Raw genomic sequence first — 55,416 nt, forward strand, 5'->3', positions numbered from 1 at the left:
GACCGCAAGCCCCCGCCTCCTGTGGACCGGCGGGGCGAGGATGGCGGGATGACGGTGGACGTGACGGTGGTCGGCGGCGGCATCTCGGGGCTCGCGTGCGCGCGGGCGGTGCGGGATGCCGGTGGCTCGGTGCGCGTGATCGACCGCGGACGCCGGCCGGGTGGACGCCTGGCGAGCCGCACGATCGAGGGGCGTCCGGTCGATCTCGGCGCCTCGTACTTCGTCGTCGGCGATGACCCCGGCTTCCAGCGGGTCACGGCGGACTGGGAGGCCCGAGGCATCGCACGGCCGTGGACCGACACGTTCTCCGCCATCGACGCGGACGGCGCCGAGACCCGCAAGACCGGGCCGATGCGGTGGGCGGCGCCGGGCGGCCTGCGCTCGCTCGCCCTCGACCTCGGCCGCGGGCTCGACATCGAGTCGGAGCGTGCGGTGGAGAGCGTCGCGCCGTTCCGGGTGGACGGGGCGGATGCCGGTGAGGTCGTGCTCGCGATGCCGGAACCGCAGGCACGGCGTCTGGTCGATGGCATCCCGGTGCGTCCGCAGGAGTGGGAGCCGGTGATCGCCGTGGCGCTGCGATGGGAAGAGCGTCGGTGGCCGGCCGACCTGCACGGCGCGTTCGTCAACGGCGACCCCGACGTCGCGTTCGTGGCCGATGACGGCGACCGTCGCGGCGACGGCGCGCCGGTGCTCGTCGTGCACACCACGGGCGAACGCGCAGCGCGGCACCTCGACGATCCGGATGCCGCGATCGCCCCCGTCACCGCGGCCACGCGAGGCCTCCTGCGGATCGATGTCGAGCCGGTCGCGACGTACGCGCACCGGTGGACCTTCGCCCGGCCCGTCCGGACGACGGGGGAGCCGTTCTTCCGTTCCCCCGGGCTGTCGATGTGCGGCGACGCGTGGGGGGAGTCCGCGGCGGTGCGCACCGCGTGGGCGTCGGGCGACGCGCTCGGGCGTGCGCTCGCGGCATCCTGAATCGGGCGTACCGGGTCCGCGCCGCACCCTGACCGGAAGGGGCGTGTGGGCAAGACGGTTTCCGGGCACCGCGGTGGCATGGTCCCGGGGCATGTCGGCGTGCCCCCGTATGGTGGGGGCATGGACGCAGGGGGCGCGGGCATCGAGGCAGTGCAGGTCAAGAGGGCGTTCGGCGCTGTGACGGCCGTGGCGGACGTGACGTTCACGGCCGAACCAGGACGCGTCACCGGCCTGGTCGGACCGAACGGTTCGGGCAAGACGACGCTGCTCCTCATGCTCGCTTCGCTCCTCCGGCCCGACGACGGGCAGGTGCGGATCGCAGGCGTCGACCCCGTGGCCGATCCGGCGGGGGCGCGGCGACTCCTCGGATGGATGCCGGACTCGCTCGGCGCGTGGCCGAGCCTGACGGCGCGCGAGGTGCTCATCGCGACCGCGCAGTTGTACGACCTGTCCCGTGTCGACGCTCGCGAGCGCGCCGACCGGCTCCTGGATCTCGTCGACCTGACCGCTCTCGCGGGATCGGCCGCGCGCGTCCTGTCCCGCGGGCAGAAGCAGCGCCTCGCGCTCGCGCGGGCGCTCGTCCACGAGCCGCGCGTGCTGCTGCTCGACGAGCCGGCGTCGGGCTTGGACCCGCAGGCGCGCATCGCGCTTCGGGTGTTGCTGCGGCGACTGGCGGACGAGGGCCGCACGATCCTCATCTCGAGCCACGTGCTGTCCGAGCTCGAAGAGGTCGTCGACGACGCCGTGTTCCTGCTCGACGGGCGCACCGTCGGGCGCGATCGCGTCGCCGCGGCGACCACGCGCGTACGGCCGTGGCGCGTGCGCGTCGCCGCCGACGCGTCGCACGGCGCCGGCTCCGATCGGGAGTCCGTCGCCGCGGCGCTGGGGCGCGCGAGCGGCGACGTCGGGGTCGATCGCCGCGACCTGCTCGTGCCCTTCGCGGACGAGTCCGCGGCCGTCGCCGGTCTGCGCGCGCTGGTGGGAGCCGGCATCCCGATCGTCGAGTTCGCGCCCGCCGTGGGCGACCTCGAACATGCCTTCCTCGACCTTCGAGGGGACGCCGCGGCCGAGGGGAGCCCCGAATGAACCCGCGCCGTCTCGCCACGGTCGTCGGCATCGATCTGCGTCAACGCGTCAGGTCGATGGCCTGGTACATGCTCCTCGGCATCTTCGCCGTGATCCTCCTGGCGCTCCTGCTGATGTCGTTCTCGGCCTTCTCGTTGAACAGCGGCGGCAACGGCTGGTTCTACTCGATCGTCATCATGTTCGTTCTGCTGCTGGTGCTGTTGGTGTCGCCCACGCTGAGCGGCAGCGCCGTCAATGGTGATCGGGATGCCGCGACCCTCGCGCCCGTGCAGGTGACGCTGGTGACGACGGCCGAGATCGTGCTCGGCAAGTTCCTGGCCGCGTGGATCTCGGGGCTCGCGTTCCTCGTCGTCGCTCTGCCGTTCGTCGTCGTCGCGACGCTCGCGGGCGAGCTGAATCCGGCGGTGATCGCGTCGTCTCTGGGCATCCTGGTGCTCGAGGTGGGCGTGGTCGCCGCGATCGGCGTCGGGGTCAGCGCGATCGTCGCTCGGCCGGTCTTCTCGGTGGCCACGACGTATCTGGTGGTGGCGGCGCTGACGGTCGGGACGCTCATCGCGTTCGGCCTGGGCGGCGCGGCGCTGCGGTCGGAGCAGACGGTCACCACGCGCGATGTGAACTGGGAGGCCGTGCCCGCCGGCTGCGATCCGTACCTGCCCGATGACGGCATTCAGTGCCCCACCGTGGAGGAGATCGGCTGCACGACGTCGTCGTACACGAGCGAGGTCCCGCGCTTCGATCGCGTGTGGGGTTTCCTCACCGCCAACCCGTTCGTGATTCTCGCCGACGCGACGCCGCCGACCTACGACGCCTACGGCAACCCGTCCGACCTGTTCTCGCAGATCGCGTCGGGAGTGCGCCTGGCGCAGATCCCGCCGGAACCGGAGCTCGAGTACGACTATTGCGCGAGTACGCCGCAGGGCGACGACTCCGTCGAGGACCGCACCGAGGGCACCGTGCCGAGCTGGTTCGTGGGGCTGTTCGTGCAACTGCTTCTCGGTGCCGGGCTCCTCGCGTGGGGGATCGCCCGCACGCGCACGCCCGCGCGGCGGCTGCCTCCGGGCACGCGGATCGCCTGAGGCCCGCGGCCGGGGACGCGCCCTCAGCGCAGTCGCGCGTCCAGGGCGACAGCGTCGTGCGGTGCTCGTCCGCGCGCGTCATTGTCGAAGTACACGTACACGTCGCGCGGCATCCCGTCTCCTCCCGCACCGGACTGCCACCGGCGGACGCGATCGGCCCAGACGTCGAGCTCTTCGTCGGTGTAGCCGCTGGCGTACAGTTCGGTCGACCCGTGCAGGCGGACGTACACGTGATGGGCGGTGACGGCGTCGAACGCGGGCCAGCGTCCCGCGGTGTCGGCGAGCACGAGCGCGACGTCGTGGGCGCGCAGGATGTCGGCCACCCGCGGATCGGCGAAGGAAGGCGAGCGCGGTTCGAGCGCGTGGCGCAACGGCCGGTCGTCCTCGATGTCGAGCCACGCTCGTCCATCCAGGCGGACGTCGTGGTCGCGGGCGAGCGTCAGTGCCGCACCCGTGGTGCGGGGGAGCGTGGCGAGGAAGTCATCGAGGATGCCGGGGTCGAACTCGATCCGCTCCGGTAACTGCCACAGGAGGGGACCGAGCGTCGGGCCCAGCGCCAGCACCCCCGAGGCGAAGAAGTTCGCGAGCCCGACATGCGCGTTCCGGAGCCGCAGCATGTGCGTGACATACCGCGAGCCCTTCACCGCGAAGACGAAGTCTTCCGGCACCTCGGCACGCCACCTCTGGTAGCTCTCGGGCCGCTGCAGCGAGTAGAACGATCCGTTCAGTTCCACGCTCGGCAGGCGCTCGGCGATGTACTCGAGCTCCCGCCGCTGCACGAGGCCGCGGGGATAGAAGTCTCCCCGCCACCTCGGGTAGCGCCAGCCGGAGGTGCCGACGAAGGCTGTGCCGGTCAGGCGTGACCTTCCGCTGCGGGAGCGTCGTCGTCCAGCGCGTCGCCGGTGTGGTCGTCGAGATCGACGTTCTCTTCGGCTTCGGCGGCATCCTCGCGGACGTCGTCGGTGACGGCGTCGGTGGGTGCGCCGCTGTCGGCGCGTGCGTCGTCGGCGTGGCGGGTGGGGAGATCAGGAGTGCTCATGCCGCCACGCTGCCCCATCGCTGCGCGACGGGCGACCCGCTTGACAGGCGCAGAGCCGCTAGTCGGTGGCATCCGGGAGCGACAGGTCGGCCGCAGGCCACCCCGGAAGCGGGTCGTCGAAACCCGTCCAGGCTTCGGGTCCGGCCGCGAGCTCGTCGTCGGTCAGCGCGGCCATATCGAGAACGTGGCGAAGACGCGGTTCCGAGAGGTCGAGGCCGGTGAACGCGATCTCCTGCCCGAGCCCCATGCGACCGTCGTCCGTGCCGATCGGCTCGATCCACATCGCCGACCCGACGTGTTCCCAGCGTGCCAGGATGCCGGGGCGCGAGGCCAGGCGGCAGAATCCGGCGGAACGGATGAGGCGTCCCGCGGCTCCGTCGTCGAGGCGGTCGAGCGCCGTCTGCAGACGGGCCGGGTGGAAGGGGCGCACCTGGTCGTAGCGGAGAGTGCTCACGCGGTTGTCGCGCATGTACGGGTCGTGTTCGTCGTTGAGGGCGCGGACCCAGCCCGCGCGCTCGAGGATCTCCGTCTCATCGTCTCGCGTAGTTCCGACGTGCAGGTCGGCGCGCGGGTCGCGCGTGAGCCGGAGAGTGGCGCCGGGGTTGAGGTGCGAGGCGAGCGCCATCTGCACGGCGAGGGCAGCCGTGGGCACCTGCTCCCAGTTGACCCACACGATGCGGGTGGCCAGCTCCAGCGCGAGCGCGGCCTGGCGCGCCTGCGCGCCGACGTCGCCGCGCGTGTCGCCGGGAGGGGCGGATGCCACCAGGGGAGCGTCGTCGAGGAGATCGCCGATCATGTGGCGCGCGTCGACGACGCACACCGCCTCGACATCGACCCCGCCGCGCGCACTGATCGCGTGGATCAGATCGACGTCGGTGCCGAGGTCGACCACGACGTGTTCGTCGCTGCCGCGGGGGCGCGGGTGGGGGAGCGCGTGTGCGGCGCGGAGGTCGCGGTAGCGGAGCAGGTGCAGCGGTCGCGCGAGAGTGGCGGCGGTCCGCTCGGCGTAGGCCTGGCGTTCCGGTGCGCACACACCCATCGTCGCGATCGTCTTCTCCACGGCATCCGCCTCTCGTTTGTCGGGAATCGAGGCACAGCCTATCGTGTTGTTGAGAACGGTTATCAACAGGAGGATGCCATGAAAGTCCGCAACTCGCTCAAGTCGCTGAAGAACCAGCCCGGTGCGCAGGTGGTGCGCCGGCGCGGGCGCGTGTTCGTCATCAACAAGCTGAACCCCCGCTGGAAGGGCCGCCAGGGATAACGGAAACGACAACCGTTCCCGATTACCTGAACACATTGCAATTCGTTTATGCAGATGGTGCTCTGGAGGTGTGGACAGGATCGCGGGACTCGACGAAGCCGCTGAGCTGTTCAAGGTCCTCGGCAACGAGTCGCGTCTCGCGCTCGTCTGGCTGCTGAGCCGCGAACCGCTCACGGTCGGTGCGCTCGCCGCTCGAACCGGCCTGTCGCAGCCCCTGGTGTCGCAACACCTGCGGACGCTGCGCCAGGCGGGTCTGGTGAGTTCGGAACGCGAGGGGAAAGAAATCCGGTACGCCCTCGCCGACCAGCACGTCGCTCACGTCGTGCTCGATGCGATCGCCCACGTCCAAGAACCGAAGGATCAGGGGAACGAGCGATGAGCACCACCGAAACACACGCCGAGCACACCGTCACCGAGCACGCGCACGGCGACGACTGCGGCCACCAGAAGATCGAGCACGGCGACCACGTCGACTACGTGCACGGCACCCATCATCACGCTCTGCACGGCGACCACTACGACGAGCACGAGTCCAAGGCCGAACACGGACTCGACGAGCACGCACACGGCGACGATTGCGGTCACGAGACGGTCCCGCACGACGATCACGTCGACTACGTGCACGACGGGCACCGCCACGCCCCGCACGACGACCACTACGACGAGCACTGAGTCTCGCGGAGAGGTGAGGAAGGTCCGATCTCCCGTTGGGGAGACCGGGCCTTCGCCTTCCCACCGTCCGTGAAGGGTCGTGCCGCCGGGGCTCGATGGTGCGGAACGCGTGCCGCAGGAGATCGCGATGGTCGACGGTGACCGGGTCTCGTGTACGGGCGCCGACGTGCGTGCGGCGCTCGTCAGCGCGGCGTCCGGGACCACCGCCTCCAACGTGAACGCAGAAATGCCGTCAATAACTCTATTAGCGTTAAAGTTAATAAGGGAGGCGCGGTGGCAACGTACGTGGAGCGAACCTGGGCACCCTCCGGCGGTGGACAGCTCAGCAGGCGTGATCGCGCGCCCGGACGCTATCTCGCTTACGTCCCCGATGAGCTTGGGGCACATCTCCCGAACGTGGGGGAGGAGGCGCGGAGCGCCGCCGCTGACGCGCTCGTGGCGCTCGCGCGCGCGGACGAGCGCTTGGGGACGCGGGCCGCTTACCTCTCGCATCTGCTCGTTCGCTCCGAGAGCATCTCTTCGTCGTGGATCGAGGGCAATCGCGTGACTCCGAAGCGCCTCGCGATCGCCGAGTCTCTCCATCATGGTTCGCGCGTCGCGTTGGACGTCATCGCCAACGTCCGCGCCACGGAGGATGCCGTCGCCGCGCTCGCCGACCGGAAGCGCCGCATCTCCGTCGACGACATCGAGAAGCTTCAGCACCTTATCGAGCCTGCCCTGCTGCGAGGGCTCCGCACCGAGCAGAACTGGGTGGGAGGTTCGGGCTGGAGTCCGATCCGCGCCGAGTTCGTGCCTCCTCCCGAGACGGAAGTGCACCGGCTCGTGGCCGACCTCGCGGCTTTCGTGACCCGGACCGAGGGGAACCCCGTCATCAGGGCGGCGATCGCGCACGCGCAATTCGAGACGATTCATCCGTTCATCGACGGCAACGGGCGCACGGGGAGAGCGCTGATTCACACCGTGCTCCGCCGGTCGGATGCGCTGCGCTCGATCCTGATCCCGATCAGTACGGTCTTCGCCGGTGACACGGGCGCCTACATCGCCGGGCTGACCGCCTACCGCGCGGGGCGACTCGACGAATGGATCGTATCCTTCGCGCACGCCAGTGAGCTCGCGGCGGAGAACGCTGTTCGCCTCGCGGAGGATGTCGCGGACCTCGACGAGCGGACGTTCCGCAGGCTGCTCGACCACCGCCGGGAACGCGGGACGACTCCGGTCGTTCCGCGAAGCGATGCGGTGGTGCGAAAGGTTCTGGATCGGCTCGCGGCCGAGCCGGTCGTCACTCTTCGCAGCGTCGCCGAGAGATACGGGGTTTCGACGACGGCGGCGCACCGGGCCTTGTCCGAACTTCAGGACGCGGGCATCCTGGCCCGCACGAAAGATCAGCGCGGCCGCGTCGTGTGCTGGAGCGCCGACCGGCACCTCGGCCTCGTGGCGCTGACGGAGCGGAGCAATCGCATCGGAGCGGGCGACACTGCTGGACGCCGACCGCGCAACGCGCCGGCGGCGCCGGACATCGAACAGGTCGGAAGGCTGCGCGGCATCGAGCCGTAGATCGCTCGGCGAAGTGGACGCGACGGCGGGAGTCGAACCCGCCACGCCTTCGGTTATGAGCCGAGGCCCGGGACCGCCCGGATCGCCGCGATGTGTCTCCACGCTAAGCGCGTGCCTCGCCACCGCCAATGACCGTTGCGAGAGATGACGGGATGTGTCTCCGTGTGGCGCAGGGAAGGGACGGTCAGTGAGCCCGGCGCCCCTCGAGGATGGCTCGCGTCGAGTGCTCGAGATGTGCCCGCACCGCCCGCTCCGGGTCGGTCAGCGCTTCCTCGACGTAGGCGCGGTGCTCCGTCGTCAGGGCGCCCGGTGCGTAAGCGGGTCGGACGTGGGTGAGCAGCAGGTGCATCTCGGAATCGAGGCGGCGGTACTCCTCGGCGATGCGGGGGGAGTCGGCGGCGTCCACGAGAGCCCGGTGCACGCGGGCGTGCGCCTCGAGGGTGGCGGGCCAGTCTCCGGATGCCTCGGCCGCAGACAGGGCGTCGAGTGCGGCGTCGACATCGGGAGGGCGGATGCCGCGGCCGCGCACGATCCGCAGGGCCTCGGTCTCGAGCGCGCAGCGCAGGTGCTGCAGGGCGACGAGCGCGGCGTCGTCGAGGAGTGAGACGCGGACGCCGCGATACGGCTCGGCGGTGACCAGCCGCTCGGCCGTCAGCGTCGCGAGCGCGGTGCGAGCCGTGTGGCGGGAGACGCCGTGGGTCGCGCTCAGCTCCTCTTCGCGCAGCGGCGTACCGGGGGAGAGCTCGCCCGACAGGATGCCACGACGCACCGCGTCTGCGACGACGTCCGCCGCGCGCGGACCCGGGGTGCCATCGGGGCGCGTTGCACCACGCGCCGCGCGTACGCCGGCGCGCGATGCGGCCGCCTGACCGGTGGGCTGGCGGGGCGGCAGCATCGGGGGATCACGCCGGGGTCGTGGCATCCGGAACCTCCTCACGCCGACGAGACGGAGCCGACACCACGGCGAGGCCCACGGCGATGAGCGCGAGGCCGGTGGCGCTCACGGGCGTGAGCTGTTCGTGCAGCACGAGGAGTCCGAGGAGCGTCGCGCCGAGCGGCTCGGCGAGGGTCAGCGTCGACACGGTCACGGCGGTCAGGCGCGCCAAGCCCCACCCGAACAGCAGGTACGCGACCGCGGTCGTCACGATCCCGAGCCACAGCGCGAGCGCGAGTCCGTTCGGGGTGAGCAGCCACGACGTCCCCGCGGTGAGCAGCACCGGGACGCTCGCGACGGCGGCCACGCCGAAGACGGTGCCCATGACCCGTGTGGAATCCCACCCCCTCTCGATCAGCGCCTTGCCGCACACGGTATAGAGGGCGTACGACATGCCCGCACCCGCCGAAGCGAGCAGGCCCCCCGGGGCGAGAGCGCCGCCGCCGCCGGTCACCCCCGACACCAGCACGACGCCGGTGAGGGCGATCGCGGTGGCGAGCACCCAGCGGCCCGAGGGTAGGCGGCGCGAGCGGATGGCATCCACGATTCCCGTCGCGATCGGCGCAGAACCGAGGGCCACGACAGTGCCGATCGCCACGCCGTTCTCTCGCGTGCCGAGGAAGAACAAGGGTTGGTAGGCGAGCACTCCCACGGCGGCGATGCCGACGAGCACTGCCGTGGACCCGCGTGACGCGGCCCTTCGCGGGCGGGACGACCGCGCGCGCGAAAGTGCGATGAGGCCCAGGATGCCGCCGCCCACCACGATGCGCGCGGCGCCGACGGCCAGCGGAGAGGCGTCGACACCGGCGAGAGCCTGCGCCGTGCCCGTCGTCGCGAAGCACAGGGCGGCAGCCAGAACGGCGAGCGCGGGCAGCATGGATGAATTGTTACACAATCCCGGTGATGAGCGTGGCGCGGGAGAGCGTTGCGCCCGTGCCGGGGGTGGCCGAAGCGGCTCACGACGCCAGGTAACGTGGGGTCATGGCGATGACGGCGGGGCGGGGCGTTGTGGCCCTCGGTGCCGTCGCGGTGCTCCTCCTGATCGGCGCCGCACTGGCGTTCTTCGTCGATCCCTTCGCCCGGACGCCGCGCGAGGTCGATCCGGTCGCGGAAACGGTCGCGAGAGTGCTGCTGGTGCTCGCCGTCGCGTGGGTCGTGATCGGAATGCTCGCCGCTCGCACGCGCCTGGTCGGAAGGCCCGGTGCCGCCGCAGCCCGTGCCACGTGGATCGCCTCGACACGGCCCTGGCGCGCGCGCGAGTCGACGCTCGGCGTGCTGCCGCTGGACCGGTGGTTCATGATCGTGATCCCCGGCGGCCTGCTCGTGGCCACCCGAATCGTTCAGGCGCCGCGCGAAGGATTCGGAAGCGTGGTGCTCGCGATCGCGGGATGGCTCGTCTTCGCGGTGGCGGTGCGGTTGCTGCTGGGTGCGCGGTCACCGTGGCCCATCATCGCGGCCGTCGGCGGCGCGCTGGTTCTGCGGTGCATCGTCACGCTCGCGGCCCTGGCCTTCTCTGGCCCGGGCGGCGCCTGGCACGACCTGTGGTCTCTGCCGGCCATCCGGATCGTCTACCTCACGGTCGCCTTCGCCCTCGTGGCGTGGGTCTTCGTCGTCGCGGGCTGGTCGCTCGGCCCGCAGCTGGGCCCACGTCGCGCGGCCGGTGTCGCGCTCGCCGGCGTGGGAAGCGCCTTCGCGCTGCCGGCGATCACCGCCGTCGTCATCGGCACCGGCGATGCGCTGCGCTCGTGGAACGCCCAGGTCGGGGTCCTGCCGTGGCACCTGGCCAGCCTTTCCGGCATGTACGAGGAGCGGTTCCCGACGGTGATCGCCGCCACCGTGGCGGGCCTCGGCAGCCTGCTGATGGTCGCCGGCATCATCTTCGCGCTGCCGTTGCGCGAGCGCGAACGCCGTCGTCGACCGTCGTCGGTGTGAACCTCAGCCGGCGAGCGTGCGGTCGAAGGGACCTCCGCGTCGAATGTCGCGCACCTCTTTGCCGAGCGGCATGAGCGAGACCGGAACCAGCTTGAAGTTCGCGATGCCGAGCGGGATGCCGATGATCGTGAGGCACAGCGCCAGCCCCGTGACGATGTGGCCGAGAGCGAGCCACCACCCCGCGAGGATGACCCACACCACGTTGCCGAGGAACGAGCCCACCCCGGCGGTGCGTTTGGACACGATCTCGCGACCGAACGGCCACAGGGCGTACAGCCCGATGCGGAAGGACGCGATCCCCCAGGGGATTGTGACGATGAGGATGCAGAGCACGACGCCGGCCGCCAGGTAGCCGAGGAACAGCCAGAATCCCGAGAGGACGAGCCAGAGGACGTTGAGGATCAGGCGCATGCACCGATTCTCTCGCGTCGGGGCTGTGGCATCCGGAGCTTGAGAAAGAGATCGGGGCGCAAGCGGCTGCCGCGCGTCCTGGTGAGCGCTACTCTGACGGCAACCGCAACCGGAGGAGAGACCCATGAGCGATCACGTCGCCGCCACGCCCGAACGTCGCGTGCTGTCGAGCTTCACCGATTACACCGGCGCGCAGACGGCCGTCGATCGCCTCGCGGATGCCGGGTTCCCGGTCGAGCACACCTCGATCGTCGGTCACGGCGTGCGCATCGTCGAGCAGGTCACCGGCCGCATGACCCGCGGACGGGCGGCGGGATACGGGGCGGCCTCCGGTGCCTGGTTCGGGCTGCTCATCGGCCTGATCCTGGGTCTTCTCGTCCCGTTCGGGTCGTGGCTCGTGCTCTTGCTGTGGGGCCTCGTGCTGGGCGCGGTGTGGGGCGCGGTGTTCGGTTTCGCCGGGCACGCCCTGACCGGCGGCCGCCGGGACTTCTCGTCGGTGCAGGGTCTCGAGGCCGAGCGGTGGGATGTCATGGTGGATGCCGAGCACCTCGGGCGCGCGCAGTCGCTGCTGTCGTCGACGCCGCCGACTCCCGCGGCCTGAGGCGCCCCTGCCGTCGCCGCTCCCGCGACCTGACGGTCGACTGCCTCCGCCGCTCCCGCGACCTGACGGTCGACCGCAGGGCCGGGCCACCGTGTCGGAGGCCACGCCTAGACTTGTGGCGCCATGACCGACGCCTCCACGCCCCTCATCGTCGGTGCCTCCGCACCCTCGGACGCCCGACCCGACGCCGACCTGCTCGAAGGGCTGAACGGGCCGCAACGCGAGGCCGTGACGTATCGCGGTCAGGCGTTGCTCATCGTCGCGGGTGCCGGGTCGGGCAAGACCAGCGTGCTCACCCGACGCATCGCGTCCCTGCTGCGCACGCGCGAGGCGTACCCGAGCCAGATCCTGGCGATCACGTTCACCAACAAGGCCGCCGGCGAGATGCGCGAGCGGGTCCACCAGCTGATCGGCCAGCGCGCCGACGGCATGTGGATCTCGACCTTCCACTCCGCGTGCGTGCGGATCCTGCGACGCGAGGCGCAGCAGTTCGGCTTCACCAAGGCGTTCACGATCTACGACTCGGGCGACTCCCGCGCGCTCATCAAGCGCCTCGTGAAAGAGCACGAGGGCGACGCGTTCGGTCTGACCCCCGCCGGCACGCAGAGTCGCATCTCGAAGCTCAAGAACGAATTGGCCGATGCCGAGTCCTACGCGCGGCAGGCCAACACGAGCGACCCCGCCGAGCGCGTCTTCATCGAGATCTTCGCCGCCTATCAGCGCGAGCTGCAGCGCGCGAACGCGTTCGATTTCGACGACCTCATCGCTCAGACGGTCTACCTCTTCCGTGCTTTCCCGCAGGTGGCCGACGTGTACCGCAAGCGGTTCCGCCACATCCTGGTCGACGAGTACCAAGACACCAACCACGCGCAGTACGCCCTCATCCACGAGCTGACCCGCCCGCCGGGCAGCGACGCCGAGCCGATGTCGGCGGGCGGCATGATGATCTTCCAGGCCGAGCCCGCGGCCGAGAGCGGTGCGTCGCTCACCGTCGTCGGTGACTCCGACCAGTCGATCTACGCGTTCCGCGGCGCCGATATCCGCAACATCAGCGAGTTCGAGCGGGACTATCCCGGTGCGAAGGTCGTTCTGCTCGAACAGAACTACCGGTCGACGCAGAACATCCTGTCCGCCGCGAACGCGGTGATCTCGAACAACTTCGACCGCAAAGACAAGAAGCTGTGGACCGACGTGGGCGCCGGTGACCCGATCATCGGGTTCACCGGGTACTCGCAGCACGACGAGGCGCAGTTCGTCGCCGACGAGATCGAGGCCCTCCACCGCAAGGGCGTCGACTACGCGCAGATGGCGGTGTTCTACCGCACGAACTCGCAGTCGCGTGCGCTGGAAGAGATCTTCATCCGGTCGGCCGTGCCGTACAAGATCATGGGCGGCACCAAGTTCTACGAGCGCGCCGAGATCAAAGACGCGCTCGCCTACCTCGTGGCCGTGGCCAACCCCGCCGACGAGATGGCCCTGCGCCGCATCCTGAACAAGCCCCGCCGCGGGATCGGCGACGTCACCGAGACGGCGATCGCCCGCTACGCCGCCGAGCACGGCATCACCTTCCGCGACGCCCTCGCCAACTCCCCGCAACTGGGGGTCGGTCCCAAGCTGCAGAAGGCGATCGACCAGCTCGACGCGGTGCTAAGCGAGGCCTCCGCCCTGATGCTCCCGGCATCCGGCGAGCTCGCCCCCTCGACCGCTGTCACCGAGGGCCTGACGCTGCTGCTCAACAAGAGCGGTTACTTCGATGCTCTGCGAGCCAGCCGTGATCCTCAGGACGAGGCGCGCCTCGAGAACCTCGACGAGCTCGTCGCCGTCACGCGAGAGTTCGCCCGCAACAACCCCGACGGCACGATCATCGACTTCCTCACCGAGGTGGCGCTGGTGGCGGATGCCGACGACCTCGACGACGCGTCGGGCTCGGTCTCGCTCATGACCCTGCACACGGCGAAGGGCCTCGAGTACGACGCGGTGTTCCTCACCGGTGTCGAGGAGGATCTGCTGCCGCACCGCATTTCGGCCGGTGAACCCGGCGGACCGCAGGAAGAGCGACGCCTGTTCTACGTGGGCATCACGCGGGCGCGCAAGCGTCTACACGTGTCGCTGGCGATGACGCGCGCGCAGTTCGGCGAGGTCACGGTCGCCATGCCGAGCCGCTTCCTGCAAGAGATACCCGCCGACCTCATCGACTGGCGTCAGTCGCCGGGCGATGTCAACGGCCGCGGCGGTACCCAGTCCCGCGCCCTCAACGCGCGGGGCCGCCGCCCCGGCCAGGGCGGGACGAGCGGCAGCCGGTACGGCGACGACCTCGTCCCCCTACCGAAGCGCGCGCCGGCCGACCCGAGCAAGTTCCCCAACCGCATCCCCGCCAAGGTGCGCGACAACGGCGACATGGAACTGGCCGCCGGGGATCGCATCCGCCACGACGACTTCGGCGAAGGGCGTGTGGATGCCATCACCGGTGAGGGCGCGAAGCGTGTGGCGCACGTGCGGTTCGACACCGTCGGAGCGAAGAAGCTGCTCGTCAAGATCGCGCCGATCTCCAAGCTGTGAGGCGGCGGGCGACACGCCGGTGTGGGGCTCGCCACGGCTAGGGTCGAACAATGGCACTTTTCTCGCGCCGCAAGAATTCCGATTCCGGTGATGTATCGGCCCACCGCCCCGAGGGTGTGATCGAACCGGGGGAGCAGCCCGTCGATCCCTCCGGCCCGGACGACGCGACCGTGTCGGACAGCACCGACGCCGAGGCTGCTCCGGTGCCGAACGTCACGATCTCGACTTCTTCGTTCCGGGGCGTGGGCGCTGTCGACGCGACCCCCGCCGCCGACGCGGCGCCCCCGGTCGCCGCGCGACCGTCTGCTCGTCAGCCCGGGCCCATGGAGGCGCCCGAGGGATTCGAGTCCATTCCCGGTCTGCGCGACAACGCGTTGCTGGCCACCGCCCTCGGGGAGATCAGCGGCCAGGCCGAGGCCGCGCAGCTCCTCAACGTCGCGCGCCAGCTGCTGCAGGGACACGTCTTCCTGCGCGTCAAGGGCGATGCGCGAGCCCTCCTCGCCGAGGGCAAGGACCTCCCGCTCGCCATCGCCACCCGCGGCGAAGAGCAGCTCGTCCTCGCCTACAGCAGCGGTCAGGCGCTCACGCAGAGCGTCCAGGCCGACGGCGATCGCGACACCTCCGCGATGGGGCAGCCCGTCATGGCCCTGCTGCGACACGTCCTCGGCGGCCCCTATGCCGGCGTCGTGCTCGACCACGCGTCCGGCGACGCCCGTGCCGTGCTTCCCACCGCCCTGCTCGAGCGCATGGTGTCCGAGGCCGACCCCGACCTGCGCATCAAGACCGCGCTGAGCGAGAAGCGCACCGAGTCCACGGCATCCACGGTCGTCGACGCGATCCTCGCCGGTGCGCCGCTGTGGATCGCCGTGAATCAGGCCGCCGAAGACGGGCGCGTCGGCGTCGCCGAGTCGCGGACCGCCACGGGCGAGCGCTACCTCGAAGTGTTCTCGCACCCGCTCGAGCTGCTCGCCCTCGGACGCGGGGATCAGCCGGTGCCCCTCAAGATCGAGCAGCTGGCCAAGGCCATCGCCGGTGACGACGGGCTGACCGGCCTTCTCGTCGACCCGGCCGGGCCGTGGATCCGGCTGAACCGCGACGACCTCGCGGGCGTGCTCGAACTCGCCGAAGCGGCGCAGTAGCCGCCCGGTCGGGTCTTTACGCCCCGTACAGCTCGCCGACGGGAACGGCGACCGGCAGGACGTTCCCGACGGGGGCGAGCGGACAGGCCCAGGCGGGGTCGTACGCGCACGACGGGTTGTAAGCGAAGTTGAAGTCGATGACGAGGGTGTCGGGCGTAGCGCCCGGGCCGAGGTCGGCGCCCTTGATGGTGTCGAGAAGGTAGCGCCCGCCGCCGTACGTCCCCCCGGGGCGACCGGCCGATGCGTCACGCACCGGCACGAACAGTCCGCCCCCGTACGACGTCAGCCTCCACACGTCGAGCGAGCCGGTGTCGGGGAGTTCGACACGGCCGATGCGTTCGAAGCCGACGTCGCCGTCGGTGCCGGTCGTGGCCACGAAGGACGCCTCGTCGGCCTCCTGCAGCGGCACCTCGAACCGCCATGCCGCGTCGTACGGTGCGAGCGGCAGGCCCGCGAATCCCTCGCGCTGCTCCGGCAGCAGGGGAGTGGCGGGGTGATCGGCGAACAGGGCATCGCGTTCGATGCGCCACAGCTCGTGCGCGTCTTCGGGGTCATCGGCGTCACGTACGGCCGCGTAGAGCGCGAAGATGCGGCGCCGCCAATCGGCGACATCGAGGGCGGTACGGAAGGTCATGTTCCGACTGTAGGCGCCCCGCCGCACCACCGGTCGCCTAGCGCGTGAGATGCCAAGATTTGTCGCCTCGACGCAGGTCGAGGCGACAAATCTTGGCACCTCACGCGCGGGGCGGGGCAGACACGGCGCCGCCGGACCGTTAGCGTCGGGACATGGCATCCCCGCGCATCACGCTCACCGTGCCCGGCCCCGACGGCGATCGCGAGATCGGTCTGTCCAACCCCGACCGTGTGCTGTGGCCCGAGGTCGGGATCACCAAACGGGAGCTGGCGGAGTACCTCATCGCGGTGGCAGAACCGTTCCTCGCGGCCAACGGCGGCCGACCGGTTTCGCTCGAACGCTTCCCCGACGGGGTCGGGGGCGAGAGCTTCTTCTCGAAGAACCCGCCGAAGGGGGCGCCGGAGTTCGTCGAGGCCGTGACCGTGACCTACAACAGCGGTCGGAGGCATCCACAGCTCGTCCTCACGGAGATCGGCTCGGCGGTGTGGGCGGCGCAGATGAACACCGTCGTGTTCCACCCGTGGGCGTCGCTGGCGAGCGACCCCGACCACCCGGTGGAGTTGCGCATCGACCTCGACCCGCAGCCGGGCACCGGCTTCGCCGAGGCCGTCAACGCGGCACACGAACTGCGGGCCGTGCTGCGCGAGGCCGGCCTCGAGGCGTGGGCGAAGACGAGCGGTAACCGCGGCTTGCACGTGTTCTGCCCGATCGAGCCGACCCACGAGTTCCTCGATGTCCGGCACGCGGTGATCGCCGCGGCCCGGGAGCTGGAGCGGCGGATGCCGGATGCCGTGACCACCCACTGGTGGAAGGAGGAGCGGGGCGAGCGCATCTTCGTCGACTTCAACCAGGCCAACCGTGACCGCACCATGGCCGGCGCCTACTCTCCTCGGGCTCTGCCGTCAGCGACGGTGTCGACGCCGGTTGGATGGGACGAGCTGGATGCCGTGGACCCCGCGGCCTTCACGGTGCGATCGGTGCCCGAGCGGCTGGCATCCATCGGCGACCCGTGGGCGGATTTCGCCGCGAAACCGGGCCGCATCGACACGCTCCTGGAGTGGTGGCAGCGCGACCTCGACGCGGGCCTGGGCGAGCTCCCGTTTCCGCCCGAGTTCCCGAAGATGCCGGGCGAGCCGCCGCGGGTGCAGCCGTCGCGCGCCAAGACCCCGGCGGAGTAACCCCTCGCGGCGCCGGTCAGTCCAGGACGTCGCCGAGGTCGTACGCGCCGACCGTCTCGAGCTGCTCGAACGTGCAGGATCGGGCGTCGCGGTCGGGGCGCCAGCGTTCGAACTGCACGGTGTGGCGAAAGCGCATGCCTTCGAGCTGGTCGTACCGGACTTCGAGCACACGCTCGGGACGCAGGCGCACGAACGACACGTCTTTGGATGCCGAGAAGCGTGACCGATCGGTCTCGCCCACGACGGCTTCGCCCTCGGCATCCCGCTCGACGAGCGGTGCGAGTTCGTCGATGAGCTCGAGGCGACGTTTGTCGGTCCATGCGGACACCCCGCCGACGCCGTGGAGGCGGCCCGCGTCGTCGTACAGACCGACGAGCAGCGACCCGACGCCCTGACCGGATTTGTGGATGCGATAACCGAGCGCGACGACGTCGGCGGTGCGCGCGTGCTTGATCTTGAACATCGTGCGCTTGTTCGGTGCGTAGGGCTGCGCGAGCGGCTTGGCCACGACGCCGTCCAGACCCGCACCCTCGAACTCGGCGAGCCAGCGCTGCGCCAGCTCAGGGTCGTCGGTGGTGCGGGTGACGTGGACGGGGTGCGGCACCGATCCGAGAAGGTCGACCAGCTGCGCGCGGCGCTCTGCGAACGGCTCGTCCTGCAGGTCGCGGTCGCCCCGGGCGAGCAGATCGAACGCGATGAACATCGCCGGTGTCTGCTCGGACAGCAGCTTCACGCGCGAAGCGGCGGGGTGGATGCGCTGCGACAGAGCCTCCCAGTCCAGGCGTTGCGCGCCGGACTCACCGCGCGCGACGACGACTTCGCCGTCGATCAGGCACGGCTCGGGGAGCAGCCGGGCGAAGGCGTCGACCAGTTCGGGGAAGTATCGCGTGAGAGGTTTCGCACCGCGGCTGCCGATCTCGACATCGGTGCCGTCCCACGACACGAGGGCACGGAAGCCGTCCCACTTCGGCTCGTACGACAACCCGCCCGCGACCTTGCCGGGTTCGGGGACGGACGGCACGGCCTTCGCCAGCATCGGCGCGGGGATGTCGTACGGCATCGCGTCAGTCCTCGCTCTCGCCCCCGGCGAGGGGAACCGGGTTGCGGCGCTTCTTGCGGCGCGCCCACTCGGCGGGCTCGTCGGGGCCGTTCCAGACGCTGATGATGCCCCACGCCACCGCGGTCAGCGGCACCGCGAGGAGGGTGCCCAGGATGCCGCCGATCGCGGTGCCGCCGGCGAGGACCACGAGCACGACGAACGCGTGCAGCTTCATGGACCGGCCCATGAGGACCGGCTGGAGGAAGTTGCCCTCGAGCTGGTTCACGAGCACGACGATTCCGACGACGATCAGTGCCACGACCCACCCGTTGGTGACGAGGGCCACGAGGGCGGCGAGGATGCCCGCGGTCACGGCGCCCACGATCGGCACGAACGCGAGCAGGAAGACGAGCACGGCGAGCGGCAGCGCGAGCGGCACCTGCAGGATCGCCAGGCCGATGCCGATGCCGATCGCGTCGACGGCCGCGACCGACGCCGTACCGCGCACGTACGAGCCCAGCACCGTCACGGTCTTATCACCGATGCGGCGGGCGCGGTCGTAGTCGCTGCCGCGGAACGGACGGAGCACGAACTCCCACATGCGGGGGCCGTCCTTGAGGAAGAAGAACAGGATCACGACCATCAGCACGAAGCCCGTGATGAACGAGGCCACCGCGCTCACACCGGCGAGAGCGCCCGTGCCGAACTGGGCGCTCGTGACGAAGTCGCCGATACCCTCCAGGGCGGCGTTGACCTGGTCGGGCGGGATCGCGAACGGCAGGGTGTGGTACCAGTCCTGCGCCTGCTGGAAGCCCTCCACGGCCTGCGCGCTGAGGTAGCTCCACTGGTCGATGACGGCATTGACGACGAGCCACCCGAGCGCGCCGAGGACGACGACGACGGCGAGCAGCGTCAGCAACGTAGCCAGCACGGCCGGCACACCCTTGCGGCGCATCCACATCGTGACGGGGCCGAACGCGGAGGCGAAGATGAGCGCCAGGATCAGCGGGATGATGACCAGGGTCACCTGCTGAATCCCCCAGATCAGGCCCGCCAGCAAGATGACGACGATGATGATCTGCACGGCTCGCACCGCGAGCCGTCCGAACCCGTCGGACCACAGGCTGCGCGGCGGCGTCTGCTCGGTGTGGGTGATCGCCGACGCGACGGCGTCGCGGTGCGCGGGACGGCGAGAGAACAGGCTCATGCCACGACGGTAGCGGTGACCTCCGACATCGGCGACGCGGGTTGCGCGCGACCCCGGCGCGGATTAGGCGCCGGGGTCGTGGCATCCGGGATCAGGCGAACGCGCTCATGCCCGTGATGTCGCGGCCGAGGAGGAGCGCCTGCACGCTCTCGGTGCCCTCGTACGTGTGGATGGCTTCGATGTCGGCCATGTGCTGCATGACGCCGTTCTCCAGCAGGATGCCGTTGCCCCCGAGCAGATCGCGCGCGATCGCGGCCACGCGGCGGGCGGCGCGGGTGTTGTGGTACTTCGCGAGCGACGCCTGGGTGGGACGCAGGCCCCCGGAGGTCTCGAGGTCGGCCAGACGACGGCAGTACAGCTGCATCGCGGTGAGCTCGTCGAGCATCTGCGCGAGGCGTTCCTGCACCATCTGGAACTTCGCGAGCGGTTTGCCGAACTGAATGCGCTCGGTGGCATACGTCCTCGCCGCCTCGTAGCACGCGGTCGCGTGACCGAGCGCGGACCACGCGACGCCGGAGCGCGTGGCGAACAGCACCGCCGACGCATCTTTGAAGGTGTGCGTGCCCGGGAGCACGGCATCCGCGGGAAGACGCACCCCGTCGAGGGCGATGTGGGCCTGATGGATGCCGCGCAGCGACACCTTGCCCGTGATGACCGTGCCCGTGTAGCCCGGGGTCTCCTGCTCGACGAGGAAGCAGCGGACCTTGTCGTGGTCGTCGTCGCCCTCGGCATCCACTCGTGCCCAGACGAAGGTGATGCCGCCGGAGGCGCCGTTGCCGATCCATTTCTTCGTCCCGCTCAGCGACCACCCGTCGTCGGTGCGGGTGGCGGTGGTCTCGAGGGAGACGGAGTCGGAGCCGTGATCGGGCTCGGTCAGCGCGAAGGCGCCGAGCACCGAGCCATCGGCGAGGGGCTGCAGCCAGCGCGCCTGCTGCTCGGGGGAGCCGAACATCGCCAGCGTCCGTAGCGCGAGACCGCCCTGCACCGCGAGGGCGGTGGCGAGCGACCCGTCGCCGCGCGAGACCTCCATGTTCACCAGACCCGCAGCGAGCGGCGACGACGCGGGAAGGTCGGGATGCTCGATGCCGTCGGTGAACAGCTCGAGCTCGCCCATGCGCCGGAGGAGTTCGACCGGGTAGGTCGCGGCATCCCACTCGGCCTGCATGCGGGTGCCGACCTCGTCGATGAAGGTCTTGGCGCGGTCCCATGCATCGCGATCGGCGTCGGGGATGTCGGCGAACACCGCGTAGTAGTCGGTGTCACGGCGGCCGAGAAGGTCGTACGAGGCGATGCGCTCGCCGGGGAGTGTGCGGGGCTGGGCGTCGGTGCTCATGTACTCAGTATCGCTCATGGTGGTACTGGGTGTCACGGCGGGCGTGCTGGCGGGGTTTCGGTGTCCAGGACACGCGGATGGGTCTATGTGGCATCCGCGTGTTGTGGACACTGAGTAGGGGTGGGGTCGCGGGCGGCGGTGCTTGGCGACGGTGCGTGGGGTTCGGTGTCCAAGACACGCGGATGGGCGGGCGTCGCGTCCGCGTGTTGTGGACACTGAGTTGACCTGGGGCCCGAGCAGCTGTGGCGCGCGTCGCGTCGCGGCGTCACTGCCGGGTTCGGTGTCCAAAACACGCGGACGGGCCCGGGTGGCATCCGCGTGTTGTGGACACTCAACCCGGGGAGCGCGCAGCGCGGGCGCGACGCCTGGGAGTGAGCGCGCAGCGCGGGCGCGACGCCTGGGAGGGAGCGCGCAACGCGGACGCGACATCCGGCTGGGCGCGGCGCCCGGCTACTGCGGCAGGGTCGCGCGCAGGCGGCGCGTCACCTCGGCGGCCGGCATCCGCCGCGGGAACGCCGCGACGATGAGGTCGTCGCCCGCGGCATCGTCGCCGTCGGGGTGCACGCCGTACCGGCGCAGCACGTCGTCGAGAGCACGGCGGAGAGTGGATGCCGGCACCCGAGCGCCGCGCATGAGCCGGCGCAGCACGTGGTTGTGCACGGCGGTGACGAGGGCCGAGAAGCCGACGGCATCCAGGGGGTCGAGTCCGGGGAGCGCTTCGCGAAGGTACTCGTCGAACAGGCGCTCGTAGCGGAATACCGTCACGATCTCGCGGTCGCGGAGCACCGGCACCTCACGCACGATGGCGTAGCGGCGCCGCGCGAGCTCGGGGTCGGCGGCGAAGTGCCGGAACACCCGCATCGACGCGTCGCACACGGCGGCCCACGGGTCGTCGTGCGGCTGCGCCAGGAACGTGCGCGTCTCGTCGAGGAGCACCTCGTGGTCGGCGAACACCACGTCTTCTTTCCCGCCGAACTGGCGGAAGAACGTCGACCGCGACACCCTCGCAGCCTGCGCGATCTGCTCGACCGACGTCTGGTCGTACCCGCGCTCGGCGAAGAGCGCGATCGCGGCGGCCACGACCGCGGTGCGGCCGGGCGGGGTGGGAGCGTCGGTCATGACCGGAAGCCTACGACCGGGGCACGGGCGGCAGTCCGCGTCACGCGGGAGGAAACGGCATGTCGAGGGTCGATGTGGTCCCGGCGAAGACCAGCGAGGGTGATTTGCCGTGTCGGCCGTGGCGATTTCTCCGCCGGCGTGAGCCCAGGAGGTGCCGCCGTGGCTTGAGTGAGACAACGCGCCGCGTGGGCGCCCGGCGGGCCTCGTGAGGGATGCCACCCCGCCGGGCATGAGCGCCCGTCACGGTGCGTTCGCGCCACCGCAGGAGAAGGGACCGACTCGCATGGACCGCATGACGACCGGGCAGATCGCGCGCCTCGCGCTCGTGGGGGTGGCGACGGCGTGCATCGTCCTCTGGGTCGTCGGGATCATCATCGCGGGCGTCAATTACGCGGAGGCGTTCGCCGCGGCGCGTGCCACGACGGCGGAGGCGACGGTGTCCGAGGACCTCTTCGGCCTGCCGCTGTTCGAAGGAGGGCGCCGTCTGGGGCGCTTCGACATCCGCCCCGGATGGGGGCTGCCCGTGCTGCTCATCGCACCGGCGGTCATCGGTATCGGGCTGTCCTTCATCGCCGCGGCGCGGCAGGGGTCGCGCGCGGAGGGTGCCCGGCGTCGCTGATCTTCTCCTGGACTCGCCGGAAACGCGGCCCGGAGTACCCGTCCCGTTCCACGTCCCCCAGGAACATCTCCACGGGCCGCACCCAGTGCGAGTAGTCGTCGTAGAGCTTGCGGTACGACACGAAGACCTCCTCGGTCTCCGAGTGCCTCGCCATTCCGAACACCTCGTACCGCTGGCCCTTGAAGTGCTCGTAGATGCCGGGCTCTACCTCCACTCGGACTGCTCCTTCCGTGGCGCTTCCCGCGCCTCGCTCGCCGAGTATGGCATCCATGCGGATGGGCCGCTGTACCGGCTGACACTCGACACGCCAGCACGGAACGGGATGCATGCAACGCCGGATGCCACCCCACTCACCCCGCGAATCGGATGACACCCGCGATGACCAGCGTCACCGCCGTCGTCCACAGCGCGATCGCCGCGGCCTGCCACGCGATCACGCGCAGGGGCGGAACGCCGGTGGACGTGAGGGCGGCGGCCGTGAACTGCGTGGGGAGCAGCAGCGGACCGAGGAGGCTCACGCCCGCGGTGCCGTAGCGGTGGTAGGCCCGCTCGAACTTCTGCCGACGCGGGGATTGCGGCTCGGCCGAGCCCCCGCGGCGGGTGGTGACGGCGGTGCGCACGCGAGAGGTGGCCAGCACGACGACCGCGACGCACAGCAGATTGCCGACCGCGCCGGCGATCGCCGCGACGACGGGATGGATGCCGCCGATGATGCCGATCGCTGCGGCCCCCTCGCCCTCGATGAACGGCACCGCACCGGCGAGAGCCACGATGAGGGGCTGCACGAGGTCGGGCACGGCGGCGACGAGATCTTGGAAGCCGAGGATGAGGTCGGACAGGGGGTTCGTCATGGGGTGCTCCGGGGGTCGGTTCGCGGCGGGTTCCGCGGTGATTCCATCCCAGCGACAGCGCTGCGATCGGGGCAGTGTCGCCGCGTCACCGGCATCCCGGAAGAAGTGCCGCCTCACCCATGACGAATGTCACGGCCGTACAGTGGCCGGGGTGAGCACCCCCGCCGCCACCACGTCGTACGCCCGCGATGTCCGGGTGACCTGGTGGTACACGGCCGGGTCGATCCTGCTGTTCCATGTGACGGCGATCGGGATCTGGTCGGTGCCGATGCTCGTGCGTCCGACCCTGCTGCCGGCGCCCCTCGCGATCGGCCTGTTCTTCGCCGGTTCGGCCGCTTCGTTCGCCGCGGCGACCGCTCTCCTCACGCGGTACCGGCGCGAGCCCGTGGACGGCGGGGACGACATCCGAACCCGTCCGCCCTGGGTCCTCGTCCTCGTCGGAGTCGCCGCGGCGACGGCGATGGCGTTCGGCACGGGGTCGGTGGTCCTGGGCACGTGCATCGCGGCCTACATCCTGTGCCTGGTGCGGTGGCGCAACGGCATCCGTCTGCGCCTGGTGACCCTGCTCATGGTCGTCATCGTCGCCGTCTGGATCGTGGATGCCACCCGCGTCACCCCCGCGGGCGACGCCGCCGCCCTGTTCGGGATCGTGCTGTTCGTCGCGCTGCTGCCGACGATCGCGGCGACCTCGCTCTGGTGGTGGGACATCGTGCGCGAGCTCGACCGCGCGCGCCGTGCGGAGGGGCGCCTCGCCGCCGCGCAGGAGCGGCTCCGCCTCGCGAGCGACCTCCACGACCTCCAGGGCCACCACCTGCAGGTGATCGCGCTGCAGCTGGAACTGGCCGAGAAGATGATGGGGCGCGACCCCGAGGCGGCCGTCGAGCAGGTGCGAGCCGCACGCGCCAGCGTCGACGAAGCGCGCCGCGGAACACGCGACCTCGCGACCCGTTTCCGGGGTGTGCCGCTGCCCGACGAACTCGCCAACGCCGCCGACCTGCTCCGCGCCGCCGGCCTCACGGTCGAGCTGCTGATCGACGCCGAGGCCGGCCGCGCGCCGGCTGACGTGCTCGGCCCGGTGATCCGCGAGGCGACGACCAATGTGCTCAAGCACGGCGGGGGAGTCTCGGCATCCCTCGCCCTCGCCCGCCACCGCGGCGAGTGGGTGCTCACCGTCGAGAACGACCTCCCGTCACCCGACTCGCCCGCGGGCGAAGGAGCGGGCCTGGCCGGAATGGCCGAGCGCGTCGGCTCCGTCGGAGGATCGATGGATGCCGCCCGCGCGGGCGACCTGTTCCGGGTCACGGTGCGGGTGCCCGAGGAGGTGCGCGCGTGATCCGGGTGCTCATCGCCGACGACGAGGACATGATCCGCACGGCGCTCGCCGCGCTCCTGCGGCTGGAAGACGACCTCGACGTCGTCGCCGAATGCCGCGACGGCGAGACCGCGCTCGCCGAAGCAGAGCGTCTCCGACCCGACGTGTGCCTGCTCGACCTCGAGATGCCCGGAATGGACGGTGTCGACACCGCCGCGCGCATCCTGCGACGCGTCCCCTCGCGCTGCGTCATCGTGACGCGCCACGCCCGGCCCGGTGTGCTGCGGCGGGCGCTCGGGGCTGGAGTCGACGGGTTCCTGCCCAAGTCGCGACCGGCGGATGACGTGGCCGCGGTGATCCGCGAGGTCGCCGCCGGGCGCCGGTACGTCGACCCCGAGATCGCCGCCGACGCCCTGAGCGACGAACGCAGCCCCCTCACCGACCGGGAGCTCGACGTGCTCCGCGCCGGCGCCCGCGGGGAGACGGTCGCCGAGATCGCGGCATCCCTGCACCTGTCGGCCGGCACCGTGCGCAACCACGTCTCTCGGTGCTGGGCAAACTCGGTCTGGCGAGCCGGCAGCAGGCGACGATTCACGCGCGCGAGCGCGGGTGGATCTGACGCCGGACGCGTCCGGGCCATTCAGCCCCGTCTAGTAGGGTGGACCCCTGGCGAGATCTCTTGATATCGAGAGATTCGTCTCCTCCCACCACCGATCGCCCAGCGAAGGATTGTCCGTGGATCTGTACGAGTACCAGGCACGTGATCTGTTCGAGAAGTACGAGGTGCCGGTGCTCGCCGGCATCATCGCCGACACCCCTGAGGAGGCGAAGGCGGCCGCGGAGAAGCTCGGCGGTGTCGTCGTCGTCAAGGCTCAGGTCAAGACCGGAGGCCGCGGCAAAGCCGGCGGCGTGAAGGTCGCCAAGACCCCCGACGAGGCCTTCGAGGCCGCGCAGGCCATCCTCGGCCTCGACATCAAGGGCCACGTCGTCAAGCGCGTCATGGTCGCCGCGGGCGCCCGCATCGCCAAGGAGTTCTACTTCTCGGTGCTGCTCGACCGCGCCAACCGCTCCTACCTGTCGCTGTCCAGCGTCGAGGGCGGCATGGAGATCGAAGAGCTCGCCGTCGAGCGTCCCGAGGCGCTCGCCCGGGTCGAGGTCGACCCGCTCGAGGGCATCACGCCCGAGAAGGCGCTCGAGATCGCGAAGGCCGCGAAGTTCGACGACGAGCTGGCCCCCAAGGTCGCCGACGTCTTCGTCAAGCTCTACAACGTGTACAAGGGTGAGGACGCCACGCTCGTCGAGGTGAACCCGCTCATCCAGTCCGAGGACGGCGACATCATCGCCCTCGACGGCAAGGTCTCGCTCGACGAGAACGCCGGCTTCCGCCACCCCGAGCACGAAGAGCTCGAAGACAAGGATGCCGCCGACCCGCTCGAGGCCAAGGCCAAGCAGCACGACCTCAACTACGTCAAGCTCGACGGCCAGGTCGGCATCATCGGCAACGGCGCGGGCCTGGTCATGTCGACCCTCGACGTCGTCGCCTACGCCGGGGAGAACCACGGCGGAGTCAAGCCGGCCAACTTCCTCGACATCGGTGGCGGCGCCTCGGCGACCGTCATGGCCGCGGGCCTCGACGTCATCCTCGGCGACGAGCAGGTCAAGAGCGTGTTCGTCAACGTCTTCGGTGGCATCACCTCGTGCGTCGCCGTCGCGGAGGGCATCGTGAAGGCGCTCGAGATCCTCGGCGACACCGCCACCAAGCCGCTCGTGGTCCGTCTCGACGGCAACCAGGTCGAAGAGGGTCGCGCGATCCTCGCCGCCGCCAACCACCCGCTCGTGACCCTCGCCGCCGGTATGGACGAGGGCGCCGACAAGGCCGCCGAGCTGGCCAACGCGTAAGGGATACGAAGATGTCGATCTACCTCAACAAGGACTCCAAGGTCATCGTCCAGGGCATCACCGGCGGTGAGGGCACCAAGCACACCGCTCTCATGCTCAAGGCCGGCACCAACGTCGTCGGCGGCGTGAACGCCCGCAAGGCCGGCACGACGGTCGCGCACAAGGATGCCGCCGGCAACGACGTCGAACTCCCCGTCTTCGCGTCGGTCGAAGAGGCCATCCGCGAGACCGGCGCCGACGTGTCGATCGCGTTCGTGCCCCCGGCCTTCACGAAGGACGCGATGGTCGAGGCCATCGACGCCGAGATCCCGCTGCTCGTCGTCATCACCGAGGGCGTACCCGTCGGCGACACCGCCGAGGCGTGGGCCTACGCGAAGTCGAAGGGCGAGAAGACCCGCATCATCGGGCCGAACTGCCCCGGCATCATCACCCCCGGTGAGGCGCTCGTCGGCATCACGCCCGCGAACATCACCGGCAAGGGCCCCATCGGCCTCGTGTCGAAGTCGGGCACGCTGACCTACCAGATGATGTTCGAGCTGCGCGACCTGGGCTTCTCGACCGCCATCGGCATCGGCGGCGACCCGGTCATCGGCACCACGCACATCGACGCGCTCGCCGCGTTCGAAGCCGACCCCGAGACGAAGGCGATCGTCATGATCGGCGAGATCGGTGGCGACGCCGAGGAGCGCGCGGCCGACTTCATCAAGGCGAACGTCACGAAGCCGGTCGTCGGCTACGTCGCCGGCTTCACCGCCCCCGAGGGCAAGACCATGGGCCACGCCGGCGCCATCGTCTCCGGCTCCGCCGGCACCGCCCAGGCGAAGAAGGAGGCCCTCGAGGCCGCCGGTGTGAAGGTCGGCAAGACGCCGTCCGAGACCGCCGCCCTGATGCGCGAGATCATCGAGAGCCTCTGACGCTCCCGCTCCCGGGCCCGGATGCCATTGGCATCCGGGCCCTTCGCTGTTTCGGGGTGTGCGCTCGACCCGAACGTGCGCTTTCGCCGCGGGCGACGGAGCCCCGCCGACCGGGCCGCGACCAGACGCGAAAGGGGCCCGGATGCCATGGCATCCGGGCCCCAGAGACGGCGCGGGTTAGCCGAGCAGCGACTCCACAGGGCCGCGCGCGAAGAAGACGACGAACCCGGCGGCCACGATCCACAGCAGCGGGCTCACCCGGCGGGCGCGACCCGACAGGGCCTGGACGACGACCCAGCTGACGAATCCCGCACCGATGCCGTTCGCGATCGAGTAGGTCAGCGGCATGACCGTCACGGTCAGGAACACCGGAACGAGGACCGACAGGTCGCTGAGGTCGACGTGACGGATCTGCCCCATCATGAGCGCCCCGACGATGACCAGCGCTGCGGCGGCGATCTCGGTGGGGACGATGCTCGTCAGCGGCGTGAAGAACATCGCGAGCAGGAACAGTCCGCCCGTCACGACGTTCGCGAGGCCCGTCCGCGCGCCCTCGCCGATGCCCGAGCCCGACTCGATGAACACCGTGTTCGACGACGAGGACGTCGCACCGCCCGCAACCGCGCCGATGCCCTCGATGACCAGGGCCGATCGCAGACGCGGGAAGGTGCCGTCGGGGGATGCCAGTCCCGCTTCGCGGGAAAGCCCCGTCATCGTGCCCATGGCGTCGAAGAAGTTCGTGAAGACGAGCGTGAAGACCAGCATGAGCGCGGCCAGTACGCCGATGCGGCCGAACGAGCCGACGAGGTCGACCTGACCGACCAGCGAGAGGTCGGGGAGCCCGACCCACTGCGACGGCAGGGTCGGGACGCTGAGGCCCCACCCGCCGGGGTTGTCTTCCGAACGGGCTCCGAGCTGGGCGATGGCCTCCACGACCACGGCGATCACGGTGCCGCTGAGCAGACCGATGAGCAGCGCGGCCTTGACCTTGCGGACCATGAGGACAGCCGTGATCAGCAGCGTGAGCACGAACAGCGCGGTCGGAATCGTCGCGATCGACCCCTGCACCCCCAGGCCCACCGGGGGCGACGAGAGTCCGGTGGCGGTGACGAGCCCGCTGTCGACGAAGCCGATGAACGCGATGAACAGACCGATGCCGACCGTGATCGCCGTCTTGAGCGCCAGAGGCACGGCCTCGAAGATCATGCGGCGCAGACCCGTGATGGCGAGCAGCACAATGATGAGGCCGTTGATGACGACCAGGCCCATCGCCTCGGGCCACGTGACCCCGCCGACGATGCCGACCGCGAGGAACGAGTTGATGCCGAGCCCCGCGGCGAAGGCGAACGGCAGGCGAGTGACCAGGCCGAACAGCATCGTCATCACGCCCGCGGTGAGCGCCGTGACGGCGGCGACCTGCGGGAAACCCAGCTCATTGCCGGCGACGTCGGGCGTGCCCGACAGGATGATCGGGTTCAGGATGACGATGTAGGCCATCGTCACAAAGGTGACCACGCCACCGCGCACCTCGGCGCCGACGGACGAGCCGCGCGCGGTGATCTCGAAGAACCGGTCGAGCGCGTTCTTCGGTGCGGGGGCGGCGGTGGTCTCGGGAGCGGACGTGCTCATGGAAAGCTCCAGGAAAAGAGGGGAGAGGCGATGCCGGGGAGGGGGAGCGGGCCTATCGTGGGGGACATGCCGCTCTCAGGAGAGTATCTGCCCAGTACCAGCGAATGGGCCCGCACGCAGGCCGAGACCTTCGAGGCCACGGGTGGCCAGGAGGCCGCGGAGCTGCGGGGTGTTCCCATCATCGTCCTCACGACCGTCGGAGCAAAAACGGGGGGCCTGCGCAAGACCGCCCTCATGCGCGTCGAGCATGACGGTCGGTATCTCGTCGTGGCATCCAAAGGAGGAGCCCCCGAGCATCCCGCCTGGTTCTACAACCTCGTGAAGAACCCGCGCGTCGAGCTGCAGGACGGCGACGTCAAGCGCGAGTACGAGGCGCACCAGGCCGAGGGCGCCGAACGTGACGAGTGGTGGGCGCGGGCGGTCGCGGTCTGGCCCGACTACGACGAGTACCAGCGCAAGACCGAGCGCCGCATCGAGATCTTCGTCCTCGAGCCCGTCGACTGACCGCCCCGCCCCGCGTGAGTCGCCAGAATTTGTCGCCTCGGAAGCCCCGTGGGCGACAAATCTTGGCGACTCACGCCACTCGGGCGACTCGGGCGAGACGCGCGAATCGCTCCGCCCGCCGCGCCTGAGGGGCGGTGTCGGACGGCGCGGGTAGGGTCGGTCTGCTCATGCATCGTCTCCTCGTCGCCCTCCTCGCCGCCCTCGACGCGCTCCTGGCCGCCGCGGTCGGCCTCGCCGTCGTGCTGGCCCCGTTGGCGCTCCTGTGGGTGTTCGCGCTGGGCGACGCCGATTGGTCGGCGTTGTGGCCCGCGGCGGCCGCCGTGTGGCACCTGGGGCACTTCGTCCCGATCACGGTGACCCTGCCCGACACGTACCTCGCGGCGACGGGGGTCGACCCGGCGCTCGCGACGTTCACGCTGTCGCTGGCACCCCTCGCTTTCGCGGTGTTCACCGGGCTGTTCGCCGCTCGCTCCGGCAAGCGTGCAGCCGAGTCGGGCGCCGCGCTGACCGGCTGGCTATCCGGGTCGCTCGTCTTCACGGGGCTCGCCGCGCTCGTCGCGGTGTCGTCGTCCGCCCCGCTGGTCTCGTTCGAGGTCTGGCACGCGATCCTGTTCCCCGCGCTCGTGTTCGCCCTCCCGGCGTTCGTGGGCGCCGCCACCGGGGCCTGGCGGGTGGGCGACGACGGTCCGGTCGATCGGCTCCGCGGCTGGCGCGACCGGATGCCGGCATCCTGGGCGCCCGTGCCGACCCTCATCCTTCAGGGCATCGCGGTGGTCGCCCTCGGCCTGATGGCGGTGGGCGGGATCGTCGTCGCGGCGGGTCTTCTCGCGCGGGGACAGCAGATCATCGGCCTGTTCCAGGCGAGCAACGTCGACGCGATCGGTGCGACCGTGCTCGCCCTCGGTCAGCTCCTCTACCTCCCGACGCTCGTGCTGTGGGCGGTGTCGTTCGCCGCCGGTCCCGGGTTCGCCGTGGGCGTCGGCACCGCGGTCACCCCCGCGGCGACGCAGGTGGGGGCGATGCCCGCGATTCCCGTCCTGGGCATCATTCCGGAGGCGACATCGCCCTGGTTGCTGATGCTGGCGCTGCTTCCCGTTGCCGTCGGCGCGCTGACCGGATGGATCCTGCGGTCTCAGTTTCCCGAGCGCGACGGGCACACGCCCGTCGGGCCGCGACTCACCGTGGCGCTGTCTGTCGCCGTCCTGACCGGGGGAGCGGGGGCGCTGATCGCCGTTCTCTCGAGCGGGGCGATCGGGCCCGGCCGCCTGGCCGCGACGGGTCCGGAGCCGGGGCCGCTCGCGCTCGCCCTCGGCCTCGAGGTGCTGGTCGGCCTCGGCATCCTGCTGCTCTCGCCGCGCCCGCCGCGGTCGCGGCGCGGGTCGGCGGAGATCCCCAGCGGCTCACTCACGAGCGAGCGCGAGCGCGAGCGCGAGCTCGACCACGACGAGGCGCGGATGCGATGGTCCGGCTCCGCGCCCGCGGCACCGTTCGCGTGGGCCGTCGGGTCGGCGGATGACCGCGCGCACATCGACGCCGAGGACAAGCCGGCGGGTGACCGCACGCACGCCGCGGAGGCCGATCCACCCGCGGGCCCGCACGCCGACGACGACGTGCAGGCTCGGATCCGCGAGGCGTGGGCGCGCATGGAGCCGCTTCCCCGCGAGTGGGGCGACGGCTCCGGAAGCGACGCGACCGACGGCCGCGACCCGCGCCCCGTAGACTGACCTCCGTGCTCACGGTCGCCGTTCTCATCTCCGGCACCGGCTCCAACCTCCGCGCCCTGCTCGAGGCGGCTGCCGCCTCCGACTTCCCGGCGCGCGTGATCGCGGTCGGTGCCGACCGCGAAGCCGAGGGCTTTGCCCACGCGGAGCACTTCGGCATCCCGACCTTCCTGGTGCCGTTCGACGCCTTCGCGTCGCGGGCGGAGTGGGGCGCCGAGCTCGGTGCGCAGCTGCGCGTGTGGCAGCCCGATCTCGTCGTGCTGAGCGGACTCATGCGCCTGCTGCCGGCCGATCTCGTCGCCGAGTGGGAACCGCGCATCATCAACACCCACCCGGCCTACCTGCCCGAGTTTCCCGGCGCCCACGGCGTGCGCGATGCGCTTCGCGCGGGCGCGACCCAAACCGGTGCGAGCGTCATCGTCGTCGACTCGGGCGTCGACACGGGGCCGATCCTCGCGCAGGAGCGGATCCCCGTCCTCCCCGGCGACGACGAGACCTCGCTCCACGACCGCATCAAGCCCGTCGAACGACGTCTGCTGATCGACGTCGTCCGTCGCATCGCCGAGGGCGACCTCGATCTGGATGCCGTGGCATCCCGCACCCCCTGAACCTCGCGGCGGCCACCCGCCCGCGCCTTCCGAACCCCGACACGAGACACAGGAGCCGCAGCCATGGCCGGACCCCGCCACGACCCCGCCGACTACCGTCCCCGTGACGTCGTCCCCATCCGCCGCGCGCTGGTGTCGGTGAGCGACAAGACCGGACTGCTGGACTTCGCCCAGGCCCTCGCGGGGGCGGGCGTCGAGATCGTCTCGACCGGCTCCACCGCCGCGACCATTCGTGACGCCGGTTTCGACGTCACCGACGTCTCCGCAGTGACCGGATTCCCCGAGTCGCTCGACGGCCGTGTGAAGACCCTCCACCCGAGCGTGCACGCGGGGCTCCTCGCCGACCTGCGCCTGGCCAGTCACGAAGCGCAGCTCGAAGAGCTCGGTATCCTTCCGTTCGAGCTCGTCGTGGTGAACCTGTACCCGTTCGTCGAGACCGTGGCATCCGGAGCCGAGGGCGACGACGTCGTGGAGCAGATCGACATCGGGGGCCCCGCGATGGTGCGCGCCTCCGCCAAGAACCACGCCAACGTGGCCATCGTCGTCTCGCCCGAGTCGTACCCGGCGATCGTCGAGGCCCTGCAGCGCAACGGCGGCACCTCGCTCGTCCAGCGTCGCGAGCTCGCCGCGCGCGCGTTCTCGCACACCGCCGCGTACGACACGGCCGTGTCGACGTGGTTCGCCGAGGGGACGCTCGGCGACGACATCGACCTGCCGGCGCATCTGACCATTCAGGCCGAGCGCCTGTCGACCCTGCGGTACGGGGAGAACTCGCACCAGCGCGCGGCGATCTACACGCGCGTCGGCGGCCACGGCATCGCCCAGGCGACGCAGCTGCAGGGCAAGGAGATGTCGTACAACAACTACGTCGACGCCGATGCGGCCCTCCGCGCTGCGTTCGACATGGTCAAGCCCGCCGTCGCCATCATCAAGCACGCCAACCCGTGCGGTATCGCGGTCACGGCCCCCAACGCGCTCGACCCCATCGCCTCGGCGCACCTGCGCGCGCACGAGTGCGACCCGGTGTCGGCGTTCGGTGGTGTCATCGCCGCGAACCGTACCGTGACGCTCAAGATGGCCGAGAACCTGCGCGACATCTTCACCGAGGTCATCATCGCCCCCGACTTCGAGCCCGAGGCGCTTGAGGTGTTCAAGCTGAAGAAGAACCTGCGCGTGCTGCAGCTGCCCGCCGACTGGCGGCAGGAGCCGATGGACGTGCGCCTGGTCTCGGGTGGTCTGCTCCTGCAGGACGCCGATCGCTTCCCCGACGACATCGAGTCCGTCGCCAAGAACTGGGAGCTCGTCTCGGGCGAGCGGCCCGCCGACGAGGACATGACGAACCTGATCTTCGCGTGGAAGGCCTGCCGCGCGGTGAAGTCGAACGCGATCGTGCTCGCCAAGGGATCCGCGACCGTCGGCATCGGCATGGGTCAGGTGAACCGCGTCGATTCGTGCCGCCTGGCGGTGGAGCGAGCCGGTGACCGTGCCGCCGGCTCGATCGCGGCATCCGATGCCTTCTTCCCGTTCGCCGACGGGCCCCAGGTGTTGATCGACGCGGGGATCTCCGCGATCATCCAGCCCGGCGGTTCAGTGCGGGACTCCGAGGTCGTCGATGCGGCTCGGGCCGCCGGCGTGACGATGTTCTTCACGGGAGAGCGGCACTTCTTCCACTGACGCCGCTTCCGGCGGGGTTTGGGGCGCAATTCGCCGTTTGGGGCGGGGGATGCCGCGCCCCAAACGCCGTTTCGCGCCCGAACCTCGCGTCGCCGGCTCAGGCGCTGAGCGCGATGAGCTTCGCGATCGTGTTGGCGTTGCGTGCGGTGCCGGTCACGCCGAGGCGCTTCTCGAACCATCCCGCCTGCAGCTTCGAACCGCCGATCCCCTCGGGGTAGCGGACGAACACCTCGCGGCCGTCGAGCACGGCCTCCTCGGGGATGCCGCCGGGGAGATCCAGTCTCACCGCGGGGACCGCGTCGAGGAACACCGTCTGCACCCATCGTCCTTCGGCCGCATCGGCGAAAGGATTGCGCGCGTGCGCGTCCGCCAGCTCGGCGTGCGAACGCACGAGCACCGGAAGGTCGAAGCCGAAGCCTCCGCGCACGGCAGCCTGAGTCGTCCCGGCGACCTCATCGCGGGAGCGGCCGCCATGGTCGAGCACGATGTTCCCGGCCACCTGCAGCGTCGTGACCTCACCCAGGCCCGCGGATGCCAGCACCTCGCGTAGCGCGGACATCTTCAGGGCCGTGGGTCCACCGACCCCGCGTAGCAGTGCGACGGAACGCGCCATAGGCGTCAATCTACGCGGAGCGGTGCCGGGGACGCACGCAGACGTCAGGGCCGTACAGACCCAGGAACGACGACACCCGCCCTCGTCGACGAGGGCGGGTGCACTGGGGTGGAAGGGTCAGGCGGCAGCGGCGAGGGGGGCGCGGTGCGCGCTCTCGTTCTGCTGCCAGGTGGCGGCGTCGAGCATCAGACCCGATGACATCGCAGCCTGGTCCGCGAGCTGACGCAGGTACGCGCCGGACAGTCGCTCGGCCTCGGGGCTCACGTAGAGGAATCGCAGCGGGATCGCCGTCTGGATCCAGAGGGTCGTGCGTGCGTGCGAGGCGGCGGCGTCCGTCCACGTGAACGTGAAGGACTCGCTGCGCCGCAGCTTGGTCGAGGTGACGACCTGAAGGTACTGCAGCAGACGGTCGTCGATTTCGATCGGCTGCGGGTCGGAACCGTAGAAGAGCTTTCCCATGGTGACTCCTAGCGTGTGCGGGGGATCAGAGGACGAGGGGGAGGACGGCGCCGGTCGCGCCGACGGAGACCGTGATGGCCGCGGCGACCACGACGGTGGGCATGAGGGGCACAGCCGAGCGGTCCGAGACCGGCTGGAAGGTCGAACGCCGCGCGGGCGTGATGCGCATCCGGGCGAGAAGACGGTGGACCATCGCGGTTCCCTTTCATGCAGTGCGGCGGGTTGCCGGTTGGCTGTCAACCCCGGTGATGATCAACATAGCAGGTAATTAACATCGTTAGTAAACGAGGTTGAGTGTCGTGTTCATTGACATTTGCGAAACCTAATGGTCAGTCTCAGAACTTTAAGGAGTTAGGTATAGTGCTTCGGGGCATGAACAACGTAGGGAGCGGTTCGATGACGGAGGTCGCGGGTGACTCTTCGCCCTTGATGGCGGCGTTAGCCTTCTACATTCGCGAACGCGACAAGGCCGCCGCCCAGGCGCGCAAGCAGCTCGGCGTCAATGAACTCGATGCCAAGGCCCTGGCGTACGTGGGTGCGCACCCGGGCATCCGTCCGTCCGAGCTGGCCGGACATCTCGGGGTCACGTCGGCCGGCGTGACGACGATGGTGGAGCGGCTCGTCCGCCGTGGCATCCTGCGTCGAGAGTTCGATGCCAACGACCGTCGGGTTAACCACATTCACCTGGTCGTCGACCTCGAGAAGGAGCCGTGGTCGCAACTGGCCCGCTTCGACCGGATGTGCGAGCGCATCATCGGGCGCCTCGAGCCGCAGGTGGAGGCCGATCTCGCTGCGTTCCTCACGCACACCACGGAAGCTGCGCGCGACGAGGCGCGGCGCGTCGACGCCGCCGCAGCGAGCGAGTCGTCGGTCGCCTGATCAGTCCTGGGTGCCGCCGTTGCGCTGAGCCATGTGCTCGACGGACTTCGCCTGGAGGAACGCGCACAATGCGGCGGCGTTCTGCAGTTCTCGACACAGGTCGTAGACGGCCTCGGGAGAGAGCTCGGTCACTTCAGGCTGCGCCTCAATCGTGACGCGCCAGTCCGGGGCGCCGGTCTCGATCGGCTGAAGATAGATCGACGTCGTGGCGTTGCGCAGGGGGAAGATCACCAGGCCGCTGTCGCGCCCGTCTACCGGCTCTTGGTCTGCCACGTACGCGGCGCTGGTTCCGTGCGCGCCATCCGCGGCGAATTCGTTGAGCCACACCTGCAACGTTTCCTTGCTGCGAAACGGCACCTTACCCAACCCCTACGACTCCGAGTGGAAGCGCGATCCACCAGGTGAATCGTACGACAATCTGGACTCGGGTCAGCAATACTTCTCGCCGCCGGGAGGCGGGGCGCATCAGGCGGAATCACGCCCCAGCGTCTCGAGCAGGCGCAGCCACACTTCGCTGACCGTGGGGTAGGACGGCACAGCGTGCCACAAACGCTTCACCGGCACCTCGCCCACGACGGCGATCGTCGCCGAGTGGAGCAGTTCGGCGATGTCCGGTCCGACGAACGTCGCGCCGACGAGCACGCCGCGGTCGAGATCGACGACGGCGCGGGCGCGGCCGACGAACGCATCGGACTGCTCGCTCGACCCGGCGACGTGCGCCAGGTCGTAGTCGAGCACGCGGGTGTTCAGGCCCTTCTCCTCGGCCTTCTTGGCCGTCAGACCGACGGATGCCACCTCGGGATAGGTGAACGTCACCTGGGGGACGCCATCGTGGTCGGCGGTGGCGACGTGCGCGCCCCACGGGGCGTCATCGACCTCGTCGCCCTTCGCCCGAGCCGCGATGACGTCTCCCGCGGCGCGCGCCTGGTACTTGCCCTGGTGCGTGAGGAGTGCGCGGTGGTTGACGTCGCCGACGGCGTAGAGCCAGTCGAAGCCGCGCACCAGCATCGTGTCGTCGACGTCGAGCCACGAGCCGGCGTCGAGTCCGATGGTCTCGAGGCCTAGATCGCTCGTGCGGGGGACGCGGCCGGTCGCCACAAGCACTTCGTCGGCCGTCACGGTCGTGCCGTCGGACAGGTCGAGAACGCGGCGCCCGTCGTCGTCGCGGCGGGCGCCCGTGGCATCCACGCCCGTCTTGACGGTCACGCCGCTCTCGCGGAGGGCGTCGGCCACGAGCTCTCCGGCGAACGGCTCGGTGCCCCCGAGGAGCCCGGAGCGGGCGATGATCGTGACCGCGGCGCCCAGGCTGGCATAGGCGGTGGCCATTTCTGCGCCCACCACACCGCCGCCCAGGATGGCGAGGGATGCCGGAATGCTCTGGGCCGCGGTGGCCTCGCGGCTCGTCCACGGTTCGATGTCGGCCAGCCCGGGGATGTCGGGCAGGAGGGCAGCGGAGCCGGTGCAGACGGCGACCGCGTGGCGTGCGACGAGGTCGACGCTCGTGCCGTCTTCGGCGGTGACCCGCACCGTCTTCTCGCCGGTGAGGCGGCCATGCCCCCGAACCAGATCGATGCCGGCGCCCTCGAGCCACTCGACCTGACCGGCGTCGTTCCAGTTGCTGGTCATCGAGTCGCGGCGGCGGAGAACGGCGGCGACGTCGAGGTCGCCGGTAACGGCTTGCTTCGCCCCGTCGACGTCGCGAGCCGCGCGGAGGGCGGCCCCGCTGCGCAGGAGCGCCTTCGAGGGCATGCACGCCCAGTACGAGCATTCGCCGCCCACGAGTTCGGATTCGACGATGGCGGCCGTGAGCCCGACCTGCACGGCGCGGTCGGCGACGTTCTCTCCGACAGGGCCGGCGCCGATGACGATCAGGTCGTATTCGCGTTCGCTCATGCCGCTCACGCTACCCAGGGTCACCGACATCGGCGAGGGGTTGCATCCGTGGGCTCGGCGGCCGGGCTCAAGGCGCGAGAACGGGAAAGCGTGCGCCGACCTCGGCGGACGTGGTTGACGCTGCGTCTGAACCGGTTTAGTGTAGTCTTAACCGGTTTAGAAACCGGATGCCACAGTGAGGTGACGCATGACCGACCAGACCCGACCCACGATCGCCGACGTCGCCCGCCGCGCCGGCGTCAGCAAGGGTCTCGTGTCGTTCGCGCTGAACGGCCGCGCCGGTGTCGCCCCCGACACGCGCGACCGCATCCTCTCCGTCGCGGCCGAGATGGGCTGGAGCCCGAGCCTCCGCGCGCGTTCGTTGAGCGTCGGCCGCTCGTTCGCGTGCGGGCTCGTCATCGGCCGCAGTCCCGACGTGATCGCCGCCGACCCCTTCTTCCCGTCCTTCATCGCGGGAGTGGAAGACGAGTTCTCCGTCTCGGGGCAAGTGCTCGTGCTCGCGGCAGCCACGCCGGGCCGTCAAGAGCAGGAGACCTACCGCGGCCTGGCGGCCGACCGCCGCGTGGACGGCGTGATCCTCTCCGACCTCCGCGCCGATGACCCGCGCATCGACCTCGTCGCGAGCCTCGGGCTCGCCGCGGTGACGCTCGGCGTCCCCGCCGCTCCCAGCCCCTTCACGTCGGTCTCGGTCGACGACGGAGCCGGCATCCGGCTCGCCGTTGACCACCTCGCCGACCTCGGCCACACCGACATCGCTCATGTCGCGGGACCCTTCGCAATGCTGCACGGACGCCACCGCGCAGCTGCGTTCGAGGACGCCGCGCGGGCGCGTGGCATCCGGGCCCGCGTCGTCGAGACCGACTTCAGCGCCGCCGACGGCGCCCGGGCGACCACTTCCCTGCTCGACGCCGACGTCCCGCCCACGGCGATCGTGTACTCCAACGACAACATGGCCATCGCGGGGCTCGGCACGGCGCAGCGTCGCGGCCTGTCGGTGCCCCGCGATCTCTCGATCACCGGCTTCGACGACACCGAGCTCGGCCGTCACCTGTTCCCGGCCCTCACGAGCGTGTCCACCGACGCGCGCGGGTGGGGAGCCGCCGCCGCGCGCGCCCTGCTCCAGGCCATCGCCGGAGCAGAACCCGAGACCCTCGCCCTCACCGACCCCGTCCTCCGCGTGCGCGACTCCACCGCGCCGCCGACGCGGAGCTGACACCCGCGGGCCCCCGCCCGCCCCACAAGGAGGAAGACATGCGACGACGCATTCTCGCCACAGCCGTAGCCGCCACCGGCATCCTCGCCCTCTCCGCGTGCAGCGGAGGCGGCGGTGCAACGGGAGGAATGGACGCCCGCGGCCCCATCACCATCTGGTACTCCAACAACGACGCCGAGATCGCCTGGGGGGAGCAGATGGTCGAGGCGTGGAACGCCGACCACCCCGACGAGCAGATCACCGCGCAGGAGATTCCCGCGGGGTCCTCGAGCGAAGAGGTGATCGGCGCCGCGATCACCGCCGGCAACGCGCCATGCCTGGTGTTCAACACCTCGCCCGCGGCCGTGCCCGGGTTCGAACGGCAGGGGGGCCTGGTGAACCTGTCGGAGTTCCCCGACGGCGAGCAGTACATCACCGACCGCAGCGGCGATCTTGCCGAGCAGTACCGCTCCGACGACGGCGGCTTCTACCAGCTGCCGTGGAAGAGCAACCCCGTGATGATCTTCTACAACAAGGACCTCTTCGCCCAGGCGGGTCTCGACCCCGAGAGCCCGCAGCTGTCGACATACGACGAGTTCCTCACCACCGCGCGGACCCTGAAGACGGCGGGTGTCGCGCCGTACGCCATCAACCCCGCCCCCACGAGCGAGTTCTTCCAGTCGTGGTTCGACTTCTACCCGCTGTACGCGGCGCAGACCGGGGGGACGCAGCTCGTCGAGGACGGCCAGGCCACCTTCGACGGCCCCGACGGCGAAGCGGTCGCGGACTTCTGGCGCACGATCTACGCCGAGCAGCTCGCCGGGAACGAGCAGTATCAGGGCGACTCGTTCGCCGACGGCCAGGCCGCGATGGCGATCGTCGGCCCGTGGGCCGTCTCGGTGTACGAGGACAAGGTGAACTGGGGCGCCGTGCCGGTGCCGACGGAGCAGGGCACCGCGGCCGACGAGACCTGGACCTTCAGCGACGCGAAGAACATCGGCCTGTTCACCGCGTGCGAGAACAAGGGCACCGCGTGGGATGTGCTGAAGTTCGCCACCAGCGAGGAGCAGGACGGCGCCTGGCTCGAGGGCACCGGCCAGATGCCGCTGCGCACCGACCTGACGTCGACGTACTCCGGCTACTTCTCCGCCAACCCCGCGTACGAGCAGTTCGGCGACCAGGCCGCACGGACCGTCGAGGTGCCCAACGTCGTCAACTCCGTCGAGATCTGGCAGGCGTTCCGCGACGGATACTCGAAGGCCGTGATCTTCGGCGAGGGCGATGTGGCGACCTTCCTGACGGATGCCAAGACCCAGATCGACCAGCTGGCGGGCGGTAACTGACATGACCGCCACCGTCGCCGGTGCGGCCGGACGGACCGGGGGAGATCCCGGCCGGCACGGCCGCGCCGGGGGCGGGGTGGATGCCGGGAAGAAGCGTCGCCGCCCGTTCGGAGCGCAGCCGCTCGGCATCCTGTTCTCCGCCCCGTACCTGATCTTCATCGGGGTCGTCTTCGCCTACCCCATCGTCTTCGCGGTGTGGATGTCGTTCCACGACTATTTCTTCACCGCCCCCGGCGCGCAGGTCGACCGTCCCTTCGTGGGGATCGACAACTACGTCACCGCCCTGAGCGATCCCGCGGTGTGGCGATCGTTCGGCAACGTCGGCGTCTTCTTGCTCATCAACGTTCCGCTCACCGTCGTGCTGTCGATCCTTCTGGCCACGGCCCTGGATCGTGTCGTCCGCGCCCGCGCCTTCTTCCGCGTCGCGTTCTACGTGCCCTACGTCACGGCATCCGTCGCGGTCGTCGCGGTGTGGCTGTTCCTGTTCTCGAACACCGGCCTCATCAACAACGTGCTGGGGCCGCTCGCGCCGAACCCGTCGTGGCTGGTCAACTCCGCGCTCGCGATGCCGACGATCGCGCTGTTCGTCACGTGGAAGGGCCTGGGGTTCTACATCCTGCTGTACCTCGCGGCGCTGCAGAACGTCCAGCGTGAACTGTACGAGTCGGTGTCGGTCGACGGCGGCGGACGCCTCCGCCAGTTCTTCGCGGTGACCGTTCCTGGCGTCCGCCCGGCGACGTTCCTCGTCGTGCTGCTGGCGACAATCACGGGCGCCAACCTCTTCACCGAGCCCTACCTGCTCACCAACGGCGGCGGCCCCAACGGGGCGTCGACCTCGCCCGTGCTGTTGATCTACCAGAAGGGCATCGAGCAGCAGAACCCCGACGTGGCCGCGGCCATCGGCGTGGTGCTCATCGTGTTCGTGCTGATCATCGCGGCGCTCCAGCGCCGGTTCGTGGGAAGGGAGGAATCATGAGATCCCGACTCGTGACGTACGGCGTCCTCACCGTGGGTGCCCTGGCGTTCCTTTTCCCCTTCTACTACATGGTCGTCGGATCGCTGCAGACGAGCCCCGACCCCTCGATCGCGGGCGCCTTCCCGCACCCGTCGAACCTGACGCTCGAGAATTACACAGCGATCGACGGGCGCATCAATCTCCTGCAGGGGCTGGTGAACTCCGGCATCTTCACGGGGGGAGTGATCGTCGGCACGATCGTGTTCGGGGTGCTCGCGGGCTATGCGCTCGCGGTCCTCGCTTGGCGTGGACGCTCGGCGACCTTCGCCCTCGTGCTCCTCGTGCAGGTCATCCCGTTCCAGCTGCTGATGATCCCGCTGTACGTCATGATCGCCCGCGACTACGGGCTCTCCGACAGCTACCTCGGCATGATCCTGCCGTTCTTCATCAACTCCACGGCGGTCGTCATCTTCCGGCAGTACTTCCTGCAGCTGCCTCGCGAGCTGTTCGATGCCGCGCGCATCGACGGCGCGGGGGAATTCCGCCTGCTGTGGAACGTGGCGCTCCCGCTGGTGCGCCCCGCGCTGCTGACCGCGGTGCTGCTGACCTTCATCGGCCCGTGGAACGAGTTCCTGTGGCCGTTCCTCATCACGAAGGACGCGACGATGCAGCCCCTCGCGGTGTCGCTCGCGAACTTCATCTCGACCATCGCGGCATCCACCGCCAACCCGTTCGGCGCGATGATGGCCGGCGCCGTGGTGCTGGCCGCTCCCGCGGTGGCGCTGTTCCTGATCTTCCAGCGCTACTTCACCTCGAACGACCTCGGATCCGGAGTGAAAGGATGACAATGACCCCCGAATCCCCCGTCCCCTACCGCCTCACACGTGTGGGTGTGGTGATGACCCCCGAGCCCGGCAACGCCGACGAAGCGGAGGGCGTGCTCAACCCGGCCTCGGGTCGCGGCCCCGACGGACAGCTGTATCTCCTGCCGCGCCTGGTGGCCGAGGGCAACGTCTCGCGCGTGGGGCTGGCCCGCGTCGTCGTGGAAGACGGTATGCCCGTCGCCGTCGAGCGCGAGGGCGTGGTGCTGCAGCCCGACCGGGGGTGGGAGCGCGGCGCCGACAACGCCGGCACCGAAGACCCGCGTACGACGTGGATCGCGGCTCTCGGCCTGCACGTCATGACCTACGTCGCGTACGGCCCGCTCGGTCCCCGCACGGCCGTGGCGGTGTCGGAGGATCTGCGCGAGTGGCGGCGTCTCGGACCGGTGCTGTTCCGCTACCAGGACGACCTCGACATGGACCTCAACCTGTTCCACAACAAGGACACGGTGTTCTTCCCCGAGCCGGTCACCGCGCCCGACGGCACCGAAGCGTTCGCCGTGCTGCACCGGCCCATGTGGGACCTCGGCGAGACCAAGCCCGGCCAGGGCGTGCGGGTGCCGGCCGGAGTCGAGGACGAGCGGCAGTCCATCTGGATCAGCTACGTGCCCGTGGCATCCGTCCGGGACGACCTCGCGAACCTCACGCTGTGGGAGCAGCACCGGTTCGTCGCGGGGCCGGAGTTCCCCTTCGAGGCGGTGAAGATCGGCGGAGGACCGCCGCCGCTGCGTATCCCCGAGGGGTGGCTCGTGCTGCACCACGGCGTGACCGGCGTCATCGACAGCGCGTTCTCGCAGCAGCAGAAGGTCAACTACGCCGCGGGTGCCCTCATCCTGGATGCCACCGACCCCAGCCGCGTGATCGCTCGGACGCCCGAGCCGCTGCTGGCACCCGAGACCGACGACGAGCGCAGCGGCATCGTGCCGAACGTCGTCTTCCCGACCGCGATCGAAGAGATCGACGGCCGTCACTTCGTGTTCTACGGCATGGCGGACTCGAAGATCGGCGCCGCCCTGCTCGAGCGCACCGACTAAGGCCCGCGCCGCGTCCGCGTCCTCGCGGCCGACGCGTCACAACTCCTGCAGAATCGCCGCCGGCTTCGCCGCCCGGCCAGCGGCGGACGGTTCTGCAGGAGTTGTGCCCCCACCCCCATCGAAACGATCCCCCCATGAACGCACGATGGAGTGCGCGCGGCCTCGCCCTCGCGGGCGCGGTCGCCCTGGCGGTGCCGCTGAGCGCCGCCCCGGCGTCGGCGCTCGCCCCGGCTTCCGCCCCGGCTTCCGCCCCGGCCTCGGCTTCGGCCCCGGCCTCGGCTTCGGCCCCGGCTTCCGCCCCGGCCTCGGCTTCGGCCCCGGCCCCGGCCGCCGCGCCGGTGCCGGCCACCGCGGCCGCCGCGCCGCTGACGAACCTCGACCACCTCGACTTCCTGCTCGACGAACCGAGGCCGTCCTCGGACGTCCCCGGTCACACGACGTACCGCCTTGCCGAGGACCCGACGCTCCTCGCGCCGTGGACCTACGCCGACGCCCGCGACGGGGGCACGTTCGAGCGCATCGGCGGCGGCCCCCTCGACCCCGCCACCGGCGACTGGGGCCAAGGCGCCTACAACGCCGACGACACCACCCGCGCCGCCGTCGTCTACCTGCGCCACTGGCAGCAGACCGGTGACGGCGACAGCCGGCAGAAGGCGTACGAGCTGCTGCGCACCGTCGCCTACCACCAGACCACGGAAGGCCCGGATGCCGGGAACGTCGTGCTGTGGATGCAGCCCGACGGCGACCTCAACCCCTCGGCGGAGCCCGTGGAGCTGCCCGACCCCTCGGATTCCGGTCCGAGCTACTGGCTCGCCCGCACCGTGTGGGCCCTGGGCGAGGGGTACGCGGCCTTCGCGGACGACGACCCCGACTTCGCCGCATTCCTGAAGGAGCGTCTCGCCCTCTCCCGTGGCGCGATCGAGCGCGACGTCCTCTCGGAGTACGGCGAGTACGTCGAGGCGGACGGCGAGAAGGTCCCCGCGTGGCTCATCGTCGACGGGGCGGATGCCACGGCCGAGGCGGTCCTCGGCCTGGCCGCCGCCGTGCGCGCCGGGGACGACTCCTCGACCACCGCGGCGCGACAGCTCGCCGAGGGCGTGGCGGCGATGGCATCCGGATCCTCCCGCGAATGGCCGTACGGCGCGGTGCTGCCGTGGGCGCAGTCGCCGGCGATGTGGCACGCGTGGGGCTCGCAGATGCCCGCCGCCCTCGCCGTCGCGGCCGATGTGCTCGACGATCCCGCGCTGGCCGAGCCGGCGATCGTCGATGCCACCGGCTTCACCACGACGCTGCTGACCGCGGGCGGCCCCGACAACGGCTGGTTCCCGAGCCCGACCGACCGCGTGCAGATCGCGTACGGCGCGGACTCGCGGGTCCAGTCGCTCATCGCGCTCGCCGACACGACCGGCTCATCGGCTTTCGCCGAGCTGGCCGGGATGCAGGCGGCGTGGTTCTTCGGTGCGAACCACGCCGGCGCGCGGATGTACGACCCCGCGACGGGTGTCACATTCGACGGCCTCCAGCCCGACGGCACGGTGAACCGCAACAGCGGCGCCGAGTCGACGATGCACGGTCTGCTCACGGCCCTCGCTCTCGACGCGCATCCGACGATCGCCGCCCGTGCGACGGCGCTCACGGCGGTCGCTGATCGCGTGGGTCTGACTTACGTGGAGGCAGAGGATGCCACCTCCACCGACGGAACGGTATCTACCCCCGAATCGTGGACCGGGGAGTCGAGCTGGTCGGGCGATGCCCTGACTCTGCGGCCCCGCCAGAGCGCGGCGTGGGACATCGGCTCCGCGGATTCTCGCCGCTGGGTGGAGCCGGTGGTCTACACCGAACCCGGCGCCACGTCGATGTCGCGCTGGCGGGGGAGCGGTGTGCTGAAGATCACGGGTCCGGAGCAGGGCATCTCGCCCACGGCGGGTGCGCTCCTGCCGTATGCGCTGCGCGCGTCGGTGCCGGAACGCCGTACCGAGGTGACCGTGACCGCGCAGCGCGGCGATCTCGTGCTCGACGGGCTCATCGTGCGTCCGTGGGTGTCACGGCTCGTCCTCGAGGGGGAGGGCAGCCGGAGCGAACTCGTCCATTCCAGCGCGCCGTCGGCGCAGCGCACCACCGTTTCGGGCGGCGGGACGGTCCGCGTCTACGACGCGCGGGGTGTCCTGCTGCGCGCGAGCGCGTTCGACGACGACACGACGGTGCTCTTGCCCGCGGGCGGCTTCGCGATCGCCGAACGCTGACGCCGTTCCGCTCCGGTGTGGGGTGCGATTCTCCTTTCGGGGCGTGAACTCTCGCGCCCCGAAGGGAGAATGAGCCCCACGCCGGGATGCCTCATCGCGCGGCGTTGATCGCCTCCACCACCCCCTGCACGTGCCGGCGGCGCACCGCCGATGCACCCGCCGTCAGCGAGACGGTCCACGGCGGGAGGTCGTCCGCGACCGGGCGGACGTGGCATCCGGCCGTCGCACGTCCGTCACCCGGCGCCCCCCTCCGTTGAGTGTCCAAAACACGCGGGCGCGACGCGCCTCGGTCCGCGTGTCTTGGACACTGAACTCGGGAGGCGGCGCGCGCGGCTCCCGGGGAGACACGCGCCCCCACGCTCGTGTCCGAATTCCGCCGGAGCATGTCGGTGGTCGGTGGCAGGGTGGATGCCATGACGATCACCGCCCCTGACGCCCGGGGCTTCGACGAGCGCTACCGCGTGATCCAGTCGCGTGACCGGCGCTTCGACGGACAGTTCGTCACGGCCGTGCGCTCCACCGGCATCTACTGCCGGCCGAGCTGCCCCGCGCGCACGCCGAAAGAGGCGAACGTGACGTTCTACGCCACGTCGGCCGCGGCGCACGAGGCCGGCTACCGCGCCTGCAAACGGTGTCTGCCCGAGGCCGCTCCGGGTTCACCGGCGTGGGATGTGCGCGGCGACGTGGCGGCCCGGGCGATGCGCCTCATCGCCGACGGCGTGGTCGATCGCGAGGGCGTACCGGGCCTGGCGCGGCGGCTCGGGTACTCCTCACGCCACCTCAGCCGCCTCCTCACCACCGAACTCGGGGCCGGCCCGCTCGCCCTCGCCCGCGCGCATCGCGCGCATACGGCACGCGCTCTGCTCGTGGGCACCGACCTTTCGGCGACCGATGTCGCCTTCTCGGCGGGGTTCTCGAGTGTGCGGCAGTTCACCGAGACGATCGGCGAGGTGTTCGGGATGCCGCCGACGGCGCTGCGAGCGAGACGCTCGAAGGCAGCGGGCGCCGTCCCCGTCGGAGAGATCGATCTTGCGCTCCCTGCCCGGGGCCCCATCGACACCGTGGGCCTGTTCGGCTGGATGCGAGCGCACGCGATCCCCGGCGTCGAGATGGGCGACGATGCCTCCTTCGCGCGGGTGATCCGGATGCCGGGCGGGCCGGCGTGGTTCGAGGTACGCCGCGATGCCGACGCGCGGCTGCGTCTGCGCGCGCGACTGACCGCGCTGTCCGACCTCGGCACCCTCATCGCGCGCGTGCGACGACTGTTCGATCTCGACGCCGACCCCCTCGCGATCGATGACGCGCTCGCGCGGCATCCCGAACTCGCCGCGGCGGTCGCCGCGATCCCCGGGGTGCGCGTGCCGGGTGCCATGGATGCCGCCGAGATGCTGTTGCGCGCGATGATCGGGCAGCAGATCAGCGTCGCCTCGGCCCGGACGATGCAGGGGCGGTTGTCGGCGGAGCTGGGCGAGCACACCGAGATCGGCGGCATGCCCATGACGCTGTTCCCCGAGCCCGCGGTGATCGCCGAGCACGGGTACGACGTGCTGCGCGGACCCCAGGCCCGCCGCCGCGCGATCGTCGAGGCCGCCGCTGCGCTCGCCGACGGGTCGCTGATGATCGGCCCCGGCGACGACGGCGTCGAGCAGCGGGCACGACTGCTCGCGATGCGGGGGATCGGCCCGTGGACCGCCGACTACGTCCGCATGCGCGTGCTCGGAGACCCCGACGTGCTGCTCCCCGGAGACGTCGCGGCCCGCGCCGGCGCCGCCGCGCTGGGCCTCCCGTTCGAGCCCGCCGGGTTCACCGCATGGTCCGAGCGTCTGGCTCCGTGGCGCAGCTACGCGATGGCCCACTACTGGTACGCCGCGCCCGTGACCCAGGCATGGCGCGCCCCCGCCTCCGTTTCCGTGTCCCCGTCCCTCGAAAGCGAGCCCGCCCCGTGAACACCCCCGCTGTCGCGCCCGCGACCCTCCAGTTCGTCGACACCCCCGACGGCCCGTTCGCGATCCTCGCCGACCACGCCGAGCGCGTGCTCGTGGCGGGGTGGACGGATGACGTGGATGCCGTGTTGGCGCGCCTTCACCCCAAGAACCGCCCCGCCGAGGTGCGAGCGGGGACGACGCGGGCCGCCGCTGCCGTCACGGCGTACTACTCCGGTGATCTCGCCGCGATCGACCACGTCGAGGTCGCGCAGTTCGGTACCCCGCTGCAGCACCGCGGATGGGCGGCGCTGCGCGGCATCCACCCCGGACAGCCGCTCACCTACACCGGGTTCGCGTCGGCTCTGGGTTCGCCCACGGCGGTGCGGGCGGCGGCATCCATCTGCGCCCGCAACGCGCCCGCCCTGTTCGTGCCGTGCCACCGCGTGCTGCGCGGCGACGGCACGATGGGGGGCTTCGCGTGGGGCGTCGACGTCAAGCGGCGGCTCCTGGAACGCGAAGCCGCCGCCTGACCCGCGCCCGCGCGGCCCAGGTTCGCGCACCGCGCCTCCCCAATCGAGTCTTGCCCTCAGTGAACTCTCAGGCATATTCTGAAAAGCTGCCGCGCCCCCCGGCGGCTGCGCAACGACCGAGGAGGATGCCATGGACCAGATCGACGTCCCCGTCCTGTGTGCCGCTCTCTCCGTCGCTGCTCGCCCTGCGCGTCGCTCGTAGCGCTTCGCCCGCTTCCGCGTCGCACGTCCCGGCGGATCCCGCCGATCCCTGGCATCCCCCTCTCTCGCGCCCCCACTCCGGCGCGTCGCTTCGACCCCACAAGGATCATGACCACCGCACAAGACCGTCCGCACCTGTCGACGTTGCGCTCCCTTGCCCGGCTTCTGCCCATCGCCCGGCCCGTGCTGCCGCGGCTCGCCCTCGGTGCCGTGAGCGCGCTCGGCGCGAGCGTGCTGGCCCTCGCTATCCCGCTCGTGCTCGAGCAGGTGGTCGCCGGGCCCATCGGCTCGGGTGACCCCGGCGCGCTGGCCTGGGGTGCTCTGCTGATCCTCGGTCTGGGCCTCGCCGAGGCCGCCATGGTGTGGTTGCGCCGGTGGTTCGTGCTCGCCCCCGCGACGAAGGTCGAGTACGACCTCCGGCAGTCGTTCTACTCGCGTCTGCAGCGTCTGCCGGTGGCGTTCCACGACCGCTGGCAGTCGGGTCAGCTGCTGTCGCGCATGATGCAGGACATCAGCATGCTGCGCCGGTGGCTCGCCTTCGGCGTGATCCTGCTGGTGGTCAACGTGCTGACCATCGTCATCGGCGCCGTGTTGCTCTTCCGGTGGCACTGGCTGCTCGGCACTCTCTTCCTCGTCGCCTCCGCGCCCCTGTGGTACGCCGGTTACCGCTTCGAGAAGCGCTACGGCGCGCTCGCGCGGCAGAGCCAGGACCAGGCCGGAGACCTGGCGACCTCGGTGGAGGAGAGCGTGCACGGCATCCGGGTGCTCAAGGCCTTCGGCCGCGGAAAGCACGCGCTGCAGAAGTTCACACGCCAGGCCGAGTCGCTGCGCGAGACCGAGCTCGGCAAAGCGCGGGCCATCGGCTGGATCTGGTTCTGGCTGGTGCTGCTCCCCGACATCGCTTTCGCCGTGTGCCTCGGCGCGGGGATCGTCCTGACGCAGCTGGGGCAGTTGCAGGTCGCCGAGCTCGTGGCGTTCTTCGCGATGGCGACGGTGCTGCGGTGGCCGATGGAGTCGATCGGGTTCCTCTTCTCGTTCCTGCTCGACGCGCGCACGGCGACCGACCGCATCTTCGAGGTCTTCGACGAGCAGAACACGATCGTCGACCCCGCCGAGCCCCGCACGATCACCGAGCCCCGCGGTGAGCTCGTGCTCGAGGGCGTGCACTTCCGATACCAGGATGCCGCTGACACCGAGCCGGATCTCCTCGACGGCGTCGACCTGAGCCTGCGGCCAGGCGAGACCATGGCGCTGGTCGGCCTGACGGGGTCGGGCAAGACGACGCTGACGACCCTGCCGGGGCGTCTGTACGACGTCACGGGCGGCCGCGTGCTCCTCGACGGGGTCGACGTGCGCGACCTCCGGCTCGCCGAGCTGCGTCGCCACGTGGGCATGGCCTTCGAGGACGCCACGTTGTTCTCGCAGACCGTGCGAGAGAACGTCCTCCTCGGCCGCGAGGACCTGGTGAAGGGGTCGCCCGAGGCGGAGGCGATTCTGCGCGAGGCCCTCCAGGTGGCGCAGGCGCACTTCGTGCACGACCTGCCCGACGGTCTCGACACCGTCATCGGGGAAGAGGGTCTGAGCCTGTCCGGGGGACAACGGCAGCGACTGGCCCTCGCGCGTGCGGTCGCGGCGCGTCCCTCGGTGCTCGTGCTCGACGACCCGCTGTCGGCCCTGGACGTCGACACCGAGGCCCTCGTCGAGGACGCCCTGCGCGAAGTGCTGAGCGAGACCACGGCCCTCGTGGTCGCCCACCGGCCGTCGACGGTCACGCTCGCCGATCGCGTCGCGCTGCTGCAGGACGGCCGGATCGCGGCCGTCGGAACGCACTCCGACCTGCTCCGTGAGAGCGAGGCCTACCGGCACGTGATCTCCAGCCTCGAAGAGGCCGAGGCCGAGCGCGAGGCCCAGACCGGCGCGATCCCCGTGATCCGTACGGCGACCGAGACCGCGGCATCCGCCGACGAATCCACGCCCGAGAAGGAGGCGACCCGATGAGCACCACCGTCTCCGGGACCAGCGGCGAGGATCGCTCCGACTACACCCGCGAAGAGAGCCGCGCGATCCGTCAGCGCTCGCTGCGGCTCCTCGGTTCGCTCGTCTCGCCGCTGCGAGGGCAGCTCGTGCTGGCCGCGGCGGTGCTCGTCGTCTCGACCGCCTTGCGCGTCGCCGGGCCGGCGCTCATCGCGTACGGCATCGACAACGCGCTGCCGGCCGTCATCGAGAACAACGACTGGATGCCGACGATCCTCGTCGTCGCGATCTACCTCACGGCCGGCATCGGCGGGGCGGTGCTGATCGGGTGGTACGTCGTCGTCGCGGCACGCCTCACGCAGGCCGTGATGCTGGATCTGCGCAAGCGCATCTTCCTGCACACCCAGCGGCTGAGCCTGGAGTTCCACGAGTCCTACACGTCGGGGCGCATCATCTCGCGCCAGACGAGCGATCTCGACACCATCCGCGAACTGCTCGACGGGGGGCTGAACGAGCTCGTGTCCGGAGTGCTCTACGGCGTGTTCACGCTCGGAGCCCTCTTCCTCATCGACTGGCAGTCCGGCCTCGTGCTCACGGTCATGGGCATCCCGCTCTTCCTGCTCATGCGCTGGTTCTACCGCCGGTCGCAGGTGGTGTACCGGGAGTCGCGCGTGATCAGCGCGCAGGTGATCGTGAAGTTCGTCGAGACGATGACCGGCATCCGTGCCGTGAAGGCGTTCCGCAAAGAGCCCCGCAACGACGACGAGTTCGGGGAGCTGGCGGGTCAGTACCGTGACGTGAACATGCGCTCGATCCGCCTGTTCGGCACGTTCGAGCCGGCACTGATGGCCGTGGCATCCGTCTCTGTCGCGCTGGTGCTGCTGTGGGGCGGCGGTCGCGTGATCGGTGGAGCGCTCGAGATCGGCGTGCTCGCCGCGGCCGTGCTGTACGTGCGCAACTTCTTCGCTCCGCTGCAGGAGGTCGCGTTCTTCCTCAACTCGTACCAGTCCGCGACGGCGGCGCTCGAGAAGGTGTCGGGCGTGCTGGAGGAGCAGCCCACGGTTCCCGACCCGACCGATCCGGTCGATCTGTGGAGCGCACGCGGTCACGTGCGCTTCGACGAGGTCACCTTCGGCTACTCCGAGGACCGCGTCATCCTGCCGAACTTCACGCTCGACATCCCGGCGGGGCAGACGGTCGCGTTGGTCGGCACGACCGGGGCGGGCAAGTCGACGCTCGCCAAGCTCGTCTCCCGGTTCTACGATCCGACGCGCGGCGCGGTCACCCTCGACGACGTCGATCTGCGCCGCCTCCACCCGAAGGACCTGCGCCGGGCGATCGTCATGGTGACGCAGGAGGCGTACCTGTTCAGCGGAACGGTGGCCGACAACATCGCCCTCGGCAAGCCCGACGCGACGATGGACGAGATCCGGGCGGCCGCGCGGGCCGTGGGCGCCGACGGCTTCATCGAGAAGCTGCCCGACGGGTACGACACCGACGTGAACAAGCGCGGCGGGCGCGTCTCGGCGGGGCAGCGCCAGCTGATCTCGTTCGCGCGCGCGTTCCTCGCCGACCCGGCGGTGCTCATTCTCGACGAGGCGACGGCATCGCTCGACATCCCGAGCGAGCGGTTGATCCAGGACGCTCTGCAAACGCTGCTCGCCGATCGCACGGCGATCATCATCGCGCACCGCCTGTCGACGGTCGCGATCGCCGACCGCGTGCTCGTGATGGAGCACGGCCGCATCATCGAGGACGACACCCCCGCGGCACTCATCGCCGGGACGGGCAAGTTCGCGCAGCTGCACGCTTCGTGGCGGGAGTCGCTCGTCTGACCTCTCGCGTGTGAGGAGAACGGATGCCACGGCCTCGGGGTCGTGGCATCCGTCTGTTCTGCCACCGAAAGTGACACCAGACGGATGCGATGGTGATCGCTTTCGAACGCTCGGGTGATTCGCCCCACCGCCGCCCGAGCGGCGCGGAATAACACGTATACATTTCTTCCGGGTCCCCCCTCCGGCGGAGGCCCCCGCGCGCCGGAAGTGCGCGGTGCACGCGAGAAGGGGTGTTTGCGGTGACCCGAGGGGCAGCGGATGTGCGCGACGCGCGCATCGTCGTGGAATGGATCACAGGACGTCACAGGTCCTTCGATCGGGCGGTGTTCTGTCACCCTGGCGTCGCCCTCGGGGCGGTCCACGCAACGCTCGGCCCCGGCGATGTGATGTTCGTGCCACGGGGCACGTCTGTCGAGACGGCGGCGCACGTCATCCCCTACGACGGTGCTTTCGACGACATCGGCGACACCCTGCACGTTGCCGGGCACAGCGTCGAACTTCAGCACTACGCTGCCGCGGCGTACGTCGAGCTGATCGGTCCCACCGCGGTGCGATTCCTCGACGCGGCCGGATGGCGAGCCTTTCTGGCCGACGCCGACCTCGCGCGGTCGTCCGGTGTCTTTACGTCCCCCTTGACCGACGTGCGGCTGCGCCTCGCCGATGAAGACGTCTTGCGCGATCCGTTCGCCGAGCGCGTCCCGGCATCGCTGCATTTCCACGCCGACGGGCATACGACCGCCGGGGCGCAAGGCGGAACGCTCAAGGGCAACGAGGTGGACGCACCGCAGCCCCGCTGGCTCGCGCTCGCTGGTATTACCGAGGCGGGGCAGCTCGTGGACGATCTTGCCTGCCGACCGTGGCTCGGGCGATTTCTGCGTGCCGCCCACCTGATCGGCGCGCTTCCGAGCGACGATGCCCCTCTCCTGGTCGACGGGTTCGGATGGTCCGCGCTCGATACCGACGGGGTGGTCGTGGAACCGCAATGCGACGACCCGTTCCTCGTGAAGACACCGTCCGGAGTCACCCTCGCCGACCTTCGCACCCGACGGCGGCACCGCCTCCCCGCGGACTCCGTCGCCGTCGTTGCCGCTGTCCAGAGGTCTGCCGACCTGCCGACCGCCGCCGAGCGAGTCTCCGCAGAGCTGGGGGTTGCCCTTTCGGCGGGCGAGCGACTGTGCAGTGAGGCGGTCGAGTATCTGGGCGTCCGACCGGGCGTCCCTGCCCTATCGGCCGACGCCGTCGCCGGGGGAGGCGCGTGAACGCCGTTTGGCCCGCCCTGTCGTCGGCCGATCCCGACATTCCGCCCGATCGCGTCGCGGTCGCGGCACATGGGCATCTCATCCGATACGCCGATGGCTCTACGCGCCTGTGCGCGACGAGTGGACTGTGGAATGTGCCGTTGGGCTACGGGCATGAGGGCATCGCCGACGCTGTCACGGCGGCGTTGCGTGAGGCGTCGTACCTGACCCTCTTTCGCGGCGTGCACCGTCCCGCACAGGACGCCGCCGATGCTCTGCTCGACCTCGCCGGGCGTCACAGCTATCGCCGCGTGATCTTCTCGACGTCCGGCGGCGCGGCCAACGACGCGGCGATGAAACTGGCGCGCCAGTACCAGATCGAGCGCGCAGAGTCTGCCCGCACGGTCATCGTCGGTTTGCGCGGCAGCTACCACGGCACGATGTACGGCAGTCACGCCCTGAGCGGCGACGCCCTGGCGCAGGGGGCGTATGCCCTCGACCGACGGGCGGTCCGGCACGTCGATCATGCGGACGGCGGCGCTCAGTTGGTATCCCTGGTTCAGCGCGAGGGAGCACGCATCGCGGCGGTGGTCCTGGAACCGGTTCTCGGCACGGGCGCCTTCCCGCTCGATCCTGACTTCGTCGAGACGGTCCTGGATCTTCGTGACGAACACGGGTTCCTCGTCGTCGCCGACGAGGTCGCCACCGGGTTCGGTCGGACGGGGCCGCTCTTCGCGTCGTCGACCTGGTCGCGGTCGCCGGACGTCCTCATCCTCTCGAAAGCGCTCACCAACGGCGCCCTGGGTGCGGCGGCGCTTCTCGTCGGCGCCCGCGTCGCCTCTGAGTTCCGTCACCGCCGCACCACCTTCGTCCACGGCGAGACGCAGGCCGGAACACCGGGCGTTGCGGCAGCCATCGTGACGGTAGCCGACGAATTCCGCCGTGCCGCAACCGTTGACGCCATCGAGGCGGTGGCAAGGGGCGTCCGCCAACTGGCCGAGAGGCTCGTTCGCGACGGGTGGGGCGCCGAGGTGCGCGGTCGGGGCGCGTTCCTCGCGCTCGCCCTCCGCGATCCTTCCGGGCCCTTCGCGCACGGGGCGCCGAGCAGCTCGCGTCTGCCCGCCCGCAGGGTGGCGGATGTCGTCCGAGCCATCGCCGACGCGGGCGCGGTCGTGCACCCCGGGCTCGACGGTATCCAGCTCATACCCGCGTACGGGCTCGACGCCCGTGAGCTCGGCCAGCTCGACTCCGCTATCCGTGCGGGACTCGCACAGGTCGCGGAGCGTGCGGCGTGAGCGCCCGTGTACCGCGTCGGCGAACCACTCTCTTCACCGGTTCGGCCCGCACGGAACCCGTCGTTGCCGCGCTGACCGCGGGGCGCCGGGCGGCCGCGGTGGTCGACGCGCGTCTCGTCGATCGGGCGGATCGCCTCGCCGGGGTCGACCTCGTCCTCCCGGTGGACGCGGATGCCGTGGATGCCGCGACGGTCGCTCTGCTCAGCAAACGCCTTCGCGCGCACCGAAGCGATGTCATTGTCGTGATCGGGGGTGGAACCGCCATGGATGCGGCGGCGGTCGCGGCGGTCGGTGTCACCGCTCCGCGCACTCTGGAGTGGGCGCTCGACCGCGCGGCACACTCTGCGGTCGTGGCCCTCCCGGCTGATGCGGTTCCGGGGCTCGACGTGGTCGCTGTACCCACGACCCTCGGTACCTCGGCCGAATGCAATGCTGTCGCCATCGTGCGCGCTACCGGCGGTGCGAGCCTGCTCCTGGGCGAAGCGCTGCGTCCCCGCTACGCGATTCTCGACGACGTCCACTACCGCACGCTGGCCGCTCTCGACGTGCGCTCCGCGTGTCTGGAGGCCGTGCTGCGGCTCGCGGGTGCCAGCACGGCGGCGCGGTCCCACCGGCGGGCCCACGCTCATGCCGTGGCGCTCGGGCGCGCCCTGATCTCGCTGGGCGATGGCGCCCTGACCGACGCGGTTCGCCTCCGCATCGCGCGGTGCAACGCGGCCACGCAGCGCTCGGCCGCCTTGCGCGGACGCGCGCCCTTCAGCCCCCGCCATTGGTACCTCGCACACGAGGTGTCGTTCGTTGCCCGAACGACGAAGATGCGCGCCACGGCCGCAATCATCGGGCGCGTGTGGCAGTGCATCGAGGAGGGCGACACGCGCTGGGGGGATGCCGGTCCGCTCGAGACATTCTGGCGTGAGGCGGCCCATGATGCGCCGCTTCCTCTCACCCCGGCGGCCGGTATCGATGCACTGATCGCTCGATGGGAGCTGCCGTCTGCGTCCATGCCGGACGCGGATGCCCGGGCATCAATGGCGCGCCGCGCGGAGCAGCGGTGGGGCGGGCGAGGCCCGGCTCTCCCTGGACTCCACGCTGCGGACTTCCGTGACCTGCTCGAGGGCGCCCGGTGGCAACGGTGAGATCCGACGCTCTCGCCGACGCCGAGCCGCGTCCCGCGCATCCCGACGAACCGAGAGGAGGTGAACAGACATGACCTCAACCGCTGCTGCACCCCGGCTGCGCTTCGAGGAACTCGACGAGATGGAGACCCCGAGCTGGGAGAGCTTCTACGTCGGTGTCCTGAGCGGCCTGACCGTGGTGGGGATCGCTGCGGCCGTCGCGACCTGACGTAGCCGATCGACCGTCTCAACGCGCACCTGAGGAGGTGACATGCATTCGACTTCCACGCTCGACTTCGTCGAGCTCGACCTGCTGGAGGCGCCCGAC

General features: G+C 70.6%; 55 protein-coding genes, 1 tRNA gene and 1 pseudogene (1 of these 57 cut by a window edge). 37 read left to right on the top strand and 20 right to left on the bottom strand.

Translation table 11 applies throughout. From position 1 onward, the window contains the following. Positions 1-48 precede the first annotated feature (48 nt). The 3 genes from MHY30_RS02205 to MHY30_RS02215 all read left to right on the top strand — a co-directional run bounded on the left by MHY30_RS02205 (position 49) and on the right by MHY30_RS02215 (position 3,140). Complete coding sequence (locus MHY30_RS02205) at positions 49-978, top strand: NAD(P)/FAD-dependent oxidoreductase (RefSeq protein ID WP_239274872.1); 930 nt, start codon at positions 49-51, stop codon at positions 976-978. 120 nt (positions 979-1,098) lie between these two features. Beyond that, complete coding sequence (locus tag MHY30_RS02210; RefSeq protein ID WP_239274873.1) at positions 1,099-2,064, top strand: ABC transporter ATP-binding protein; 966 nt, start codon at positions 1,099-1,101, stop codon at positions 2,062-2,064. After that, positions 2,061-3,140, top strand: coding sequence for an ABC transporter permease (locus MHY30_RS02215; protein ID WP_239274874.1), 1,080 nt, complete (start codon positions 2,061-2,063; stop codon positions 3,138-3,140). Before MHY30_RS02210 ends, MHY30_RS02215 begins: the two co-directional genes overlap by 4 nt. A gap of 23 nt (positions 3,141-3,163) precedes the next feature. Here the strand turns inward: MHY30_RS02215 and MHY30_RS02220 are convergent, their stop codons facing one another. The 3 genes from MHY30_RS02220 to MHY30_RS15275 are packed head-to-tail and all read right to left on the bottom strand — an operon-like array spanning position 3,164 to position 5,239. Then, positions 3,164-3,997: a DUF72 domain-containing protein gene (locus tag MHY30_RS02220; protein WP_239274991.1), complete on the bottom strand. Its 834-nt coding sequence runs from the start codon at positions 3,995-3,997 to the stop codon at positions 3,164-3,166. Further along, the gene (locus tag MHY30_RS02225; RefSeq protein ID WP_239274875.1) at positions 3,994-4,179 is read right to left on the bottom strand and encodes a hypothetical protein; all 186 of its coding nucleotides are present in this window, start codon (positions 4,177-4,179) and stop codon (positions 3,994-3,996) included. The genes MHY30_RS02220 and MHY30_RS02225 overlap by 4 nt, the downstream gene beginning before the upstream one ends. 58 nt (positions 4,180-4,237) lie before the next feature. Further along, complete coding sequence (locus MHY30_RS15275) at positions 4,238-5,239, bottom strand: GTP-binding protein (protein WP_239274876.1); 1,002 nt, start codon at positions 5,237-5,239, stop codon at positions 4,238-4,240. A 78-nt stretch (positions 5,240-5,317) separates the two neighbouring features. Here MHY30_RS15275 and ykgO point away from each other — a divergent pair, with 78 nt between their 5' ends. The 4 genes from ykgO to MHY30_RS02250 all read left to right on the top strand — a co-directional run bounded on the left by ykgO (position 5,318) and on the right by MHY30_RS02250 (position 7,666). Beyond that, a complete protein-coding gene (gene ykgO, locus MHY30_RS02235) occupies positions 5,318-5,440 on the top strand; it encodes a type B 50S ribosomal protein L36 (RefSeq protein WP_077050572.1) in 123 nt (40 codons plus the stop codon). A gap of 70 nt (positions 5,441-5,510) precedes the next feature. Then, entirely contained in the window at positions 5,511-5,819 is a 309-nt protein-coding gene (locus MHY30_RS02240; protein WP_239274877.1) for a helix-turn-helix transcriptional regulator, read from the top strand. Then, positions 5,816-6,112, top strand: coding sequence for a hypothetical protein (locus MHY30_RS02245; protein ID WP_239274878.1), 297 nt, complete (start codon positions 5,816-5,818; stop codon positions 6,110-6,112). Before MHY30_RS02240 ends, MHY30_RS02245 begins: the two co-directional genes overlap by 4 nt. Positions 6,113-6,385: 273 nt before the next feature. Then, positions 6,386-7,666 (top strand): Fic family protein, encoded by a 1,281-nt coding sequence (locus MHY30_RS02250; protein ID WP_239274879.1) that lies wholly within the window; start codon positions 6,386-6,388, stop codon positions 7,664-7,666. A gap of 14 nt (positions 7,667-7,680) precedes the next feature. Here the strand turns inward: MHY30_RS02250 and MHY30_RS02255 are convergent. From MHY30_RS02255 to MHY30_RS02265, 3 genes are all read right to left on the bottom strand, one after another. Then, positions 7,681-7,756, bottom strand: a tRNA-Met gene (locus MHY30_RS02255). Positions 7,757-7,850: 94 nt separating this feature from the next. Then, a complete protein-coding gene (locus MHY30_RS02260) occupies positions 7,851-8,588 on the bottom strand; it encodes a GntR family transcriptional regulator (protein ID WP_239274880.1) in 738 nt (245 codons plus the stop codon). Continuing rightward, a complete protein-coding gene (locus MHY30_RS02265; RefSeq protein WP_239274881.1) occupies positions 8,569-9,477 on the bottom strand; it encodes a DMT family transporter in 909 nt (302 codons plus the stop codon). Before MHY30_RS02265 ends, MHY30_RS02260 begins: the two co-directional genes overlap by 20 nt. Before the next feature lie 104 nt (positions 9,478-9,581). On the opposite strand from MHY30_RS02265, the gene MHY30_RS02270 reads away from it, so the two are divergent. Further along, a complete protein-coding gene (locus MHY30_RS02270) occupies positions 9,582-10,532 on the top strand; it encodes a hypothetical protein (RefSeq protein ID WP_239274882.1) in 951 nt (316 codons plus the stop codon). Positions 10,533-10,535: 3 nt separating this feature from the next. On the opposite strand, the gene MHY30_RS02275 is transcribed toward MHY30_RS02270, so the two are convergent. Continuing rightward, positions 10,536-10,943 carry a YccF domain-containing protein gene (locus MHY30_RS02275; protein WP_239274883.1) on the bottom strand — a complete coding sequence of 136 codons (408 nt, stop codon included), beginning with the start codon at positions 10,941-10,943 and terminating at the stop codon, positions 10,536-10,538. Positions 10,944-11,067: 124 nt separating this feature from the next. On the opposite strand from MHY30_RS02275, the gene MHY30_RS02280 reads away from it, so the two are divergent. The 3 genes from MHY30_RS02280 (at position 11,068) to MHY30_RS02290 (ending at position 15,242) form a co-directional block, all read left to right on the top strand. Next, positions 11,068-11,544 carry a general stress protein gene (locus MHY30_RS02280; protein ID WP_239274884.1) on the top strand — a complete coding sequence of 159 codons (477 nt, stop codon included), beginning with the start codon at positions 11,068-11,070 and terminating at the stop codon, positions 11,542-11,544. A 123-nt stretch (positions 11,545-11,667) separates the two neighbouring features. Then, positions 11,668-14,103, top strand: a complete 2,436-nt coding sequence (locus MHY30_RS02285; RefSeq protein WP_239274885.1) for an ATP-dependent helicase — start codon at positions 11,668-11,670, stop codon at positions 14,101-14,103. A gap of 50 nt (positions 14,104-14,153) precedes the next feature. Then, on the top strand, positions 14,154-15,242 hold the full coding sequence (locus tag MHY30_RS02290) for an SseB family protein (protein ID WP_239274886.1): 1,089 nt from the start codon (positions 14,154-14,156) through the stop codon (positions 15,240-15,242). A 16-nt stretch (positions 15,243-15,258) separates the two neighbouring features. On the opposite strand, the gene MHY30_RS02295 is transcribed toward MHY30_RS02290, so the two are convergent. Further along, positions 15,259-15,876, bottom strand: coding sequence for a DUF1684 domain-containing protein (locus tag MHY30_RS02295; RefSeq protein ID WP_239274887.1), 618 nt, complete (start codon positions 15,874-15,876; stop codon positions 15,259-15,261). A gap of 152 nt (positions 15,877-16,028) precedes the next feature. Here MHY30_RS02295 and ligD point away from each other — a divergent pair, with 152 nt between their 5' ends. Beyond that, the gene (gene ligD, locus MHY30_RS02300; RefSeq protein ID WP_239274888.1) at positions 16,029-17,054 is read left to right on the top strand and encodes a non-homologous end-joining DNA ligase; all 1,026 of its coding nucleotides are present in this window, start codon (positions 16,029-16,031) and stop codon (positions 17,052-17,054) included. 16 nt (positions 17,055-17,070) lie between these two features. On the opposite strand, the gene MHY30_RS02305 is transcribed toward ligD, so the two are convergent. From MHY30_RS02305 to MHY30_RS02320, 4 genes are all read right to left on the bottom strand, one after another. Continuing rightward, entirely contained in the window at positions 17,071-18,114 is a 1,044-nt protein-coding gene (locus tag MHY30_RS02305) for an ATP-dependent DNA ligase (protein ID WP_239274889.1), read from the bottom strand. Between the two features lie 4 nt (positions 18,115-18,118). Further along, a complete protein-coding gene (locus MHY30_RS02310; protein ID WP_239274890.1) occupies positions 18,119-19,300 on the bottom strand; it encodes an AI-2E family transporter in 1,182 nt (393 codons plus the stop codon). 91 nt (positions 19,301-19,391) lie between these two features. Continuing rightward, positions 19,392-20,633, bottom strand: a complete 1,242-nt coding sequence (locus tag MHY30_RS02315) for an acyl-CoA dehydrogenase family protein (protein ID WP_239274891.1) — start codon at positions 20,631-20,633, stop codon at positions 19,392-19,394. Between the two features lie 450 nt (positions 20,634-21,083). Next, positions 21,084-21,752 (bottom strand): TetR/AcrR family transcriptional regulator, encoded by a 669-nt coding sequence (locus MHY30_RS02320; RefSeq protein WP_239274892.1) that lies wholly within the window; start codon positions 21,750-21,752, stop codon positions 21,084-21,086. 292 nt (positions 21,753-22,044) lie between these two features. Here MHY30_RS02320 and MHY30_RS02325 point away from each other — a divergent pair, with 292 nt between their 5' ends. Then, positions 22,045-22,371, top strand: a complete 327-nt coding sequence (locus MHY30_RS02325; RefSeq protein ID WP_239274893.1) for a transcriptional regulator — start codon at positions 22,045-22,047, stop codon at positions 22,369-22,371. Here MHY30_RS02325 and MHY30_RS02330 read toward each other — a convergent pair. Both MHY30_RS02330 and MHY30_RS02335 read right to left on the bottom strand, forming a co-directional pair. After that, a complete protein-coding gene (locus MHY30_RS02330) occupies positions 22,319-22,585 on the bottom strand; it encodes a DUF1653 domain-containing protein (RefSeq protein ID WP_239274894.1) in 267 nt (88 codons plus the stop codon). The genes MHY30_RS02325 and MHY30_RS02330 overlap by 53 nt on opposite strands. Positions 22,586-22,721: 136 nt before the next feature. Continuing rightward, positions 22,722-23,222 (bottom strand): small multidrug efflux protein, encoded by a 501-nt coding sequence (locus MHY30_RS02335; RefSeq protein ID WP_239274895.1) that lies wholly within the window; start codon positions 23,220-23,222, stop codon positions 22,722-22,724. A 151-nt stretch (positions 23,223-23,373) separates the two neighbouring features. Between MHY30_RS02335 and MHY30_RS15280 the strand changes: the two genes are divergently transcribed. The 4 genes and pseudogenes from MHY30_RS15280 (at position 23,374) to sucD (ending at position 27,347) form a co-directional block, all read left to right on the top strand. Beyond that, complete coding sequence (locus MHY30_RS15280; protein WP_239274896.1) at positions 23,374-24,555, top strand: sensor histidine kinase; 1,182 nt, start codon at positions 23,374-23,376, stop codon at positions 24,553-24,555. After that, positions 24,552-25,153: pseudogene (locus tag MHY30_RS02345) on the top strand (DNA-binding response regulator). The gene MHY30_RS15280 and the pseudogene MHY30_RS02345 overlap by 4 nt, the downstream one beginning before the upstream one ends. Positions 25,154-25,269: 116 nt before the next feature. Beyond that, positions 25,270-26,433: an ADP-forming succinate--CoA ligase subunit beta gene (gene sucC, locus MHY30_RS02350; RefSeq protein WP_228162458.1), complete on the top strand. Its 1,164-nt coding sequence runs from the start codon at positions 25,270-25,272 to the stop codon at positions 26,431-26,433. 11 nt (positions 26,434-26,444) lie between these two features. Further along, the gene (gene sucD, locus MHY30_RS02355; RefSeq protein WP_239274897.1) at positions 26,445-27,347 is read left to right on the top strand and encodes a succinate--CoA ligase subunit alpha; all 903 of its coding nucleotides are present in this window, start codon (positions 26,445-26,447) and stop codon (positions 27,345-27,347) included. Between the two features lie 177 nt (positions 27,348-27,524). Here sucD and MHY30_RS02360 read toward each other — a convergent pair whose 3' ends face one another. Continuing rightward, the gene (locus tag MHY30_RS02360) at positions 27,525-28,976 is read right to left on the bottom strand and encodes an NCS2 family permease (RefSeq protein ID WP_239274898.1); all 1,452 of its coding nucleotides are present in this window, start codon (positions 28,974-28,976) and stop codon (positions 27,525-27,527) included. A 66-nt stretch (positions 28,977-29,042) separates the two neighbouring features. On the opposite strand from MHY30_RS02360, the gene MHY30_RS02365 reads away from it, so the two are divergent. The 4 genes from MHY30_RS02365 to purH all read left to right on the top strand — a co-directional run bounded on the left by MHY30_RS02365 (position 29,043) and on the right by purH (position 33,483). After that, positions 29,043-29,480: a nitroreductase family deazaflavin-dependent oxidoreductase gene (locus MHY30_RS02365; protein ID WP_239274899.1), complete on the top strand. Its 438-nt coding sequence runs from the start codon at positions 29,043-29,045 to the stop codon at positions 29,478-29,480. Between the two features lie 167 nt (positions 29,481-29,647). After that, the gene (locus MHY30_RS02370; RefSeq protein ID WP_239274900.1) at positions 29,648-31,204 is read left to right on the top strand and encodes a DUF6350 family protein; all 1,557 of its coding nucleotides are present in this window, start codon (positions 29,648-29,650) and stop codon (positions 31,202-31,204) included. Between the two features lie 5 nt (positions 31,205-31,209). Beyond that, positions 31,210-31,809: a phosphoribosylglycinamide formyltransferase gene (gene purN / locus MHY30_RS02375; protein ID WP_239274901.1), complete on the top strand. Its 600-nt coding sequence runs from the start codon at positions 31,210-31,212 to the stop codon at positions 31,807-31,809. A gap of 63 nt (positions 31,810-31,872) precedes the next feature. Beyond that, complete coding sequence (gene purH, locus MHY30_RS02380) at positions 31,873-33,483, top strand: bifunctional phosphoribosylaminoimidazolecarboxamide formyltransferase/IMP cyclohydrolase (RefSeq protein ID WP_239274902.1); 1,611 nt, start codon at positions 31,873-31,875, stop codon at positions 33,481-33,483. A gap of 97 nt (positions 33,484-33,580) precedes the next feature. Here the strand turns inward: purH and MHY30_RS02385 are convergent, their stop codons facing one another. The 3 genes from MHY30_RS02385 to MHY30_RS02395 all read right to left on the bottom strand — a co-directional run bounded on the left by MHY30_RS02385 (position 33,581) and on the right by MHY30_RS02395 (position 34,748). Further along, positions 33,581-34,096 (bottom strand): DUF1697 domain-containing protein, encoded by a 516-nt coding sequence (locus tag MHY30_RS02385; RefSeq protein WP_239274903.1) that lies wholly within the window; start codon positions 34,094-34,096, stop codon positions 33,581-33,583. 117 nt (positions 34,097-34,213) lie between these two features. After that, the gene (locus MHY30_RS02390) at positions 34,214-34,555 is read right to left on the bottom strand and encodes a hypothetical protein (protein ID WP_239274904.1); all 342 of its coding nucleotides are present in this window, start codon (positions 34,553-34,555) and stop codon (positions 34,214-34,216) included. 25 nt (positions 34,556-34,580) lie between these two features. Next, a complete protein-coding gene (locus tag MHY30_RS02395; protein ID WP_239274905.1) occupies positions 34,581-34,748 on the bottom strand; it encodes a hypothetical protein in 168 nt (55 codons plus the stop codon). A gap of 236 nt (positions 34,749-34,984) precedes the next feature. On the opposite strand from MHY30_RS02395, the gene MHY30_RS02400 reads away from it, so the two are divergent. Beyond that, the gene (locus tag MHY30_RS02400) at positions 34,985-35,434 is read left to right on the top strand and encodes a MarR family winged helix-turn-helix transcriptional regulator (RefSeq protein WP_239274906.1); all 450 of its coding nucleotides are present in this window, start codon (positions 34,985-34,987) and stop codon (positions 35,432-35,434) included. Here the strand turns inward: MHY30_RS02400 and MHY30_RS02405 are convergent, their stop codons facing one another. Together MHY30_RS02405 and MHY30_RS02410 are read right to left on the bottom strand one after the other, a co-directional pair. Then, a complete protein-coding gene (locus MHY30_RS02405; protein ID WP_239274907.1) occupies positions 35,435-35,791 on the bottom strand; it encodes a hypothetical protein in 357 nt (118 codons plus the stop codon). It lies immediately after the preceding gene. Positions 35,792-35,899: 108 nt separating this feature from the next. Further along, positions 35,900-37,327: an NAD(P)/FAD-dependent oxidoreductase gene (locus MHY30_RS02410; RefSeq protein WP_239274908.1), complete on the bottom strand. Its 1,428-nt coding sequence runs from the start codon at positions 37,325-37,327 to the stop codon at positions 35,900-35,902. Positions 37,328-37,514: 187 nt separating this feature from the next. Between MHY30_RS02410 and MHY30_RS02415 the strand changes: the two genes are divergently transcribed. From MHY30_RS02415 to mpaA2, 15 genes are all read left to right on the top strand, one after another. Beyond that, the gene (locus MHY30_RS02415) at positions 37,515-38,540 is read left to right on the top strand and encodes a LacI family DNA-binding transcriptional regulator (RefSeq protein ID WP_239274909.1); all 1,026 of its coding nucleotides are present in this window, start codon (positions 37,515-37,517) and stop codon (positions 38,538-38,540) included. A 38-nt stretch (positions 38,541-38,578) separates the two neighbouring features. Continuing rightward, entirely contained in the window at positions 38,579-39,862 is a 1,284-nt protein-coding gene (locus MHY30_RS02420) for an extracellular solute-binding protein (protein ID WP_239274910.1), read from the top strand. A 1-nt stretch (position 39,863) separates the two neighbouring features. After that, entirely contained in the window at positions 39,864-40,838 is a 975-nt protein-coding gene (locus MHY30_RS02425) for a carbohydrate ABC transporter permease (RefSeq protein WP_239274911.1), read from the top strand. Further along, entirely contained in the window at positions 40,835-41,662 is an 828-nt protein-coding gene (locus MHY30_RS02430; protein ID WP_239274912.1) for a carbohydrate ABC transporter permease, read from the top strand. The genes MHY30_RS02425 and MHY30_RS02430 overlap by 4 nt, the downstream gene beginning before the upstream one ends. Positions 41,663-41,664: 2 nt before the next feature. After that, positions 41,665-42,732, top strand: a complete 1,068-nt coding sequence (locus tag MHY30_RS02435; RefSeq protein WP_239274913.1) for a glycosidase — start codon at positions 41,665-41,667, stop codon at positions 42,730-42,732. Positions 42,733-42,866: 134 nt separating this feature from the next. Beyond that, the gene (locus MHY30_RS02440; RefSeq protein ID WP_239274914.1) at positions 42,867-44,975 is read left to right on the top strand and encodes a hypothetical protein; all 2,109 of its coding nucleotides are present in this window, start codon (positions 42,867-42,869) and stop codon (positions 44,973-44,975) included. A 413-nt stretch (positions 44,976-45,388) separates the two neighbouring features. Beyond that, on the top strand, positions 45,389-46,921 hold the full coding sequence (locus MHY30_RS02445; protein ID WP_239274915.1) for a DNA-3-methyladenine glycosylase 2 family protein: 1,533 nt from the start codon (positions 45,389-45,391) through the stop codon (positions 46,919-46,921). Beyond that, complete coding sequence (locus MHY30_RS02450; RefSeq protein ID WP_239274916.1) at positions 46,918-47,430, top strand: methylated-DNA--[protein]-cysteine S-methyltransferase; 513 nt, start codon at positions 46,918-46,920, stop codon at positions 47,428-47,430. The genes MHY30_RS02445 and MHY30_RS02450 overlap by 4 nt, the downstream gene beginning before the upstream one ends. 309 nt (positions 47,431-47,739) lie before the next feature. Continuing rightward, complete coding sequence (locus tag MHY30_RS02455) at positions 47,740-49,629, top strand: ABC transporter ATP-binding protein (protein WP_239274917.1); 1,890 nt, start codon at positions 47,740-47,742, stop codon at positions 49,627-49,629. Continuing rightward, entirely contained in the window at positions 49,626-51,440 is a 1,815-nt protein-coding gene (locus tag MHY30_RS02460) for an ABC transporter ATP-binding protein (RefSeq protein WP_239274918.1), read from the top strand. The genes MHY30_RS02455 and MHY30_RS02460 overlap by 4 nt, the downstream gene beginning before the upstream one ends. 281 nt (positions 51,441-51,721) lie before the next feature. Next, positions 51,722-52,699: a daptide biosynthesis RiPP recognition protein gene (gene mpaB / locus MHY30_RS02465; RefSeq protein ID WP_308192643.1), complete on the top strand. Its 978-nt coding sequence runs from the start codon at positions 51,722-51,724 to the stop codon at positions 52,697-52,699. Then, a complete protein-coding gene (gene mpaD, locus MHY30_RS02470; RefSeq protein WP_239274920.1) occupies positions 52,696-53,973 on the top strand; it encodes a daptide-type RiPP biosynthesis aminotransferase in 1,278 nt (425 codons plus the stop codon). The genes mpaB and mpaD overlap by 4 nt, the downstream gene beginning before the upstream one ends. After that, positions 53,970-55,109, top strand: a complete 1,140-nt coding sequence (locus tag MHY30_RS02475) for an iron-containing alcohol dehydrogenase (protein ID WP_239274921.1) — start codon at positions 53,970-53,972, stop codon at positions 55,107-55,109. The genes mpaD and MHY30_RS02475 overlap by 4 nt, the downstream gene beginning before the upstream one ends. A gap of 70 nt (positions 55,110-55,179) precedes the next feature. Next, positions 55,180-55,317 (top strand): MpaA1 family daptide-type RiPP, encoded by a 138-nt coding sequence (gene mpaA1 / locus MHY30_RS02480; RefSeq protein WP_239274922.1) that lies wholly within the window; start codon positions 55,180-55,182, stop codon positions 55,315-55,317. Positions 55,318-55,359: 42 nt separating this feature from the next. After that, a protein-coding gene (gene mpaA2, locus MHY30_RS15065; RefSeq protein WP_275437869.1) for an MpaA2 family daptide-type RiPP crosses the window boundary here: on the top strand, positions 55,360-55,416 show its start. The gene runs 72 nt beyond the window's last position; only the first 57 of its 129 coding nucleotides appear in the window; the start codon lies at positions 55,360-55,362; the stop codon falls past the right edge of the window.

The organism is Microbacterium sp. ACRRU, assembly GCF_022346945.1.
In the GTDB taxonomy this organism is placed as follows: Bacteria; Actinomycetota; Actinomycetes; order Actinomycetales; family Microbacteriaceae; genus Microbacterium; species Microbacterium mcarthurae.

Coding starts and splice junctions, on each gene's coding strand:
- MHY30_RS02205 (WP_239274872.1), top strand. CDS start 49: ATGACGGTGGACGTGACGGTGGTCGGCGGCGGCATCTCGGGGCTCGCG.
- MHY30_RS02210 (WP_239274873.1), top strand. CDS start 1,099: ATGGACGCAGGGGGCGCGGGCATCGAGGCAGTGCAGGTCAAGAGGGCG.
- MHY30_RS02215 (WP_239274874.1), top strand. CDS start 2,061: ATGAACCCGCGCCGTCTCGCCACGGTCGTCGGCATCGATCTGCGTCAA.
- MHY30_RS02225 (WP_239274875.1), bottom strand. CDS start 4,179: ATGAGCACTCCTGATCTCCCCACCCGCCACGCCGACGACGCACGCGCC.
- ykgO (WP_077050572.1), top strand. CDS start 5,318: ATGAAAGTCCGCAACTCGCTCAAGTCGCTGAAGAACCAGCCCGGTGCG.
- MHY30_RS02245 (WP_239274878.1), top strand. CDS start 5,816: ATGAGCACCACCGAAACACACGCCGAGCACACCGTCACCGAGCACGCG.
- MHY30_RS02260 (WP_239274880.1), bottom strand. CDS start 8,588: ATGCCACGACCCCGGCGTGATCCCCCGATGCTGCCGCCCCGCCAGCCC.
- MHY30_RS02265 (WP_239274881.1), bottom strand. CDS start 9,477: ATGCTGCCCGCGCTCGCCGTTCTGGCTGCCGCCCTGTGCTTCGCGACG.
- MHY30_RS02270 (WP_239274882.1), top strand. CDS start 9,582: ATGGCGATGACGGCGGGGCGGGGCGTTGTGGCCCTCGGTGCCGTCGCG.
- MHY30_RS02275 (WP_239274883.1), bottom strand. CDS start 10,943: ATGCGCCTGATCCTCAACGTCCTCTGGCTCGTCCTCTCGGGATTCTGG.
- MHY30_RS02280 (WP_239274884.1), top strand. CDS start 11,068: ATGAGCGATCACGTCGCCGCCACGCCCGAACGTCGCGTGCTGTCGAGC.
- MHY30_RS02285 (WP_239274885.1), top strand. CDS start 11,668: ATGACCGACGCCTCCACGCCCCTCATCGTCGGTGCCTCCGCACCCTCG.
- MHY30_RS02290 (WP_239274886.1), top strand. CDS start 14,154: ATGGCACTTTTCTCGCGCCGCAAGAATTCCGATTCCGGTGATGTATCG.
- MHY30_RS02295 (WP_239274887.1), bottom strand. CDS start 15,876: ATGACCTTCCGTACCGCCCTCGATGTCGCCGATTGGCGGCGCCGCATC.
- ligD (WP_239274888.1), top strand. CDS start 16,029: ATGGCATCCCCGCGCATCACGCTCACCGTGCCCGGCCCCGACGGCGAT.
- MHY30_RS02305 (WP_239274889.1), bottom strand. CDS start 18,114: ATGCCGTACGACATCCCCGCGCCGATGCTGGCGAAGGCCGTGCCGTCC.
- MHY30_RS02310 (WP_239274890.1), bottom strand. CDS start 19,300: ATGAGCCTGTTCTCTCGCCGTCCCGCGCACCGCGACGCCGTCGCGTCG.
- MHY30_RS02315 (WP_239274891.1), bottom strand. CDS start 20,633: ATGAGCACCGACGCCCAGCCCCGCACACTCCCCGGCGAGCGCATCGCC.
- MHY30_RS02320 (WP_239274892.1), bottom strand. CDS start 21,752: ATGACCGACGCTCCCACCCCGCCCGGCCGCACCGCGGTCGTGGCCGCC.
- MHY30_RS02325 (WP_239274893.1), top strand. CDS start 22,045: ATGACGACCGGGCAGATCGCGCGCCTCGCGCTCGTGGGGGTGGCGACG.
- MHY30_RS02335 (WP_239274895.1), bottom strand. CDS start 23,222: ATGACGAACCCCCTGTCCGACCTCATCCTCGGCTTCCAAGATCTCGTC.
- sucD (WP_239274897.1), top strand. CDS start 26,445: ATGTCGATCTACCTCAACAAGGACTCCAAGGTCATCGTCCAGGGCATC.
- MHY30_RS02360 (WP_239274898.1), bottom strand. CDS start 28,976: ATGAGCACGTCCGCTCCCGAGACCACCGCCGCCCCCGCACCGAAGAAC.
- MHY30_RS02365 (WP_239274899.1), top strand. CDS start 29,043: ATGCCGCTCTCAGGAGAGTATCTGCCCAGTACCAGCGAATGGGCCCGC.
- MHY30_RS02370 (WP_239274900.1), top strand. CDS start 29,648: ATGCATCGTCTCCTCGTCGCCCTCCTCGCCGCCCTCGACGCGCTCCTG.
- purH (WP_239274902.1), top strand. CDS start 31,873: ATGGCCGGACCCCGCCACGACCCCGCCGACTACCGTCCCCGTGACGTC.
- MHY30_RS02385 (WP_239274903.1), bottom strand. CDS start 34,096: ATGGCGCGTTCCGTCGCACTGCTACGCGGGGTCGGTGGACCCACGGCC.
- MHY30_RS02390 (WP_239274904.1), bottom strand. CDS start 34,555: ATGGGAAAGCTCTTCTACGGTTCCGACCCGCAGCCGATCGAAATCGAC.
- MHY30_RS02395 (WP_239274905.1), bottom strand. CDS start 34,748: ATGGTCCACCGTCTTCTCGCCCGGATGCGCATCACGCCCGCGCGGCGT.
- MHY30_RS02400 (WP_239274906.1), top strand. CDS start 34,985: ATGGCGGCGTTAGCCTTCTACATTCGCGAACGCGACAAGGCCGCCGCC.
- MHY30_RS02410 (WP_239274908.1), bottom strand. CDS start 37,327: ATGAGCGAACGCGAATACGACCTGATCGTCATCGGCGCCGGCCCTGTC.
- MHY30_RS02415 (WP_239274909.1), top strand. CDS start 37,515: ATGACCGACCAGACCCGACCCACGATCGCCGACGTCGCCCGCCGCGCC.
- MHY30_RS02420 (WP_239274910.1), top strand. CDS start 38,579: ATGCGACGACGCATTCTCGCCACAGCCGTAGCCGCCACCGGCATCCTC.
- MHY30_RS02425 (WP_239274911.1), top strand. CDS start 39,864: ATGACCGCCACCGTCGCCGGTGCGGCCGGACGGACCGGGGGAGATCCC.
- MHY30_RS02430 (WP_239274912.1), top strand. CDS start 40,835: ATGAGATCCCGACTCGTGACGTACGGCGTCCTCACCGTGGGTGCCCTG.
- MHY30_RS02435 (WP_239274913.1), top strand. CDS start 41,665: ATGACCCCCGAATCCCCCGTCCCCTACCGCCTCACACGTGTGGGTGTG.
- MHY30_RS02440 (WP_239274914.1), top strand. CDS start 42,867: ATGAACGCACGATGGAGTGCGCGCGGCCTCGCCCTCGCGGGCGCGGTC.
- MHY30_RS02445 (WP_239274915.1), top strand. CDS start 45,389: ATGACGATCACCGCCCCTGACGCCCGGGGCTTCGACGAGCGCTACCGC.
- MHY30_RS02455 (WP_239274917.1), top strand. CDS start 47,740: ATGACCACCGCACAAGACCGTCCGCACCTGTCGACGTTGCGCTCCCTT.
- MHY30_RS02460 (WP_239274918.1), top strand. CDS start 49,626: ATGAGCACCACCGTCTCCGGGACCAGCGGCGAGGATCGCTCCGACTAC.
- mpaA1 (WP_239274922.1), top strand. CDS start 55,180: ATGACCTCAACCGCTGCTGCACCCCGGCTGCGCTTCGAGGAACTCGAC.